Genomic DNA, 57671 nt, shown 5'->3' on the forward strand with positions numbered 1-57671 from the left:
TCCATGGAGACGGAGATCGCGGCCCCGATCACGGTGCTGCCGATGGTCATCATCAGCAGGCCCGGGACGATATAGGCGATGTAGTCGGAGCGGTCGGCGCCGCCGCCACCGATGCCCGCGCTCATCACGTCTCCGAAGATGTAGACGAAGAGCAGCAGCAGCATGATCGGCGTGAGCAGCAGTTGCAGGGTCATGGACGGGTAGCGCCGGGCGTGCAGCAGGTTGCGGCGCAGCATCGTGTTCGAGTCGCGTACGGCGAGGGAGAAGGCGCTCATCGGACAGTCTCCTTGGACTGGTTGGGGACCTTGGTGCCGCCGGTCAGGGCGAAGAACACGTCGTCGAGGTCGGGGGTGTGCACGGTCAGCTCGTCCGCCTCGACGCCGGCCGCGTCCAGCCGGTCGAGGATGGAGCGCAGCTCACGCTGGCTGCCGCCCGAGGGGATCTGCAGCGCCAGCGCCTCGTCGTCGCGGGTGACCTCGCGCAGGGCGACGGCGGCGGACTGGTATGCGGCCGGGTCGGTGAAGCGGAGTCGGACGTGCCCGCCCGGGATGAGCCGCTTCAGCTCGTCGGCGGTGCCCTCGGCGACGATCTTCCCGCCGTTCAGCACGCCGATACGGTCGGCGAGTTCGTCGGCCTCCTCCAGGTACTGGGTGGTGAGGAAGACGGTCACCCCGTCGGAGACCAGTTCGCGGATGATCTGCCACATGTTGTGGCGGCTGCGCGGGTCGAGGCCGGTGGTCGGCTCGTCGAGGAAGATGATCCGCGGATTGCCGACCAGCGTCATGGCGATGTCGAGACGGCGCTTCATGCCGCCGGAGTAGGTGGAGACGGGCCTCGATGCCGCCTCCACCAGGTCGAAGCGCTCCAGCAGCTCGGCGGTGACCCGCCGCCCCTCGCGCTTGGACAGGTGGTGCAGGTCCGCCATGAGGAGCATGTTCTCCTCGCCGGTGATCAGCCCGTCGACGGCGGAGAACTGCCCGGTGACGCCGATCGCGGCACGCACCCCGTCCGGTGACGTCGCGACGTCGTGGCCCGCGACCTGGGCCTGCCCGCCGTCGGCGGCGATGAGCGTGGACAGGATCTTCACGGCGGTGGTCTTGCCGGCGCCGTTGGGCCCGAGGAGCGCGAACACGGACCCGGCCGGGATGCGCAGATCGATGCCGTCGAGGACGGTCTTGTCGCCGTACGACTTGCGCAGACCGACGGTGGAGACGGCGGCCGGCGACGGGTGACCGTCGCCCTGCCTGGATGTGGGCATGACAGAAGAAGGCATGGAACCCTCCCGTTCGAAGGCTGAAGTGGCAGGGGGAGTGGGCGAGTTGAAGGTGGTGCGGGGTATGGAGGCGCTCAGGCCTTGGCGCGGCGGACGTCGATGTTGCCGTGCCGGGTGCGGGCGCGGACCTTGACGGCGTCCTCGGTCTTCTCCGGGGTCTCGGACGCGGTGAGCGTGTTGCGCACCTGGCCGGAGCCCGAGCTGACGTCGAGCCAGGCGGCGGTGCCCTCGCGGACGCCGACGTCGATGGCGCCGTAGGAGGTCTCCAACTGGACGGTGCCGCGGGCCACTTCGTCCACGCGCAGGGTGCCGTGGGCGGTGGTGGCGGTGACCGAGTCCTCGGCGCGCCGGATCTCGATGTCGCCGTTGGCGCCGCTCACCCGCAGCTCGCCGGTCGCGGCGCCGACGGTCGTGGTGCCGTGCGAGTTCTTCAGGACGGCGGGGCCGTCGACGAGGCCGACGCGCAGGCTGCCGGAGCTGGTGGTGATCTCGGCCATGCCCTCGACCCGGTCCACGGTGATCGAGCCGTGCGACGCGGTCAGTTGCAGCGGGCCGGTCGTGTCGAGGCGGACGTCGCCGGACGAGGTCTTGACGCGGACCTCGCCGAGCCGGCCCTCGCCGAGCACCTGGACCCAGGCACCGGTCATGTCGATGCGCGAGCCCGTGGGCAGTTCGACCGTCACGTCGACGGTGCCGGTGCGGCCGAGGCCGAGCAGATTGGGCTTGGGCGTCCTGACGGTCAGTACACCGCTCGCGTACGTGACCTCGGTCTGGTCGGCCGCCCGTACGTCCTGGTCCTTCTTCGGGTCGCGGGGTTGCACCTCGACGACGGTGTCGCGGCGGTCGCCCGCGGTGAACTGGATGGAACCGGCTTCCACGTGCGCCGTGGCCGAGATCGGTTCGGGAGTGTCGAAAGAAGGCATGGCTGTCCCGTCCTCATGAGTCCTTGGGTCGTCCCCGCTGGTGGGACGTGGTGTGGGATACGTGGTGCGGGCGGGGGCGCGGCTAGCGCACCCAGCCCGTGAAGCTCTGTCCGACGGTCCGGGTCTTCTCCGTCGCACGCGGCCGGGTGCCGCCGTCGACCGCGGCCGACACGGCGCGCACCAGCCACGCGTTGACCGACAGGCCCTCGCGGGCCGCGGCCTCCTCGGCGCGGGCCTTGAGGTGGGCCGGCAGGCGCAGGTTGACGCGGGCGGTGCCGCCCTCCTCGCCGTCGGCCGGGGTCTTGAGCGGTTCGACGGGCGCGGCCGGCTCCGCGGGGGCGCCGCCGTCGGTGGGCGGCGGTGTCACCACGAAGTCGGGGTCGAGCCCGCGCAGCCGTACGTCGACCGAGCCGGGAGCGAGTTCGCGGGTGATCTCGTCCGTCGCGGCGGAGAGCACATTGAGCATGATCAACCGGACCGCCGACTCCAGGGGAGCGGTGAGCCTCTCTGCCAGCTCGCGGGCTTCGTCGCCGCCGGCTTCGGCGGCCACCGCGAGTTCGCGGCGGAGGGTGTCGACATACGGAGTGAGGTCCATGACGCCATCATGGCACCACAATGGCGCCATGCGCAAGCCGTGAGGTGACATCTCTGGTTCGGTATCTGACGCACTCACCCTGACCTGCGAAAACATACTGGCACCTAGCTGAGTGATTGTGGCGCCATGCGTACTCATGTGCATTCGGGAGCGTGGAATGGCGCCGGGCGGCACCTGGCGACACCGGATGGCACCAAGCCGCGCCATCCGACGTCATGTGATGCCATGCGATGTCGCAAGAAGGTGGCCTGCCCCGCCGCACGGTCTGCCACCGGGCCGAGCCCACCCGACCTCAACCCGGACGACGCCCCTGTCCACGACGAAGGGCTTGCCGCGTACGCCGCCGAGACCGGCCTCGAAGAGCCGCTGCTGCCCTGGCACGTCCTGCGTACACCCGTCGTCGATCGCCACCGCGCAGACACCGAGCCGCCGCCGTCACGGCACCGGCCGACACCGCGCACCCCGCAGCGCCGGACACGCCCGGAGCGTCACGTGTGACCTTCACCGCTCCCGCCGCAGGGGGTGGGCAACGTGGTTACCCACAAGTAGCATGAGGGAAGCAAGCGCGCGCTTAGCCGTGCGCCCGCAGCAGTGCCATCCCGCACCCTGGAGGAGAGCCATCGTGCCTCGTACCGTCAGGGACGTCGTCTTCGTCGACGGCGTCCGCACCCCGTTCGGCAAGGCGGGCCCGAAGGGCATCTACCACGAGACCCGCGCCGACGATCTTGTCGTGAAGGCCATCCGGGAGCTGCTGCGCCGCAACCCGGGTCTCGACCCCGCGAAGATCGACGAGGTCGCCATCGCCGCGACCACGCAGATCGGCGACCAGGGTCTGACCCTGGGCCGCACCGCCGGCATCCTCGCCGGGCTGCCGCAGTCGGTCCCCGGCTACTCGATCGACCGCATGTGCGCCGGCGCGCTCACCGCCGTCACCACCACCGCCGGGTCGATCGCGTTCGGCGCGTACGACGCCGTCATCGCCGGTGGCGTCGAGCACATGGGCCGCCACCCGATGGGCGAGGGCGTCGACCCGAACCCGCGTTTCGTGTCGGAGAAGCTCGTCGACGAGTCGGCCCTCTTCATGGGCATGACCGCGGAGAACCTGCACGACCGCTACCCGCAGATCACCAAGCAGCGCGCCGACGAGTACGCCGTGCGCTCGCAGGAGAAGGCCGCCAAGGCGTACGCCAACGGCAAGATCCAGCAGGACCTCGTCCCGATCTCGGTGCGCCGCACGAGCCCCGAGGCCGGCGAGACCGGCTGGGGCCTGGTCACCGCCGACGAGCCGATGCGCCCGGGCACGACCCTGGAGAACCTCTCCGGTCTGAAGACCCCGTTCCGCGTCCACGGCCGCGTCACGGCCGGTAACGCCGCGGGCCTGAACGACGGCGCCACCGCCTCGATCATCGCCTCCGAGGACTTCGCCCGCGAGCACAACCTCCCGGTCAAGATGCGCCTCGTCTCGTACGCCTTCGTCGGCGTCGAGCCCGAGGTCATGGGCTACGGCCCGATCCCGGCGACCGAGAAGGCCCTCGCCAAGGCCGGCCTCTCGATCGAGGACATCAACCTCTTCGAGATCAACGAGGCCTTCGCCGTCCAGGTCCTGGCCTTCCTCGAGCACTACGGCATCGCCGACGACGACGCCCGCGTCAACCAGTACGGCGGCGCCATCGCGTTCGGTCACCCCCTCGCCTCCTCCGGCGTGCGTCTGATGACGCAGCTGGCGCGGCAGTTCGAGGAGCAGCCGGAGGTCCGTTACGGCCTCACCACCATGTGCGTCGGCTTCGGCATGGGCGCCACGGTGATCTGGGAGAACCCGCACCACAAGGACGCCGGAGGCAACAAGTGAGCACCACCGCTGAGCTCTTGAAGGGTGCGGCCGAGCTGTTCCCGGACGAGGTCGTCACGCAGGCGCACGTGCGCCACCTCGACCTCCCCGGCGGCGCGGGCAGGTTCGCCCTCATCACGCTGGACAACGGCTTCGACCACACCAAGCCGACCACCTTCGGCCCGCAGTCCCTCGCGAACCTCAACACCGCGATCGACCAGGTCGAGGCCGAGGCCGCGAACGGTGACATCGTCGGCGCCGGCATCACCGGCAAGCCGTTCATCTTCGCCGTCGGCGCCGACCTCAAGGGCGTCGAGCTGCTCAAGCAGCACGCGGACGCGCTCGCCATCGGCAAGGGCGGCCACGACGTCTTCAAGCGGCTCGCCTCCCTCGCCGTCCCGACGTTCGCGTACTACAACGGCGCGGCGATGGGCGGCGGTGTCGAGGTCGGTCTGCACTGCACCTACCGCACCGTGTCCAAGGCCCTGCCGGCCTTCTCGCTCCCCGAGGTCTTCCTCGGCCTGGTGCCGGGCTGGGGCGGCTGCACGATCCTGCCGAACCTGATCGGCGCCGACCGCGCGGTCTCGGTCGTCATCGAGAACTCGCTCAACCAGAACAAGCAGCTCAAGGGCGCGCAGGTCTTCGAGCTCGGCATCGCCGACGCGATCTTCGAGGGCGCCGACTTCCTGGAGCAGTCGCTGATCTGGACGGCGTCCGTCCTCAAGGGCGAGATCGCGGTCGAGCGCGCGGAGATCGACCGCGGTGCGGCCTGGGACCAGGCCGTCGCCCGCGGCCGGTTCATCGCCGACTCCAAGGTGCACGGCGCGGCCCCGGCCGCGTACCGCGCCCTCGACATCATCGAGTCGGCCAAGGACGGCGACCTCCAGAAGGGCTTCGACGCCGAGGACACCGCGCTCGCCGACCTCATCATGGGCGGCGAACTGCGCTCCGGCATCTACGCCTTCAACCTGGTGCAGAAGCGCGGCAAGCGTCCCGCCGGTGCCCCGGACAAGAGCCTGGCCCGCCCGGTCACCAAGGTCGGTGTCGTCGGCGCCGGTCTGATGGCCTCTCAGCTGGCGCTGCTGTTCCTGCGCCGCCTGGAGGTCCCGGTCGTCCTCACGGACATCGACCAGGAGCGCGTCGACAAGGGTGTGGGCTACGTCCACGCCGAGATCGAGAAGCTGCTGGGCAAGGGCCGGATCAACCAGGACAAGGCCAACCGTCTCAAGGCCCTGGTCACCGGTGTCCTGGACAAGGCCGAGGGCTTCGCGGACGCGGACTTCATCATCGAGGCCGTGTTCGAGGAGATGTCCGTCAAGCAGAAGGTGTTCGCGGAGGTCGAGGCGGTCGCCCCGGCGCACGCGATCCTCGCCACCAACACCTCCTCGCTGTCGGTCTCCGAGATGGCCTCCAAGCTCCAGCACCCGGAGCGCGTGGTCGGCTTCCACTTCTTCAACCCGGTCGCGGTGCTCCCGCTGCTGGAGATCGTCCGCGGTGAGAAGACGGACGACGCCTCGCTGGCCACGGCCTTCGGCGTCGCCAAGAAGCTGAAGAAGACCGCGGTGCTGACGAAGGACGCCCCGGCGTTCGTCGTGAACCGCATCCTGACCCGCTTCATGGGCGAGATCCAGAACGTCATCGACGAGGGCACCCCGGTCGCCACCGCCGAGAAGGCCATCGAGCCCCTCGGGCTCCCGATGTCGCCGCTGGTCCTGCTGGAGCTGGTCGGCCCGGCCATCGGTCTGCACGTCTCCGAGACCCTGAACCGCGCCTTCCCGGAGCGCTTCACGGTGTCCCCGAACCTCAAGGCGGTCGTCGAGGCGGGCAAGCGGGGCTTCTACGTGTACGACTCCGGGAAGCCGGAGCTCGACCCCGAGGTCGCCGCGCTGCTCAAGCAGGGCGACACGGTCCTGACGGAGGAGCAGGTCCGCGCCCGCGTCCTGGACGCGGTCGCGCAGGAGATCGGGCTGATGCTGGAGGAGGGTGTCGTCGCCGAGGCGCAGGACATCGACCTCTGCCTGATCACCGGTGCCGGCTGGCCCTTCCACCTGGGCGGTATCACGCCCTACCTGGACCGCGAGGGCGTCAGCGAGCGCGTGAACGGCAAGAAGTTCCTGGCGCAGGGCGTCGCGAGCGTGCCCGCGTAAGGCACGACACCGCCTGACAGCACGGCGAAGGGCCGTACGGGATCCGTCCCGTACGGCCCTTCCGCCTGCCCGGCCCGACGACCGGGCGACGGCGCCGACGACGCCGGGCGCGTACCCGGCGGCCCGACGCCCGGGGCGCCCTGCCGGCCGCTACAGCCGCTTCGCGCTGCGCAGCGTGGTGGCGTAGTAGCCGTTCCCGTCCAGCCGGGACGTACCGCCCTTGTCGCCGATCGTCGGGCCGTTCACTTCCTCCCGGCTGGAGATGAAGATCTTGTGGCCGTCGCTGTCGTGGCCCAGGTAGATCCCGACGTGGTCGAGGCGGCTCTTGGTACGGGCGTCCAGCTTGAAGAAGACGAGGTCGCCCGGCTGGAGCACGTCGATCGACTTGGGACGGTCCGCCGCGCCCACGCCCTTCAGGGGGATGACCTCGGTGCCGGCGTCGGAGCGGGCCATGCCGTTCGCCGTACGCGGCAGGCCGTCGCCCGTGGTGTCCGAGGAGGCGAGCGGGTAGCGGGCGCGGTAACCCCACACCAGCCGCATGAATCCCGAGCAGTCGACGGAGCGGGCACGCTTGGCCTCGGGCTGCTTGCCCGTGCCGTCGCGGAAGCTGTACGGGATGCCGAGGTAGTCGTAGAAGTCGGACAGTTCCTCGCGCAGGTCGTTGCCCGCGCTGCCGTTCGGGTTGAGCGGGCCGAACGCGGCGTCACCGGCGTAGGCGATGCCCTCGTCGTCCTTCTTGACCGGGGCGCCCTCGACGTACTGGAAGGCGGTCGCGAAGATGTCGTCCTCCTCGCTGCCGTAGTACTCCTTGAACCAGTCCTTGAACCACTGCTCCTTCTCGGCGCCCTTGCGCCACGGCTCCGGCATGAGCCGCACCCAGTCCTCGGTCACGACACGCGACTTGGTGTTGGCGGCCTCGGTGAAGGTGCGGCTCGGGCCCTTGAGGGTCGCGGTGCGGGCGTTGTCCGTGAAGGTGGCGAGGACCTGGCCGCCCTCGCCCCGCAGCACCGAACGCTCCGGGTTCTTCAGGCGCTCCCAGGTCTGCTTGCCGCTCATCTGGCCGCTGCTGGACTCGAGCAGCGGGGTGTCGGTGACGGCCTGGATGGCCGGGGCCTTGGCCTGCTCCTCCTTCCGGAGTTCGACGGTCAGGTACGCGCTGCTCGCGAGCAGCCCGATCACGACCGCCGCGTGCAGGGCGGGGCTGGTCTTCTTCTTGGCACTCATGAGGTCGGCTCCGGTGGGGCGGTCAGGCGGACGGCATGACGCCGAGGAGGATCCCGGCGGTGAGAACGACATAGGCCATGAGCGTCACCGAACCGGTGGCGAGCAGCGTCGGGCCCTTGGGCTGGCGCACGAGCTGGTAGGCGATCAGGCCGGGAACGATGAATCCGAGCGTCTGGTTGCTGTACATCAGCGGGAATTCGAGCGAGAGCACGATCATCACCGTGGCCTGCAGGATCACGCCGGTGAGCACGACCGCCGCGAACAGCCGCTTGCCGTAGAGGATCACGTAGCGCTGCAGCAGCAGCGTGCAGACGTACGCGAGGACGGTGACGCCGACGACCATCGCGGCGCGCTGCAGGTCCTCGACGAGGGTGAGCGCGAGCCAGCCCGGGGTGATCATGCCCCCGGGCGAGAGGTTGGTCGTCAGGTAGCAGACCAGGGAGAAGAGCAGCCCGAGGGCGATGCCGACCGCGGCGATCTCGGGGGTGAGGACGGAGGGGATCAACGCTGGTCTCCTGGGCTGTACCACTGCTGCGGGTCGTCGGCGGGGGGTGTCGGGGTGACGCGGGGCTCGAAGAGGCCGCGGGGCCGCTCCTGTTCGGCTCCGCGCTGTACGGGCACATGGGGCGCCTGGGGCGCCTGAGGCGCCTGAGGCGCCTGAGGTGCGTGGGCCTGAGGCACTTGGTATGCCTGGGGCACCTGAGGCCGGGGCGCATACCTGCTCTCGTACGCCTCGGAGTACTGCTGGTACGGGTCGAGCCGCGGCGCGTACAGCTGCATGGTCTCGGAGGGGTCCGCGGGCGCGGTCGCTGCCGCAGCGACAGCGACCGGCGCGGACACGGCGGCCGGTTCGGCGGCGCTGTCGTCGGCCGGGAGTTCCGCCAGGTGCTCGAGGAGCAGCTCGCCCTGGCCGTGGATGTTGCCGATGGCGACGAGGGAGGAATCCGGGCCGAGGTGGCCGAGCAGCTCGTGCATGAACTCCTCGCCGTCGCGGCCGTCGCCACCGAGGTCGACGGCACGGTCGCGCCATTCGGCGGGGATCGCGTCGATGGCGCTCTTGGCCGGGTGGCCGATGACGAACACCTTGTCCGGCTGCAGGTCCGGGACGATCTGCCCCATCTGGCCGTTGCGTTCGACGCGGTCGGGCCGGCAGTTGATGACCACGTTCAGCGGACGGCTGATCGCGCCGAGATCGAGGAGCTGGTTGATGTTCATCAGCGTCGACTCGGGGTCGTTGGCCGCGAAGACGTTGGCGAAGCGCAGCCGCTTGCCGCCCGGCGCGACGTACCGCTCGACGGAGAGGACACCCGGGTCCGGCGGCGCGTCGTACATGCCCTGCAGCGCGGTCTTGCGGTCGACGCCCAGCAGCTCGGCGACGACGAGCGCGATCGCCACGTTCTCCTTGAAGGTGAACCAGCCGAAGCCGCGCAGCTCCTCGTCGGTGACCATCTCGGGGTCGGCGTAGACGAGCTTGCAGTCCCGGGCGTCGGCCTCCTCCTGGAGGACGTGGAAGCGCTCCTTCTCCGCGGTGACGCAGATGCCGCCGTGCGGCATCGAGCGGGACAGCGAGCGGGCGATGTCGTCGAGGGTCGGGCCCATCTCGGCGACGTGGTCCTCGCGGACGTTGCACAGGACGCCGATCGTGGAGCGGATGAGCTTGGACTGGTTGATCTCCTGGAGGGCCGGCATGACGGCCATGCACTCCATCACCAGGGCGTCCGGGTGGTACGCGGCGGCCCGGCGCACGATGCCGATCTGCTCGACGACGTTGGCGATGCCGAACTTGCGGTAGACCGGCTCCTCGGTGGCGTCCGGATGGATGAAGCGGGCCGCCGTCCCGGTCGTCTTGGCGACCGTGGTCAGCCCGCCGCCGCGCAGCGCGCCCGCGCACAGCCGGGTGATCGAGGACTTGCCGCGGATGCCGTTGACCAGGACCCGCGTCGGTATGTGCTCCAGATTGACGAAGTGGCGCCGCTGCTCGACGATCCCCGCGATCAGGAGGATGCCACTGCACACCACCAGCACGGTGTAGAGGAAGAGCATGCCGGGTCAGTTCCTTCCGGCGAGGGACGTCGCCGCGTCGCGCTTGCGCTGCTGGGCCGGCAGTTGCTGCCGGATGAGCTCAAGGCTGCGGACGACGGCGCCGACCTCGTCGTGGTGTCGCGGATAGAGAACGGTGCGCCGGTCGCCGTCCGCGAGCGCCTCCGCCTGGGCGGCGAGGGTGCGCAGGGGGCGTACGACGACGATGTACAGCCAGCCCAGGCAGGCGGTGGCCGCGGTGATGCCCAGCAGCCCGGCGAGGACCGTGCGGTTCTGGAGGTGGTACTCGGCGATGGCGAGTCCGGACGCGGGCTGCCAGCTCACCACGGTCCAGCCGAGGGACTTGGCGGCGCCGCCGCCCACGAAGGGCGCGGCTGCGGCGATCTGGATGTCGCCGCCGTCCCGGTAGAGGACGCCGCTGGGGCGCGGGCTCATGCCCACCTTCTGGTTGGTGCCTTCGACGAAGGCGTCGAGACGGCCGCTGGGCAGTCCCTCGAAGGCGAGGTAGCCGGTGTTGCCGGCGATGACGCGACGCTCCGCGTCGACGACACGGACGGCGCCGAGCCCCGGCCGCTTGAGCAGGGAGTTCAGGAAGTCGATCCGGAACTCGCCGACCACGGCGGCGCCCTGCCGGCCGGGCACCTCCGCCGTACCGATGATCACCGGCTCCGCACCCTGGTCGTCGAGGACCCGGATCGGCTCGGGGGCGGGGCCCTTGCCCGCGGGGCTGCGCGGGTCGCCGCCCGCCTGGGCGAGGACCCGGCCGTCGGCGTCGAGGACGTACAGCGACTGGTACCGAAGGTGCTGGTTCGCCGTGCGCTCCAGGACCTCGGTCATCTGGGACGGCTTGGTGCGGTCGCCGATGAGGGACGCGACCGACGCGAGGTCGGCGTGGCCCTCGTTGAGTGCGCGGCGCACCCGGTCGGTGAGCGTGTCGGTGCGCTCCCGCTGGTCGTTGACGATCTGCTGCGGTACGACGACCGAGTCACCGGCGCGGTTGAGCAGCAGCAGGAGCGGTGCCGACCAGACGAGCAGGATCACCCCGCAGACGGCGAGCAGGGTGGTGGCGCCGAAGCGGCGCCGCGCGGGCGTCGCCGGTGCGTCGGCGTCGGCGGGCTCGCCGAGGAGCTGGCGGCGCAGCCGTTCCAGGGCAGCGCCGATCCGCGCGGTCTCGCCGTACCTGGGTGCGCTCACCGGGCGTGTGAGGTCGCCTCGTGTGAGGCGGCGGCTCTCGAGGAACAGCCGGATCAGCGGACGCTGCACGGTGCCGAGGAGCAGGGCGACGGTGATGCCACCGATGAGGAGCAGGGCGCCCGCGGCCAGGAGTCCGAAGAGCGGGCTGCTGGTGCCTGCGGGGTCCTCTGCGACCTTGACCATCGCCACGACGGTGAGGCCGAGCCCGGTGGCGACGGTCGTCTCGCCGGCCTGGGGCGCGGCCATCGTGGCGTATCCGGCGAGCGAGCGGTCGCCGAGGTAGATGCCACCCGTGAGACTGCCGCTCACCCCACGGAAGCCGCCGGAGCCCGGCTCCTTCGCCTTGACGGGGTGCTGCTCGGCCTTCTCGGCGGCGATCGCGGCGAACTTCTTCAGCTGCTCCTTGGACTCCGCGACCTCCTCGCGCTGGAGGTCGGTGAGGACCTGCTCGGGCTCGGGGATGCCGTCCTGGCTGAGAACGTGGCCGTCCTGGTCGATGACGGCGATGGCGCGGAAGCCACCGAGGCTGATGCCGGGGAACTTCAGGCCGCTGGAGGCGACCAGCAGCTTCTGCGGTTCGCCCTGCCAGGTGAGCAGGGCGAAGGACAGCAGCCGGGTCTCGCCGTTGGGGAGCCGGACCATGCGGGGTGCGAGGCCGTTCTCGCCGCCGAGCTTGGAGCGGTCGATGGCGGTCAGCGGCACGTTCTCACCACGGGCGGCGAGCAGTTTGCCCGACTTGATCTCGACGACGGCCGTGCCCAGCCACTTCTGGTAGACGTTGCCGATCTTGTCCAGGACGGCGTCGGCGGACACGGGCTCCGCGGCGTTGAACAACTCCGCGGTGCGTGTGAGGTCCGTGACGCTCTCGTCGATGGAGGCGCGCATGCCGATGGCGCCGTCCTCGGCGAAGTGCTGCTGGGAGGTCAGAACGGCCTTCGGGATGGGGTCGTCACCGACGCGGCCGAGAGAGAGGGCGGTGATGCCCGCCAGGGCGAGAAGCAGAACAGACAGTACGGCGATAGGTGGACGTATGCCGCCCAACAAGGACATGTCGGCTCTTCGGCGGACCTTGTGCCGCCGCTTCGAGGGCGAAGCGGCCAACGGGGGCTCCTCTCGTGGAGTTCACGGCGTGCAGGCGCGCGCCCTCACACTCGAAAAAGGGCGGACCGGGAACATGTGACCGCGCCAATGCGACAACGGTTGTATGAATGCGAAAAAATGTGATCCAGCCGACAGCGGCTCAGTCGGGAAGCTCTTCCAGCGGCTGCAGACCGTCCTTCGCCGCACCGCGATTGAGCATCGTGCCCTCGGTGCGCTCGAAGGCCAGTCGGTAGCGGGCGGTCTGCTCCTTGCTGAGACCGTCACCGTCCCGAAGGGCGGCGGCGACATCGATCAACCGGTGGTCCTCGACCGCCCCTTCGGGCAATTTGCCCGATTCATCTGGATCCGGCGGGATATCCACGAAGGTCGGCACGTACTTGGCCTGGACGTCCCAGCTGCCGCCCCGCTTCGTGAACTCGAACCAGCCGATGGCACCTTCCTCGGTGAGCCCGCTCGGCACGTCGTGCCGGGCGACCTGATTGCCGAGTCCGTACGCGATCCAGGTGCCGTCGACCTTCTCCATCGGCTGTACGACATGGGCGTGATGGCCGATGATCAGGTCGATACCCGTCTCCCTGGCGAGCTTGCGGCCGAGCTTGATCTGCGAGCGGCTCGGGTTCGGCCAGTGCTCGCGCCCCCAGTGGATGCTCAGGATCACCACGTCGGCGCCGTCCTTGCGCGCCTTCTTCTCGGCCGCGGCGATCGCCTTGAAGTCGGTCTGGTTGACCAGCCAGGGCTTGTCCTCGGGGATCTCGAAGCCGTTGAAGCCGAAGGCGTACGAGATCTGGGCGACCTTGACACCCTTCACGTCCACGATGGCCGTCTTCGCCGCCTCCGCCGCGTTGCGGAACGAGCCGGTGTGCTTCAGGCCCGCAGCGTCCATGGCGTCCAGGGTGCGGACGACACCGGGGTATCCGTGGTCGAGTGTGTGGTTGGACGCCGTGGAGCAGATGTCGTAGCCGACGCTCTTGACGGCGGTGGTGATCTGCGGCGGGACGAGGAAGGCCGGGTAACTCTGGAACGGTCCCTCGGGCTTGCCCACGACCGGCTCGAAGTGGCAGATGCCCAGGTCGGCCTTGCTGATGACGGGCTTGACACCGGCCATCAGCGGTTCGAAGTCGATCCCCTTCACGCCCTTGCCGGTGGCCTTGGCATCCTTGCGCGCCTGGTCGGTCAGCTGTGGATGAATGAGGATGTCACCGGCGGCTGCGACCGTGAAGGTGGGGCTGCCGCTGTCCGCGGCCGCCTTCTCGTCGTCCGAGCCGAAGGGACCGCAGGCGGCGGTACCCCCGAGCAGCGCGAGTATGGCTATACAGGTCGTCAGCGACCGGCGCGAAGAGCGTTTCATCACCCTGGATATCTTTGTATGACTATGACCGCGAACCGGAGCAAGACGATAGCAATAGCGACAACGACGATCGTCGTTGCGGCCACTCTGCTCACCGGGCTCCTCTTCACCCTCGCCCCAAGCACCGGCTCCCCAGAGGGTAAACGGTCCGCCGACAGCCGGACCCAGGGGTCCACCGAAGCGGTCGACCTGGAGCGCCGGATCGGGGAGTACACGTCGCGGTTCGGTGAGGACAGCGGCTATCGCCGTCCGTCACGCGACGACCGGCGGGCGGTCGCGCGGGGCGTCGGGCTGCTCCTCGACGGCGATCGCGAACAGGCCCGGGAGCAGCTGTCCGACGTGGACTTCGAGATCCGGACCGTCACCGACAGCGCCACGGGACGGCGGTACGCGGAGATCGCCGACCGCACCGAGGACGCGCGCTCGCCCCGGGGCTGGGGGCGGGTCTATGTCGATCTGGACAGATCTGCTCGCTGGTCCGTGCAGGTGCCCCATCCCGTCGCCGACAAGCGCACCGAGCGGCTCGGCGTGAGCGTGCTGCGAGGCTCGCGCGGCGGGATCCTGGTGATCGCGGGAGCACATCGCAGCGCGGGGCGCGAGGACGCGGCCGATGTGGCGCACCGCACCGACAGTGTCTTCGACGCCGTCTGCGACGAGCTCGTCCGGCGAGGGCTGCCGGGCCTCCAGCTGCACGGATTCGCCGACGACTCGGCGCCGCGCTACGACGTCATCGCCTCCACGGGCAACGGCGAGGTGGCACGACCCGAGGGGCGCGCCCTCGCCGACGCCCTTCGCGTACGCGACTTCGACGTGTGCCGCGCCTGGGTGCGCTCGTGCCCGCTCGAGGGCAGGACCAATGTGCAGGGCCGCAAGGCGGCGGAGGAGGGGGTCGCCTTCCTGCACGTCGAGTTCAGCAACACGGTCCGTACCTCCCGGGCCCAGGCTGCTCGCGCGGCGGAGGCTGTCACCGCTGTCACGGCGGCGTGGTCCATGGGCGACGCGGCGGACCGCCCCACGGGCTGACCGGCTGACCGGCCGGAAGCCCTGAGCCGGCGCGGACGGCAGACGGCACCGAACCGGGACGGCAGATGGCTCGGACGGCAGAAGGCTCAGGCAGCAGACGGCTCAGACGGCCGTCCACGCCTCCATCGCGACCCCCGACCCGGCCTTCTGCCGCGTCACCCGCAGCGTGCCGTCGGCACCGAACGCGGCCAGCACCACGCGTCCGTTCCCGTCGATCGCGAGCGCCGGGGCGCCGACGCACGGCTCCCCCGTCGTGGTCCACACCGCGCCCGCCGACTCGTCCTCGGTCGGGTACGCGGCCAGCGAAGGACGCCCGTCCGGGCCGAGCTGCGCCATGATCGTGCAGTCGTGCCCGTCGACCGGCGTACGGAGCAGGGCGACCGGTCCCGTACCGCCGGTGCCGCCCAGCGGGAGAGGCTCGTCCATGCCCTCGCGCCAGGCCTGGACGGTGCCGGTGGCGGCCTCGCGCCAGAAGTGGGTCAGCCGCCCGCGGCCGGTGCGCTCGGCGCTCAGCGAGCCGGGTACCGCGGAGGCCTCGATGTCGTCGACGCGCGTGAAGAGGGCTCCCGGGGATTCCTGCACCCAGCGCAGCACCCGGTCCTTGGACACGGCCAGGACCTCCATGACGCCTGCGTCGGTCAGCGTCACGGCCGGCACACCGAGCACATTGCTGCCCTTGAGGTCGGCCCACGAGCCCCAGCGGCCGTTGGCGTGCTGCGTGCGGCCGCACACGCCACCGCCGGCGTTGCGTATGAACGCATGGAGCAGACCGTTGGTGTCCACGGCTGCCGACGGCCGGCCGATCCGGTCGGAGAGCTCCTTGCTCTTCGGGTACGGCGTCCCGAAAGTGCTCCACTCGCGCATGGGGCGGCCCGACTGGTACTGGATGGCCATCGCCAGATCCGTGATGAGCTCGCCGTCCGCCGAGTGCGTGTGCCGCAGCCCGACGAGCTGCGCATAGCCGTCGCTGCCCTGCGCCACGCCCAGGGACGGCAGCACGCCCGGCGCGGGGAAGATCTGCGGCCCCTCCCACTCGGGTCCGCCGGGCCGGGTCTCGGTCCAGCGCAGGACACCCTCGGCGCCCGGCGCGTACGCGGAGAGCCGGCCGTCCTTGCCGCGCAGCAGCCAGCCGGCGGTCGGCGGCAGGGAAGGGTCCGACGGGAGCGACGGCGTCGCCCGGACCGTGGGGCGCGACTGATCCCCGGGCCGCTGGGCCTCGTCCGTCCGCCGCTTCGATCTCCGCGCAGACCGCAGTGCCATCGCCCGTTGCCACCTTCCCTGAGCGCTGTGCGAGCGCTTGATTCACGTGACGATAACACTTGCCGAACCGCCGGATCCCCGTGGCGGACGACTCCCCTGTGACACCCTCCTGACATGCGGATTCTCATGATCGTCGATGCCGCGAACGTGGTCGGCTCGGTCCCGGACGGCTGGTGGCGGGACCGTTTCGGCGCCACCGAGCGGCTACGTGACGGACTCGTACCGTTCGCCCGGGACGGCATTCCGGGACTTCCGGGCCCGGCCGAGGTGGTGCTGGTCGTCGAGGGCAGGGCCCGGGGGGTGGAGAGCCTTCCCGAGGTGCGGGTCGAGTCGGCGCCCGGCAGCGGTGACGACCACATCGTGGAGCTGGTCCGCGCGGCCCCGGACCGTACCCGTGTCGTGGTGACCGCCGACCGGGGGCTGCGCGAGCGGGTCCAGGCCCTCGGGGCCGTGTGCGCCGGGCCCAGGACCGTACGTCAGCCTCCCGGTGAGCGTACGTATCCCGGCGAGCGTACGTAGAGGACCGCGCCGTCGATCTGGTCCGGGAGGGGCTCGTAGCGCCCGGCCAGCAGCCGGCGCAGCGTGGGCAGGTGCTCGGGGGCGTACGGCTTGCCGCGCGAGTCGTCGACGATCAGCGCCGGCGGATGCTCCCTGAGCTCGGTCACGAGGACCGGCCAGGCGCCCGCGACCCCGTGTTTCTCACCCACCTGAGGGCCGTCGCGCCCGCCGCTGTAGTTGGTGAGCAGCCCGGCGGTGAGATAGCGGCTGGCGGGGGTCCGGTCGGCGAGCCAGTACGTCTCCGGATGCATGCCCCACAGCAGCACCCGGTCCTCGGGGGCCGTGCGGTGCTGCAGCTGGGCGGCGAGCCGGTGCGCGTGCGCGAGCTCGGGCCGGGGCGCCAGCAGGCCCCAGGCGAGGAAGAGCGCGCAGGCGGCGGCCGAGGTGAGCAGCGCGGTCGCGAGCCGGTCGCGGGGCAGGACCCGCAGGGCCGCCGACGCGAGCAGTGTGAGCGGCGGCAGGAGCTGCAGATAGTAGTGGCCGAAGAAGTGGAAGCCGGCGAGGACGGCCACCGCCGACGCGGCCAGCCACAGCCAGAGGTCGACGGCTCCGGCCCGGGCGACCCGTACGACGCGCACGACGGGCCGGATCAGTCCGGCGCAGGCGGCGCAGAGCAGTGCGGTGTTCGCCAGCGCCCGGAAGAGGACGTGGAGTTCGGAGCCGGTGAAGGTGGCGTACGCGCCGGAGCCGGTCACCGTCCAGAAGAGAAAGCCCGAAGGATCGGTCAGCAGGGCCGCGCCGAGCACGGGCACCACGAGGGCGAGGGCCAGCCGCACCAGGTCCGCTCGCTGCGGTGAGCGCCGCGTCGAGCGCAGCGGTGAGCCGTGCCAGAGGAGCCACAGCACGGGCACGAGGACGGCCCCGCCGGTCTGTTTCACCAGGAACGCCCCGGCGACGGCGAGCCCCGCCCCCGTCCAGCGGCCCCTGCCCGCGCAGTACACCGCAGCGGCCGTGAACGGCAGCATGAAGATCTCGAAGGTCGCCGCCTGCGCGTCCTCGGGGTTGAGCCCGATCGACACCAGCAGATAGAGCACGCCCGCGGTCCGTCCGGCCCGGTCGCCCCAGCGGTCGCGGGCGGTGGCGGCCAGGGTCGCGGCGGTGAGCAGCTGGGCGAGGATCGCGAGGACCTTGAGCGGGTGCAGCGAGTCGTCGCCGAAGACCGTGAAGCACAGCTCGTACAGCCAGGGCAGCAGCGGCGGTTTGCGGTCGACGACGGTCTCGTAGAGCGCTCCCCCGTCGGCGAGTATGCGGGCCTGGACGGCGAGGTAGCCCTCGTCCGGGTTCCACAGCGGATGCCGGAAGGAGGGCAGGCGGGTGACGACGGCGAGGGCGGCGAGGACGGGGAGCAGTCGCCGCCAGTAGCCGGCCGACCGGCCCTCCGGGCCGGCGGTCGTGGACGCGCGTGCGGATGCGTACCGCAGCGATGGCGGCGGCTCGGCGAGCATGCGCTCACACTAGGGGCCCCGTATGCCCCACTTGAGCAGGACATACGGGGCCGAACGGAACCCCTAGTAGACGGCTTTCCTGCCCACCTTGCCGAGACGGCTGTGGCCGCGCCCGTACAGGAAGTAGACGACGATGCCGATGGCCATCCAGACGGCGAAGCGGAACCAGGTCTCGCCCGGCAGGTTGAGCATCAGCCACACCGTCGCGGCGATCGAGAGGATCGGGATGTACGGGACCCACGGGGTGCGGAAGGCGCGGTGCAGATCGGGGCGGGTGCGGCGCAGGACCATCACACCGATGGCGACCATGACGAACGCGAAGAGCGTGCCGATGTTCACCAGGGTCGCCAGCTCGTTGATGCTCGTGAAGCCGGCGACGATGGAGATGATCACGCCGAGCAGGATGGTCGGGCGGTAGGGGGTCCTGAACTTCGGGTGGGTGATGGAGAAGAAGCGCGGAAGGAGCCCGTCGCGGCTCATCGCGAAGAACACCCGGGTCTGCCCGAGAAGCAGGATCAGGCACACGGTGGTGAGGCCGACGGCGGCGCCGAAACTGATCACACCGGCGTAGAAGGGATGGCCGACGGACTTGAAGGCGTCGGCCAGCGGGGCGCTGACGGACAGTTGGGAGTAGTGCTGCATGCCGGTCACGACGAGCGCGACCGCGACGTAGAGCACGGTGCAGATGAGGAGCGAGCCGAGGATGCCGCGCGGCATGTCGCGCTGCGGGAGTTTGGTCTCCTCGGCGGCGGTGGCCACCACGTCGAAGCCGATGAAGGCGAAGAAAACGACCGACGCGGCCGTGAAGATGCCCATGACGCCGAAGTTGGTGGGTTCGTAACCGAACATCAGCTGGATCAGCGGGGCGTCCCAGCCGGAGACGCCGCCGGGCGGGGACGTGGCCGGGGGGATGAACGGCGAGTAGTTGTCGCCCACGATGAAGAACAGACCCGCGATGATCACGATCAGGACCACCGTCACCTTGATGGCGACGACGATCGCGGTGATGCGGGCGGACAGTTTCATGCCGACCACCAGGATCACGGTCAGCACCAGGACCAGCACGAAGGCGAGGACGTCGAAGCTGCCTCCCGGCACATCGGGTCCGGACAGCGCTGCCGGCATGTGCCACCCCACGTTGTCCATGAGTGAGCGCACATAGCCGGACCAGCCGACGGCGACGACGGCCGTGCCCAGTGCGAACTCGAGAACCAGGTCCCAGCCGATGATCCAGGCCGGCAGCTCACCGAGGGAGGCGTACGCGAACGTGTACGCCGATCCGGCCACCGGGACGGTGGAGGCGAACTCGGCGTAGCAGAGGGCGGCCAGCGCACAGACGATGCCCGCGGCGACGAAGGCCAGCGCGGTGGCCGGTCCCGCGTTCTCCTTGGCCACCTTGCCGGTGAGCACGAAGATGCCGGTGCCGATGATGACGCCGACGCCGAAGACCGTCAGATCCCAGGCCGAGAGGGACTTCTTGAGCGCGTGCTCGGGTTCTTCGGTGTCCCGGATCGACTGTTCGACCGTCTTGGTCCGGAACATCCCGGAATCGCTTGACTGCTGGTCCGTACTCACCGGCGTACCTCCGTACCCATGGCCGTATGCCCATGATCGAGAGGGGTGGGGAAACGCGCCCGCGCTGCCGGTGCCTTTCACACGAACGGGCCGGCCGGAGACCCCCTGGGGTGCTCCGACCGGCCCAATGCGTACGCCGGGTGACCGGCCCGTCAGTCGCGCGCGGGCTCGGGGGTTTGTGCGGGATCGTCGTCGAGGCGGCCGTCCAGCCTGGAGACCAGCCCGGTGACGTGCCGCGCGATGTCCGGCGCGGTCAGCCCGATCTCGGCCAGGACCTCCTTGCGGGACGCATGGTCCAGGAAGCGCGGCGGGATGCCGAAGTCGCGCAGCGGTACGTCGATGCCGGCGTCACGCAGCGCCTGGGAGACGGCGGAGCCGACACCGCCGACGCGGCTGTTGTCCTCGACGGTGACGACGACGCGGTGCTGCTCGGCGAGCGGGGCGAGCGCCTCGTCGACCGGCTTGACCCAGCGCGGGTCGACGACCGTCGTGGAGATGCCCTGCTTGTCGAGGAGGTCGGCGATCTCCAGGCACATCGGGGCGAGCGCGCCGACGGAGACCAGGAGGACGTCGGGCCGGTCCGTGCCGGGCTTGCGCAGGACGTCCATGCCGCCGATCCGGCCCACGGCCGGGACGGCGGGGCCGACGGCGCCCTTGGAGAAGCGGACGACGGTCGGTGCGTCCTTGACCTCGACGGCCTCGCGGAGCTGGGCGCGGACCTGGTCGGCGTCCCGCGGGGCGGCGAGCCGGAGCCCGGGGACGACCTGGAGGATCGACATGTCCCACATGCCGTTGTGGGACGCGCCGTCGGTGCCGGTGACACCGGCCCGGTCGAGGACGAATGTGACACCGCACTTGTGCAGTGCCACATCCATCAACACCTGGTCGAAGGCACGGTTGAGGAACGTCGCGTAGACCGCGAAGACGGGGTGGACGCCGCCGGTGGCGAGGCCCGCGGCCGAGACCGCGCCGTGCTGCTCGGCGATGCCGACGTCGTACACCCGCTCGGGGAAGGCCTTGGCGAACCGGTCGAGTCCGACCGGCTGGAGCATCGCGGCGGTGATCGCGACGATGTCCTCGCGCTCCCGGCCGAGCTTGACCATCTCCTCGCCGAAGACGGAGGTCCAGTCGGCGCCGGAGGAGGCGATGGGCAGACCCGTGTCGGGGTGGATCTTGCCGACGGCGTGGAAGCGGTCGGCCTCGTCCTGGAGAGCCGGCTGGTAGCCGCGGCCCTTCTCGGTGAGGCAGTGGACGATGACCGGGCCGCCGAACCGCTTGGCGCGGGTCAGGGCGGACTCCAGGGCGGCGATGTCGTGACCGTCGATGGGGCCGACGTACTTGAGGCCGAGGTCCTCGAACATGCCCTGCGGGGCGATGAAGTCCTTCAGCCCCTTCTTGGCGCCGTGGAGCGTCTCGTAGAGCGGCTTCCCGACGACGGGGGTGCGCTCCAGGATGTCCTTGCCGCGGGCGAGGAAGCGCTCGTAGCCGTCGGTGGTGCGCAGGGTGGCCAGGTGGTTGGCGAGGCCGCCGATCGTCGGGGCGTAGGAGCGCTCGTTGTCGTTGACCACAATGACGAGCGGGCGGTCCTTGGCGTCCGCGATGTTGTTGAGCGCCTCCCAGGCCATACCGCCGGTCAGTGCACCGTCACCGATGACCGCGACGACGTGGTCGTCCTTCTTCAGCACCTCGTTCGCCTTGGCGAGCCCGTCCGCCCAGCCGAGGACGGTGGAGGCGTGCGAGTTCTCGATGACGTCGTGCTCGGACTCGGCACGCGCGGGGTAGCCGGAGAGGCCGCCCTTCATCTTGAGCCGGGAGAAGTCCTGGCGTCCGGTCAGGAGCTTGTGCACATAGCTCTGGTGGCCCGTGTCCCAGAGGACCTTGTCCTTCGGGGACTCGAAGACACGGTGCAGGGCGATGGTCAGCTCGACCACGCCGAGGTTGGGCCCGAGGTGTCCGCCGGTCTTGGAGACGGCGTCCACGAGGAAGGTCCGGATCTCTGCGGCCAGCTGATCGAGCTGCTCCGGGCTGAGCCGGTCCAGATCGCGCGGTCCCTTGATACGGGTCAGCAGCGCCACCCGTGCCTCCTTGCGTGTGAGCTGGTCGAGCTTGGCAACGATTTGTCGAGTCTAATGTTCCGCTCCCGGCTGCCGTCATCGGGCGGTGCGTTGAGCGTCACGCCTTCGGAGCACACATGACATCGGACACACAGCAGTGCCCGGCGCCGGTTCCCGGCGCCGGGCACTGAGAGGGGATGTCGCTACGCGCGGCCCGCGGTCTTCTGCGTCTTGCGCGTGACCGAGTCGATCACGACCGTGGCGAGCAGCACACCGCCGGTGATCATGTACACGATCGGGGTGGCGATGCCCTCGAGCGCGAGGCCGTACTGGATCGAGACGATCACCATGACGCCGAGCAGGGCGTTCCAGGTGCGGCCGCGGCCACCGAAGAGGCTGGTGCCGCCGATGACGGCCGCCGCGATGACGTTCATCAGGAGGTCACCCGTACCGGCGCTCTGGTTCGCGGCCGAGATCTTGGAGGCCCAGAACAGACCGCCGACGGCCGCGAAGGTGCCGGCGATGGCGAAGACCGAGATCCGGACCGCCGTGACGTTGATACCGGCACGGCGGGACGCCTCGACGCTGCCGCCGAGGGCGAAGATCTTGCGGCCGTACGCCGTGCGCCGGAGCACGAAGTCCGTGATCACCAGCACGAGCAGGAACAGCACCAGCGCGAGGGGCAGGCCCTTGTACTGGTTGAACATGTACGCGGCGGCGAAGGCGATCACTGCCAGCAGGACCGTACGGAACACGATGTCCGAGAGCGGCCGGGACGGAATTCCGGCGGCCTCACGGCGGCGGCTGTCGACGAACGACGAGAGGAAGAAGGCCACCACCGCGATCGCGGCGAAGGCGTAGGCGGCCGCCACGTCCGTGAAGAAGTAGGTGGTCAGCTGGGCGACGACGCCGTCGCTGTCCAGGTTGATGGTGCCCTGGTCGCCGAGGAGCTGGAGCATGAAGCCCAGCCAGAAGAGCAGTCCCGCCAGGGTGACGGCGAAGGCCGGTGCGCCGATCCTCGCGAAGAAGAAGCCGTGGAGGGCGCCGATGGCCGCGCCGCTCACGAGCGCGACGAGGATGGCGAGCCACTCGTTCATGCCCTGGGAGACCGTCATGACGGCGACGATCGCGCCGGAGACACCGCTGACCGAGCCGACCGACAGGTCGATCTCGCCGAGCAGCAGCACGAAGATGATGCCGACGGCCATCATGCCGGTGGCGACCATCGTGACGGCGATGTTGCTGAGGTTCTGCGCGGAGAGGAACTGGGAGTTCAGGCTCTGGAAGATCACGCAGATGAGGATCAGGCCGATGACGACCGGCATCGAGCCCAGGTCACCGGCGTGCATCTTGCGCTTGAACTCGGACAGGTAGCCCGCGAGGCCCTGCTCGCGGACCAGCAGCCGGGGGTCGACCGCGGTCACCGCGTCGTGGGCGGCGTCCGGGTTCACCACCTGGTGTCCGCCGCCGACGGGAGCGGAGGTCTTTTCGGTACTCACTTCTGCGCCTCCGAGGTGCGCGCCGCACGACGGGTCACGGCGTTGTCCGTGGCGCCGGTGATGGCGGAGATGATCTCTTCCTGCGAGGTGGACTTGACGTCGAAGACGCCGTTGTTCCGGCCGAGCCGGAGCACCGCGACCTTGTCGGCGACGGCCTTCACATCGGCCATGTTGTGGCTGATGAGGATGACCGCGTGGCCGCGCTCTCGCAGCCGCTCCACAAGGTCCAGCACCTGTGCGGTCTGCTCGACGCCGAGGGCGGCGGTGGGCTCGTCGAGGATGACGAGCTTGGGCTCGCCGAGCATCGAGCGGGCGATGGCCACGGTCTGGCGCTGGCCGCCGGAGAGCGAGGCGATCGGGATGCGGACGCTGGGGATGCGGATCGACAGGGTGCTCAGCAGCTCGCGGGAGCGGCGCTCCATCTCGACCTCGTCGAGGATGCCGCGCTTCTGCAGCTCCCGGCCGAGGTAGAGGTTGCCGACCACGTCGATGTTGTCGCACAGCGCGAGGTCCTGGTAGACGGTCGCGATGCCCAGGTTCTGGGCTTCATGCGGCCTGGTGATCGATACGGCCCTGCCCTCCCACTCGATGACGCCTTCATCGATGGGGTGCACACCGGCGATCGTCTTGACCAGCGTGGACTTTCCGGCGCCGTTGTCGCCTACGAGAGCGACCACCTCGCCGCCGTGGACCTCAAGCTCTACGTCGGTGAGCGCCTGAACGGCACCGAACCGCTTGGAGACCCCGCGCAACGCCAGCACGGGCGTAGCGGACACGTGAACCATCTCCTTCGCCGCCTGACCGGCGGGGATACCGCACCGGTGGGGTGGCGCGGTGGTTGAGCAGTAGCCAAAAACTCGGGTGAAGCGTTTCTGTCCGGTACCCCGCCCCGTTAGCGGGGGCTGGGGTGGGGCGGGGCACCGGACAGGCCTCGGGTGACCTCGGTGGGGCCGCGGGTGACCTCGGTCAGGTCGTGCGACCCACTGGTCGTGCGGCCTACTTGAGGCCGAGCGCGTCGCAGGCGGCCTTGTACTTCGGCGTGCAGATCTCGGCGACGGTGTAGACGCCGTCCGTGACGACCGTGTCCTTGATGTTGTCCTTGGTCAGCGAGACGACCGGGACGAGGACGGAGGGGATGGCCTTGGTGGTCGGGCTGTCGACGCGGGACGTCTCGATGGAGCCGAGCTTCTCGCCCTTGGCGAGCGCCACGGCCATCTCGGCGGCGGCAGCGGCCTCGGGAGCGTACGGCTTGTAGACACTCATGAACTGCTCACCCGCGACGATGCGCTGCACACCGGCGAGCTCGGCGTCCTGGCCGGTGACCGGGGGGAGCTTGGTGAAGCCGCCGGCCTTCAGGGCCGTGATGATGCCGCCCGCCATGCCGTCGTTGGCGGAGTAGACACCGATGATCTTGTCTTTGCCCAGGGCCGAGATCGCCGCCTCCATGTTGGCGTTGGCGTTCTCCGGCTTCCACTCCTTGGTGTCGTACTCCTTGCCGACGTTCACCTTGCCGTCGAGCTCGGAGTGCGCGCCCTGCTTGAACAGCTTGGCGTTCGGGTCGGTGATCGACCCGTTCATCATCACGATCTGGCCGTCCTTGGCCTTGTCACCCAGGGCCTCGAGGAGCGCCTTGCCCTGGACGCGGCCGACCTCTTCGTTGTCGAACGAGGTGTACGCGTCGATCGGGCCCTCGGCCAGGCGGTCGAAGGCGACGACCGGGATGCCGGCCTCCTTGGCCTTCTTCACCCCGCCCGCGATCGCCTTCGAGTCGACCGCGTCCACGATCAGCGCGTCGACCTTGTTGGTGATCATGGTGTCGACCTGCTGGGTCTGCAGAGTCGGGTCCTGCTTGGCGTTGGCGTAGACGACCTTGGCCTTGCCGTTCGTGAGCTCGCTGATCTTCTTCTCGATGAGCGGCTTGTCGAACTTCTCGTAGCGCGCGGTCTGGTTCTCGGGGAGCAGGAGACCGATGGTGAGGTCGTCGCCCTTCGCGGCACCGGTCTTGTTGCCGTTGTCCCCGGACTCCTTGGCACTACCACAGGCGGCGAGGGACACAGCCATCGCGGTGGCGGCCACAGCCACGGCGGCACGACGCATCTGCGTGTTCATTCAGAAACCTCCCTGACGAGGCCGCGTCGTTGCGGCCGAGGTGGCTGGAAGTCAACTCGGCTGCCAGGCCGACGTCAAGGAGTAAATCCTTAACGAGATGACAACGGTGCCATTCGTTATCTAAGTGAAGGCAGGCTCTCCGGCCGGGATCGAGCTGTCCAAAAGTGTTGAATCGCCCATTTCGCTGAGCACGAGTGCCAGCGCGCCCAGCACCTCGGCCCGTCCTCCGAGCGCACCCGGGAGCACGGAGAGCTGACGGGCCGCGCTCGGGATTGCGTACCGGGAGACCGATTCACGGATCGGCGCAAGTACCAATTCTCCCGCTTCCGCAAGATTTCCGCCCAGGACCACCCGGCTGGGGTTGAGCAGGTTGCACAAGTTGGCCACCCCGCTGCCGATGTGCCGCCCCACGTCGGCGATCACCCGTCGGCAGCCCGGGTCCCCCTCGCGCGCCAGCTGCACGACGCGCTCCATGGTCAGCTCCGGGCCGTGGCTGGGCTGCAGCAGCGGCAGGACGTACCGGGCGGCCGCGAAGGTCTCCAGACAGCCCCGGTTCCCGCAGCGGCAGACGGGCCCCGACTCGTCCAGCGTGATGTGCCCGATCTCGCCTGCCGTGCCGCCCGGCCCCCGGTAGATCTGGCCGCCTATCACCAGCCCGGCGCCGACGCCGCTGCCGACCTTGATGTACGCGAGATCCCTGACCCCGCGCCCGCTGCCCCAGACCAGCTCGCCGAGCGCGCCGAGGTTGGCGTCGTTGTCGACGTACACAGGCACGCCGAGCCTGCGGGAGAGCTCGTTGCTGGGGTTGATCCCGGACCAGCCCGGCAGGATCGAGGTGGAGCCGAGCGTCCCCGACTCGACGTCGATGGGTCCCGGTACGCCGAGACCGACGCCGATCACCTTGTCCCGGCCGATCCCGGTGGTCTCGATGAGCCGTTTGACCAGCTGCTCCGCCCGGTCGAAGCCCTCGGCGGACGAGGCGTCGACGTCCAGCGGCTCGGACTCCTCGGCGAGCACCTGGTGGGCGAGGTTCCCGAGGGCGACACGCAGATGGGTGTGGCCGAAATCGACGCCGATGACGATGCCGGCGTCGCCGCTGAGGGAGACGCTGCGGGCCCGGCGGCCGCCGGACGAGGTCGGGGTGACGTCGACCGTGCCGCCGTCCTTCAGTTCACGAACGATGTTGGACACCGTGGCGGCGGAGAGGCCCGTACTCCTCGCGATCTCGGCCTGGGTGAGCGAGCCGGCCATGCGCACGGCACGTACGACCCGCTCGAGATTGGCCCGATGCAGAGATGTCTGCGACCCCGGAGTCTCCATCGACTCATCCACTCCTGCCCACGGCGGGCGGCGCGACCGCCGCTCCCGGCGCGGGGCGCCGCTAGGGAACCCCGACGTCTCTCCAACTTGTGAACTCTTAGCTCACCTGTTGGTGCCCTGTCGCGTCAAGACCTTGAGCATGGGGGAACGCGGTCCGGGCCCCGCCCGACACATGTCGAACGGGGCCCGGACCAGGCTGTACGGGCTGTGCCGTCGCCCTGCGCCGCTATTTGAGCGTGCCCGCGGTGAGGCCCGACTGGACCTGTCGCTGGAAGGAGATGTAGACGACGACCACGGGAAGGATCGCCACCGTCATACCCGCGAAGATCACGGGCAGGTCGCCGGCATAACCCTGCTGCTGGTTGAGCAGCACCAGGCCCTGCGTCAGCATCGAGCGGTCCGGGTCGAAGCCGCTCTGCTGCTGCATGAGCACCAGCGGAAGGATGTACTGGTTCCACTGGCCGAGCAGGTTGAAGATGCCCACGCTGATGAGTCCGGGCTTGGCCATCGGCATCATCACCTGGAAGAAGATCCGGGTGTGCGAGGCACCGTCGATCACCGCCGCCTCCTGGATCGCGGTCGGCAGCGTCCGGAAGAACGCGTGCATGAAGAAGACCGTGAACGGCATGGAGTAGGCGACGTAGACCAGGATCAGTCCCTGGTACGTGTTGAGCATGCCGAGCTGTTTGATGAGGAAGTACAGCGGGATGAGCCCGAGGTACACCGGGAACATCGCGCCGGCGATGAAGAAGTAGTAGATGAGGCGGTTGCCCCAGAACTGGTAGCGGGCCAGTACGTAAGCGCCCATCGCTCCCAGCAGCATCGTCAGCGGCACGGAGAAGACCAGCACGATGACGGTGTTGAGGAAGTACGAGCCGATGTGCCCCTTGGTCCACGCCCGTGAGAAGGCGTCGAAGTTCCAGTTGGAGGGCCAGGACCAGGAGCTGGCGCCGATCTCCGCGTCGGTCTTGAAGGAACCGAGCACGATCCAGATCAGCGGCAGGATGATCATCACGGCCCACAGGATGAGGAAGCCGTGCGAGAAGACGTTGAGGATCTTGCCGTCGCCGTCACCGCCGCGACCGCCGCGGGGCTTGCCGCCGGCGCCGATCCGGACCGGTACGGTCTCCTTGGTCACGCCGTCAATGGTCGGTGTAGTGGACATCGCGTCTTCCCCGCTCAGTACTCGATGCGCTCGCGGCGGCTGGCCCGCAGCGTGACGACGGACAGGATCAGCGTGAGGAGAAGGATCACCACGCCCATGGCGCAGGCGTAGCCGCTCTTGCCGAACACCAGGAAGTTGCGCATGAGGTAGGTGGCCATCACCTCACTGCTGTGGTCGGGCCCGCCTCCGAAGCTGTTGCCCGGCGTCATGACCGAGATGAGCGCAAAGCAGTCCATGGCCATGATCGCCAGATAGACCCAGGACGTCTGCACCGTGTCCCACAGCAGGGGCAGGGTCACCTTGAAGAAGGTCTGGGTGCGACGGGCACCGTCGAGCAGCGCGGCCTCGTAGATCTCCTTGGGGATCGACTGCATGGCGGCCGAGAACAGGACGAGGTAGAAGCCCACGCCCCACCACAGGAGCACGAAGGCGACGCACCACAGCACCAGATTCGGCGAGTTGAGCCACTCGACGGGCTGCTCGGGGTCCGAGATGCCGAGCTTGATCAGGCTGCCGTTGATGAGGCCGGCGACATCGCCGCGGTAGACGGCCCGCCACAGGATGGCCAGGATGACCACCGACAGGACGTGCGGCAGGAAGAAGATGACCTTGTAGAGGCCGGAGCCGCGGACGCCGCGGATACCGGCCTGACCACCCCGCCCGCCCACGTTCACCATGAAGGCGAAGAAGAGGGCGAGCAGGATGGTGACCAGGGGCAGGGCCACGAGCAGCAGGAGGTTGTTCCACAGCGCCCGGAGGAAGACGCTGTCGGAGAACAACTCCGCGTAGTTGTCGAGACCGACGAACTCCATCTGCGAGGACTGGCCCCGCCAGTTGGTGAAGGAGTATCCGAAGGTCTGGACGTACGGCCAGATCATGAAGATCAGATACAGGCCGAGCGGACCGATCAGGAATCCGGCGACGAACCGGTTCTTGCCCTTGTGCATATGACTCTGCCCCTGGTCAGTGCGGGAACGGCTACGAACGCTTGTTGTTCTTGCTCGCCGGGTCCTTGGCGGCCTTGTCGACCGCGGCCTGGGCCCGCTTGAGCCATTCCTTCGGCTGAATGCGCTTGGCCATCAGCTCGGCGGACGCCGTGCGGATGGACTCGTCCATCTCGCTGTACCAGTTGATGTAGTAGTAGTCGAAGGTGTTGGTACCGGCCGCCGTGACCGCCTCGACCGCGGACTTGGTGCCGGGCCGCAGCTGGACCGAGGTGTCCACGCCGTCCTTGACGATGGTCAGCGAGTTCGCCTGCTGGGCGAAGATCGTCGACCACTCCTTGGAGAGCATCCGGCGGAGGAACTCGAGACCGCCGGCCTTGTTCTTCGCCTTCTCGGGGACGATGAACGGCTCGCCGGCGCCGGCCCGGATCGCCTCGAAGGGCAGCTTGCTGCCGGGCAGCAGCGGCATCGGCAGGAACTTCATGTCGAAGTCCGCGGGCGTCTGCTTCAGCTGCTCGTTCTCCAGCCAGGATCCCGAGGGGATGAAGACGGCCTTGCCCTTGTTCCAGGCGGTCTGCGACTCGATGTGGTCGAGCGAGTTGGTGCCCGGGAGCAGCAGGCCCTTCTCGACGATCTCGTAGATCGCCTCGATGGAGGCCGTTGCGGCCTCGCTGCCGACGAAGGCCTTCGGGTCGAGGTTGTCGATCGCCTTCATGGCGTCCAGGCCGCCGGTCTTGGCGATCAGGTCCATGATCATGACGTTGATGTAGTACGGGTGCTTGCCCTGGTGGGCGAGGCCACCGATGCCGTCCGCCTTGGCCTCCTTCATGATCGTGAGGAAGGCGTCCCAGGTCTTCGGCACCTCCCAGCCCTTGTCCTTGAAGAGCTTGCCGGAGTACCACACACCCCAGACGGTGTAGATGTAGTTCAGCGAGTACATCTTGCCGTCGAAGTTGCCCTTTTCGGCGGTGCCGGGGATCAGGATGTCCCGGACCTTCTTCGCCGGGTCGTCGAACGACGGGGCGTCGAGCAGTTCCTCGAGGTTGGCGAGCTGGCCGTCCTTGTAGAGGGTGTCGAGCTTGATCTGCTGGGCGCCGGAGTTGTCGATGACGTCCGGCGGGTTGCCGCCGACGAAGCGGGGCTGGAGCTTGCCGGTGATCTCCTGGGTGCCCAGGTGGGAGACCTTGCCGCCCCAGGCCTTCTTGTACTCCTTCTCCCACTCGATCGCGTACTGGTCGCCGAAGCCGCCCTTGAAGATGACGACATCGAGGACACCGTCCTTGGCGACGCCGAACGGGTTGTCCTTCGTCACCTCACCCTTCTGCTTGGACTGGTCGTCACCACTGCTGCTGGCGCAGGCGGACAGGAAACTCATCGTCGGGACGGAGATCAGGCCAAGTGCGGCAGAACGCTTGATCAGATCGCGACGGCCTAGGCCCTCATTCTTGTGGGCGGAGGTGGATCCCATGCTCAAGTCCTCGCCTTCTCCAGGACTCAGGCGGTGTACCGGTCGCCCGTGCTTCTCGCCTGAGGCGAAGGGCCCCGCCACCGCGGTCAATTGCCGAAGCTGGGTCATGCAGGTCGTGCAGGGGTGGAGCGCAATGCGATGCAGCGGGAACGGCGATGCGTCCGGCCGGCAGACGATGCACTCGACTGCTCCGCCGTCCACCGTCCCCCCTCGCCCGCCCACCGTTTCGATACGGCAAGCCGGACGCCGACAGGTATAGTCCACTTCCCGCCAAGGGAGCAAGATCGAAAGCAAGGTTCGACAGCAGTCTTTCCCGAGTTGAGACCTCGCGGATATGAGAACACTGTCCGGATGCATTCCACCGGCGGAATCTCACCGCAACGGCCGATTCCGAACCTGTCGTACCGCCAACACCCTTGACATCATGCGGCACTTACCTCCCTACTGGATCCTGCGCCATGCGCATGACAACGTTGTCGCTTCGGTGGGAGGAACGGCTCGGTATGCAGCCCAGACCAAGCCCTCGGCACAGACAAGTCCGCGCGGCCGCCCTGGTGGCGGCCGCTTCCCTGCTGGTGGTGACGGTGCAATCGGCCGCCGTCGCACTCCCCTCCCAACCCGCTGCGCCGGCCGGGGAATTCACCACGTCGTTCGAGGCAGACGAAACCCAGCCCGATTGGCGCAACACCGTCGAAACGGGGCCCGACGGAAAGAAGCGGTCATCGGGTGTCGACGGCGGCTTTGCTTCTGGAATACCCGGAAATGTGACGGACAAGGTCGTCGAACTGCGCGCGAGCGGCGAGAACGCGGGCGCCGGTGAGACCAAGGAGAATCTGGTCGACCTCCAGCCGTCGACCAAATGGCTGACTTTCACCCCGACGGCCTGGGCCGAATTCGACATGGACGCCCCGGTCAAGGTCGTCACCTACGCGCTGACATCGGCAAACGACTTCGACGAGCGCGACCCGAAGGACTGGACCCTCAAGGGCTCGGCGGACGGCAAGGAGTGGAAGGTCCTGGACACCCGCGAGGGCCAGACCTTCGAGAAGCGCTTCGAGACGAAGACGTACGACATCGATGTCGCGAACGCCGCCGCGTACGCCCACTACCGGCTGGAGATCACCAGGAACAACGGCGCGTCGGGCATCGTCCAGCTCGCCGATGTCCAGTTCTCCGACGGCGACACGAGCACCCCGGTGCCGGAGGACATGCGCAGCCATGTCGACCGCGGTCCCGCCGGCTCCCCGACGGCGAAGGCGAACGCCGGCTTCACCGGAAAGCGCGCCCTGCGGTACGCGGGCACGCACAAGCCGGACGGCCGCGCGTACTCGTACAACAAGGTCTTCGACGTCGACACGGCCGTGGGGCGCGACACGGAACTGTCGTACCGGATCCACCCCTCGCTGCCCGAGACGGACCTCAACTACCCGGCCACGAACGTGTCGGTCGATCTCGCCTTCACCGACGGCACGTATCTGAGCGACCTCCGGGCGGTCGACTCGCACGGCGGCCTGCTGACCCCGCAGGGCCAGGGCGCCGCCAAGCGGCTCTACGTCAACCAGTGGAACCAGGTGGCCTCCCGGATCGGCTCGGTCGCGGCCGGCAGGACGGTGGACCGGATCCTGGTGGCGTACGACTCGCCCAAGGGCCCGGCGAAGTTCCAGGGCTGGATCGACGACATCCGCATCGCCCCCAAGGCGCCCGAGAAGCGGCTCGCGCATCTGTCGGACTACGCGTCGACCGTCCGCGGCACGAACTCCAGCGGCTCCTTCTCGCGGGGCAACAACTTCCCGGCGACCGCGGTGCCGCACGGCTTCAACTTCTGGACACCGGTCACCAACGCCGCCTCGCTCAGCTGGCTGTACGAGTACGCACGCGCGAACAACGCGGACAACCTGCCCACCGTGCAGGCGTTCAGCGCCAGCCATGAACCGAGTCCCTGGATGGGCGACCGGCAGACCTTCCAGCTGATGCCGTCCGTCGCCGAGGGCACACCGGACCCGTCACGCACCGCCCGCGCCCTGCCCTTCCGCCACGAGAAGGAGATCGCACGCCCGCACTACTACGGGGTGACGTTCGAGAACGGGCTGAAGACGGAGATCGCCCCCACGGACCACGCCGCGATCATGCGGTTCACCTATCCCGGTGAGAACGCGGCCGTGCTCTTCGACAACGTCACCGACCAGGCCGGGCTCACGCTCGACCCGGCGACCAGCTCCTTCACCGGCTACTCGGACGTCAAGAGCGGGCTGTCCACGGGCGCCACCCGGCTGTTCGTGTACGGCGTCTTCGACGCGCCCGTCACCTCGTCCGCGTCCGAGGGTGTGAAGGGGCATCTGCGCTTCGACGCCGGCACGGACCGTACGGTGACATTGCGCATTGCAACGTCACTGATCAGCATCGACCAGGCGAAGAAGAACCTCACGGCCGAGATCCCGGAGTCGGCGAGCTTCGGCCGGATCAAGGACCGGGCGCAGGACGCCTGGGACGACATCCTCGGCCGGGTCGAGGTCGAGGGCGCCACCCACGACCAGCTGGTGACCCTGTACTCGTCGCTCTACCGGCTCTACCTGTACCCGAACTCGGGCTTCGAGAAGGTCGACGGCAAGGACAAGTACGCCAGCCCGTTCTCGCCCCAGACCGGACCCGACACCCCGACCCACACCGGCGCGAAGATCGTCGACGGCCGGGTGTACGTCAACAACGGCTTCTGGGACACCTACCGGACGACCTGGCCCGCGTACTCCTTCCTCACCCCGAAGAAGGCGGGCGAGCTCGTCGACGGCTTCGTCCAGCAGTACAAGGACGGCGGCTGGATCTCCCGCTGGTCCTCCCCCGGCTACGCCGATCTGATGACCGGCACCTCCTCCGACGTCGCCTTCGCCGACGCCTACGTCAAGGGCGTCCGTGGCTTCGACGCGGAGGCGGCGTACGAGGCCGCGCTGAAGAACGCCACCGTCGCGCCGCCGAGCAGGGGTGTGGGCCGCAAGGGCATGGAGACCTCGCCCTTCCTCGGCTACGCCTCCACCGAGACGCACGAGGGCCTGTCCTGGTCGCTGGAGGGCTACCTCAACGACTACGGCCTGTCGAAGATGGCCGACGCGCTCTACGCCAAGACGAAGAAGGCGCGCTACAAGGAGGAGTCGGCGTACTTCCTCAACCGGGCCCGTAACTACGTCACGCTCTTCGACTCCGAGGCCGGCTTCTTCCAGGGCCGGAACCTGAAGGGCGAGTGGCGGGTTCCCTCGGGGCAGTTCGACCCCCGCATCTGGGGCTACGACTACACCGAGACGAACGGCTGGGGTTACGCCTTCACCGCGCCCCAGGACTCGCGGGGTCTCGCCAATCTGTACGGCGGCCGCGCGGCGCTCGGCAAGAAGCTGGACACCTACTTCGCGACGCCGGAGACGGCCTCGCCGGAGTTCGTCGGCTCGTACGGCAGCGTCATCCACGAGATGACGGAGGCCCGGGACGTACGGATGGGCATGTACGGGCACTCCAACCAGGTCGCCCACCACGTCACCTACATGTACAACGCGGCCTCGCAGCCCTGGAAGACTCAGGAGAAGGTGCGCGAGGTGCTCTCCCGCCTCTACACCGGCAGCGAGATCGGCCAGGGCTACCACGGTGACGAGGACAACGGCGAGCAGTCCGCCTGGTACCTCTTCTCCGCGCTCGGCTTCTACCCGCTGGTGATGGGCAGCGGGGAGTACGCGATCGGCTCGCCGCTCTTCACGAAGGCCACCGTGCATCTGGGCAACGGCCGGGAGCTGGTGGTCAAGGCCCCGGGGAACAGCTCGCGGAACATCTATGTGCAGGGCCTGAAGGTGAACGGAAAGTCCTGGAACTCCACCGCGCTGCCGCACTCGCTGCTCGCTCGCGGCGGCACGCTGGAGTTCGCGATGGGGCCGAAGCCGTCGAGCTGGGGGACGGGGAAGAAGGCGGCCCCGGTCTCGGTCACCAAGGACGACAAGGTGCCCTCGCCCCGCAGGGACGTGATCGGCGCGACGGGTCCGCTCTTCGACAACTCCTCCGCCACGGACGGGTCGTTGCCCGAGTTGCCCGAGGGGACGCCGGCGGCGCTGGACCTGCCGGTGACCGGCGCGGTGCGGGCCGTCCAGTACACGCTGACCTCGTCGGTCCGGGACCGGGCCCCCACGGGCTGGGTGCTCCAGGGCTCGGACGACGGGCAGAAGTGGACGGCGCTGGACGAGCGGAAGGGCGAGGCGTTCGCCTGGGACCGGCAGACGCGGGTCTTCACGATCGCCGACCCCGGCTCGTACCGGCACTACCGGCTGGTGCCGAGCGGCGCGCCCGAGTCGCAAGGGCCCGCTCAGCTGGCCGAGATCGAACTGCTGGCCACGCAAGGAGCAGGTGGTTAGCCGGCGATTACCGTCGGTGGTTATCCAGGAGTCGGTGTGCCGCGTCACACAGGACGCGGCACACGTCCCTTCCGACCGACTCCTGGAGTACGACGTGACTCACCTCTCCGGCCGCCGTGGCGGGCGCGTGCTGACGCGCCTGGCCACGGCGGCGCTCGCGACCGCTCTCGCCGGTTCGCTCGCGGCGCCGCAGGCGCTCGCGACCTCTTCCGTCGTTCCTTCCCTCGTTCCTTCCGTCGTTCCGTCGGGCACCGCGTCGCCCGTGCCGCCGGAGGCCCCGCAGTTCCCGCTCACCGCGGTCGACGGGCGGGGCGACGTCCATGTCTACTGGCCGGACGGACGAGGCGGCCTGAAGCCTCGCGAGTTCGTGCTCGGCGGCTGGCAGACCCATCGGTCGGGCACACACGTCGACCACGACAGGGACGGTCTCGCCGAGGGCGCCTACGGGCAGCGGGCGGACGGCCGGCTCTTCTATGTGACGGAGGCGGGCGAGCGGCTGCTGGAGGGCGACTGGGGCCAGTACGACCAGCTGCTGTCCCCCGGCGATCTCGGTGGCACGCCGGAGGCCGATGTCATCGCCCGCGACCCGCGCGGGGTGCTGTGGTTGTTCTCCGCCCGCGCCGACGCCACGCTGCGGCCGCGGATCGCGGTGGGGCCGGGGTGGAACGCGTACACGCAGATCGCGGGTCTCGGTGATCTGACCGGTGACCGTACACCGGACATCGTCGCGCGTGACCGGGCAGGCGTGCTGTGGCTGTACGAGGGCACCGGCGATCCGAGGAAGCCGTTCTCACAGCGCGCCGGCGTCGGCCACGGCTGGAACCGCTACAACCTGCTGACCTCGATCGGCGACCTCGACCAGGACGGGCACAGCGATCTGCTGGCCCGTGACCGGGCCGGGGGCCTGTGGCTCCACAAGGGCACCGGCAGCGCGAAGGAGCCGTTCTCGCAGCGGACCCGGATCGGCGACGGCGCCCACTGGAACCGGTACCGTCTGCTGTTCTGACGAAGAATTTCCTGACGGCCCGGCTCCTGACGCCCCCTCTGTTCGTCTGCTCGGCTCCTCGGCTGGTCGGCTGCTCGGCTGGTCGGCTGCTCGGCTGTCCGGGTCCGGACCTCACTCGACCGGCGAGCGCCCGGTCGCCCGCGGGTCGGCCCCGGCTTACCTTCCGAAGCGTGGAACTCACCATCGCACCCGGGGACGGTCTCGTCGACGAGGTCCCGGACCTCGTCGTCCAGGGGCTCGGCACGCATGAGCACGTGACCGTACGGATCGATGTGACCGACGCCGCCGGGAGGGCCTGGCGGTCCGTCAACCGCTACCGCGCGGACGCCGGGGGCGTCGCCGGCCCGGCCACGTGCGCACCGGTCGCGGGTTCCTACACGGGTGTGGACCCGACGGGTCCGTGGTGGTCGATGGCGCATGTACAGCGCGATGTGCCGCCCGTCGCCTTCTCGGCACCGGACGACCAGCTGGTCTGGACCGTCCGCTGCGCGGCCGACGCGGCGCGCCAGGTCCGGCGGACGGTCGTGCGCCGCTGGCGTGCGCGGCGGATCACGCGGACGGAGGCGGTGGACGAAGGCCTGCGGGTCGTCGAGTTCGCCCCGCGCGCGCTCGATTCCGGGCTCCGGCCGGTGGTCGTGCTGATCCCTGGCTCCACCGGCGTGGAGGCGGTCACGCCGACGGCCGCGCTGCTGGCGTCCCGCTGCGGCTTCACCACGGTGGTGCTCGGATACGCCGGCGGGGAAGGGCAGCCCGCGACGCTGCGGGAGGTGCCGCTCGAACGCCTTGCGCGGGCGGTCGGGGCGCTGGCCGACGGCCGCCGTGTCGGCGTGGTCGCCTGCTCGGTGGGTACGGGCGGGGCACTGGCCGCTCTCGCCCTGGGGCGGGTACCCGTGCGGGCGGTCGTGGCCGTCGCGCCGACGCATGTCGTCTGGCAGGCCCTCGGTCCCGGCGGCCCGCCGCCGAGGACCTCCGCCTGGACGTACAAGGACGCGGCCCTGCCGTACGTGCCCGTGCGGAGCGAGCTGCTGCTGCCGCAGCTCGCGGCTCGTGCCGTCCTGCGGCGGCTGCCCGGCGGCCGGTCCCGCTCCCCCGCGCTGCGGACGCGGCTCGCCTTCGCGGCCGGGCTCAGGGACGCGGCGGCGGTGGAGAACGCGCTGATCCCGGTGGAGGACATCGCGGCCCCGCTGATGGCGGTCGCCGGGGGCAAGGACGCGGTATGGCCCGCCGACGAGATGGCCCGCGCCCTGATCGAGCGCCGCCGTACCGTGCCCGCCGAGGACGTGCTGCTGATCCACCCGGGAGCGGGGCACGTCCTGCGCCCGCCGCTGATCCCGACGACCGTCGACCGGACGGCGGACCTCGTCTCCGGCGGTACGCCGCAGGCCAACGCGCTGGCGCAGAGCGAGACATGGGCGGCGATGACCAGCTTCCTGGAACGTCATCTCCAGGAAACCCGCCGCACCGAGGCCGCTGACGACAACGCCGGGTGAGGGCTGCGGCGAGCCCGCGGATCGCCGGTGGCGACCGTAGTGCCCGACCGGGGCGGGCACAGGGTGTCGGGTGCGGCAGGGTGGGACAGCCGAAGGGCCGCACCCCCGTGCGGGGGTGCGGCCCTTTGCCGTGCGACTGTCCGTGCGGCTGTCCGTGCGGTCGCCCGCGTGCCGGACCGCTTACTTGCGGATCAGGCTCCGCAGCACGTACTGCATGATGCCGCCGTTGCGGTAGTAGTCCGCCTCACCGGGGGTGTCGATCCGGACGACCGCGTCGAACTCCACACCGGTGTCGGTGGTGACCTTGACCGTGCGCGGCGTGGTGCCCTCGTTGAGCTCGGTGACGCCGGTGAAGGAGAAGGTCTCCTCGCCGGTCAGACCGAGGGACTCGGCCGAGACACCCTCGGGGAACTGCAGCGGCAGCACACCCATGCCGATGAGGTTCGAGCGGTGGATGCGCTCGTACGACTCGGCGATGACGGCCTTGACGCCCAGCAGCGCGGTGCCCTTCGCCGCCCAGTCGCGGGACGAGCCGGAGCCGTACTCCTTGCCGGCCAGGACGACCAGCGGGATGCCCTGCTCGATGTAGTTGCGCGAGGCGTCGTAGATGAAGGAGACCGGAGCCGCGTCAGCAGTTGCGGCCCGGGTGAAGTCGCGGGTGTAGCCGCCCTCGGTGCCCGGCGCGATCTGGTTGCGCAGACGGATGTTGGCGAACGTGCCGCGGATCATGACCTCGTGGTTGCCTCGGCGCGAGCCGTAGGAGTTGAAGTCACGACGCTCCACACCGTGCTCGGTGAGGTACTTGCCGGCCGGGGTGTCGGCCTTGATCGCACCGGCCGGGGAGATGTGGTCGGTGGTGACCGAGTCGCCCAGCTTGGCCAGTACGCGGGCACCGGCGATGTCGGTGACCGGGGTGGTCTCCATCGTCATGCCCTCGAAGTACGGGGGCTTGCGGACGTAGGTCGACTCGGCGTCCCACTCGAAGGTGTTGCCGGTCGGGATCGGCAGTGCCTGCCACTGGGCGTCGCCCGCGAAGACGTCCTGGTAGGACTTGTTGAACATGTCCTCGCCGATGGCGTTGGCCACGACGTCGTTGACCTCGGCCTCGGAGGGCCAGATGTCCTTGAGGAAGACCGGGTTGCCCTCGGTGTCGGTGCCGAGCGCCTCGCGGGTGATGTCCACCTTCATGGAGCCCGCGAGGGCGTACGCGACGACCAGCGGCGGGGACGCCAGGTAGTTCATCTTGACGTCGGGGTTGATGCGGCCCTCGAAGTTACGGTTGCCGGAGAGCACCGAGGTCACGGCCAGGTCGTGCTCGTTGACGGCCTTGGAGACCTCCTCCGGCAGCGGGCCGGAGTTGCCGATGCAGGTGGTGCAGCCGTAGCCGACGAGGTTGAAGCCGACCTTGTCGAGGTAGGGGGTCAGGCCCGCCTTGTCGAAGTAGTCGGTGACGACCTTGGAGCCCGGGGCGAGGGTGGTCTTGACCCACGGCTTGCGGGTCAGGCCCTTCTCGACCGCCTTCTTGGCCACCAGCGCCGCGGCGACCATGACGTACGGGTTCGAGGTGTTGGTGCAGGAGGTGATCGCGGCGACGGTGACGGCGCCGTGGTCGATCTCGTAGGTCGTGCCGTCGGGGGCGGTGACGGTGGTCCGGCGGGTCGGCACACCGTTGGACGTGGCCGGGGCGTCGGAAGCCGGGAAGGACTCCTTGCCCGCCTCGTCGTCGTCCTCGACGTAGTTGCGCACGTCCTGGGCGAACTGCTGGGCGGCGTTGGCGAGGACGATACGGTCCTGCGGGCGCTTCGGGCCGGCGATGGAGGGGACGACCGTGGAGAGGTCGAGCTCCAGCTTCTCGGAGAAGTCGGGCTCGGCGGCCGGGTCCAGCCAGAGGCCCTGCTCCTTGGCGTACGCCTCGACGAGGGCGACCTGCTGCTCGCTGCGGCCGGTCAGCTTGAGGTATTTCAGGGTCTCGTCGTCGATCGGGAAGATCGCGGCGGTGGAGCCGAACTCCGGCGACATGTTGCCGATGGTGGCGCGGTTGGCGAGGGAGGTGGCGGCGACGCCCTCGCCGTAGAACTCCACGAACTTGCCGACGACGCCGTGCTTGCGCAGCATCTCGGTGATCGTGAGCACGAGGTCGGTGGCGGTGGTGCCGGGCTTCAGCTCACCGGTGAGCTTGAAGCCGACGACGCGCGGGATGAGCATCGAGACCGGCTGGCCGAGCATGGCGGCCTCGGCCTCGATACCGCCGACGCCCCAGCCGAGCACACCGAGGCCGTTGACCATGGTGGTGTGCGAGTCGGTGCCGACGAGGGTGTCGGGGTAGGCCTGGCCGCCCCGGACCATGACGGTGCGGGCCAGGTGCTCGATGTTGACCTGGTGGACGATGCCGGTGCCGGGCGGGACGACCTTGAACTCGTCGAAGGCGGTCTGGCCCCAGCGCAGGAACTGGTAGCGCTCCTTGTTGCGGCCGTACTCCAGCTCCACGTTCTGCGCGAAGGAGTCCGGGGTGCCGAACTTGTCCGCGATGACGGAGTGGTCGATGACCAGCTCGGCCGGGGCCAGCGGGTTGATCTTCGCCGGGTCGCCGCCGAGCTCCTTCACGGCCTCACGCATCGTGGCGAGGTCCACGACACAGGGCACGCCGGTGAAGTCCTGCATGATCACGCGGGCCGGCGTGAACTGGATCTCCTGGCTCGGCTGCGCCTGCGAGTCCCAGCCGCCGAGCGCCCGGATGTGGTCGGCGGTGATGTTCGCGCCGTCCTCGGTGCGGAGCAGGTTCTCCAGCAGGACCTTGAGGCTGTAAGGGAGGCGCGCGGAGCCCTCGACCTTGTCCAGCCGGAAGATCTCGTACGACTCGTCGCCCACGCGCAGCGTGCTGCGGGCGTCGAAGCTGTTCGCCGACACGACAGTCTCCTTCATCAATGTGCGCGTACTGACCGCATCCTGCCGCCTGTGTTTTCTCAGCAATCCGCTAAGGTAAGGCTTACTTAGGTCACCCTTACTGAAATGACCGCGGCGGAAGGTTGTGCGGCTCGCCTTCTGTAGATATCTCGATGTCGAGATAACTCTAGTACATGACCGCGGAACGGTCATGCCCGGACACGGGTGACGGGGTGAGCCCCCGATGTCACGTTGCACCGCGACACGCGACACCTCACTGACACACGGGTCCGATTTGCCCGAGTTGGACCAATGATGCACCATCAAAACAGCGCATCACTCGAATGGTCCATCCCACGGGGCGCCTCATCTCATATCTGAGATAGCCTGCCGCCATGGCAGACGACTACCTCGTACGCATCGGCAAGCTCATCCGTGACGCCCGTCAGCATCGGGGCTGGACACAGGCACAGCTGGCCGAAGCACTCGGCACCAGCCAGAGCGCCGTCAACCGTATCGAGCGCGGCAATCAGAACATCAGCCTTGAGATGATTGCCCGCATCGGTGAGGCGCTCGACAGCGAGATCGTGTCGCTCGGCTATGCCGGGCCCATGCACCTGCGGGTCGTCGGCGGACGCCGGCTCTCCGGGACCATCGACGTCAAGACGAGCAAGAACGCCTGTGTCGCTCTGCTCTGCGCCTCGCTCCTCAACAAGGGCCGTACGGTCCTGCGCCGTGTGGCCCGTATCGAGGAGGTCTACCGGCTGCTGGAGGTCCTCAACTCGATCGGCGTCCGTACCCGTTGGATCAACGACGGCACGGACCTCGAGATCGTCCCGCCCGCCACGCTCGACATGGACGCCATCGACGCCGACGCGGCGCGGCGCACCCGGTCGATCATCATGTTCCTCGGCCCGCTGCTGCACCGGATGGACCGCTTCCGGTTGCCCTACGCCGGCGGCTGCGACCTCGGGACCCGGACGATCGAGCCGCACATGATCGCCCTGCGCCGCTTCGGTCTGGACATCACCGCGACCGAGGGCCTCTACCACGCCGTCGTGGAGCGGTCGACCACACCGCGCCGCCCGATCGTGCTGACCGAGCGTGGCGACACCGTGACCGAGAACGCGCTGCTCGCCGCCGCCCGCCACGACGGTGTCACCGTCATCCGCAACGCCTCCTCCAACTACATGGTCCAGGACCTGTGCTTCTTCCTGGAGGCGCTCGGCGTACGCGTCGAGGGCATCGGCACCACGACCCTGACCGTGCACGGTGTGGCGACCATCGACGTCGACGTCGACTACTCCCCCTCCGAGGACCCGGTCGAGGCGATGAGCCTCCTCGCCGCCGCCGTCGTCACCGAGTCCCAGCTGACGATTCGCAGGGTGCCGATCGAGTTCCTGGAGATCGAGCTCGCCGTACTCGAGGAGATGGGCCTCGACCACGACCGCACGGCCGAGTACAACGCCGACAACGGCCGCACCCGGCTCGTCGACCTGACCGTCCGCCCCTCCAAACTGGAGGCGCCGATCGACAAGATCCACCCGATGCCGTTCCCCGGCCTCAACATCGACAACGTGCCGTTCTTCGCCGCCATCGCGGCCGTCGCCCAGGGCAAGACCCTCATCCACGACTGGGTCTACGACAACCGTGCGATCTACCTGACCGACCTCAACCGCCTCGGCAGCCGCCTCCAGCTCCTCGACCCGCACCGCGTCCTCGTCGAGGGCCCCACCCGCTGGCGCGCCGCAGAGATGATGTGCCCGCCGGCGCTGCGCCCCGCCGTGGTCGTCCTGCTGGCGATGATGGCGGCCGAAGGCACGTCCGTGCTGCGCAATGTGTACGTCATCAACCGCGGCTACGAGGATCTGGCGGAGCGGCTCAACTCGGTGGGCGCGCAGATCGAGACCTTCCGGGACATCTGATCCGCGAGGACGGCCGTCAGCCCGAGGGCAGGGCCTGTTCCGTCCAGATGGACTTGCCGTCGCGGCTGTACCGCGTCCCCCACCGCAGGACGAGCTGGGCCACGATGAACAGCCCGCGCCCGCCTTCGTCGTCGTCCGCGCTGTGGCGCAGGTGGGGGGCGGTGTGGCCCGCGTCCGCAACCTCGCACACGAGGGTGCGGTCGCGGATGAGCCGCACGTGCAGCGGGCCCTCGGCGTACCTGACGGCGTTCGTGACCAGCTCGCTGACGATCAGCTCGGTGGAGAACACGAGCTCATCCAGGCCCCAGTCGGTCAGCCGGCCGGCCACCAGCTCCCGCGCGCGGCCGGCAGCGACCGGCTCGGCGCGCAGGGTCCAGGCGGCGACCCTGCGGCTGTCGAGTTCGCGGGTACGGACCAGCAGGAGCGCCGTGTCGTCGGTGGTGGTGCTGCCGGGAAGGAGTTCGGAGATGACACGGTCGCAGAGGTCCTCCAGGGAACTCGAGTTCTCGCTGAGGACCTTCCCCAGGGTCTCCAGCCCCTTGTCGATGTCCCGGTCGCGCAACTCGACGAGACCGTCCGTGAAGAGGGCCAGCAGACTGCCCACGGGCAGTTGGACCTCGAGGGACTCGAAAGGCAGTCCCCCGAGTCCCAGCGGCGGGCCGGCCGGCAGATCCGGGAAGCTGACATGCCCGCCGGGCTCCACGATCGCGGGCGGCAGATGGCCTGCGCGGGCCATTGTGCAGGACCGCGACACGGGGTCGTAGACCGCGTAGAGGCAGGTGGCCCCGGCTGCGACATCGTCGTCGGCGGCCGCTTCGAGGGGGTCCGCACCGGCCTCCGCCGACTGCCCCACGAGATCGTCGAGCCGCTTGAGGAGTTCGTCGGGCGGGATGTCCATCGGCGCGAGCGCACGCACCGTCGTACGCAGCCGTCCCATGGTGGCCGCCGCGTGGAGCCCGTGGCCCACCACGTCCCCGACCACGAGCCCGACGCGCGTTCCGGACAGCGGGATGACGTCGAACCAGTCGCCGCCGACGCCGCTCAGATCGTCCGTGGGCAGATAGCGATGAGCCACCTCGACCGCCGAGTTCGGCGGCAGGTACTGGGGAAGGAGCTGCCGCTGAAGAGCGAGCGCCGCAGCGCGTTCGCGCGTGTAGCGGCGGGCGTTGTCGATGGACACCGCGGCCCGGGCGGCCAGCTCGTCCGCGACCGCGACGGCACCGCTGTCGAAGATCCCCGACCCGCTGCGGCGTACGAAGGTGACAAGGCCGAGGGAGCTGCCCCCGGCGCGCAGCGGCACGACCAGTGTGTCGTCCTCGAGCACGAGCCCGCCCGAGGCGAGGCTGCGGTGCTGGGGCGAGCCGTTCTCGTACTCCACCGGACGCGGCGGACGGCCCGGTGCCCGCGCGGAGTTCGCGGGGTCCGCGGAACCCTCGGATGCGGCCGAGCGGGAGGAGGCGCGGACCAGCTCGGTGACCGCCGGGCCCGCGACGCCCGGCACCTCGCCCTCCAGCACGGCCGGAGCGAGGTCCACCTCGACCAGGTCGGCGAACTCGGGCACCGCCACGGCGGCCAGCTCGTCCGTGGTGGCGATCACGTCCAGCGTGGTGCCGACGCGGCGGCCGGCCTCGACCAGCAGATTGAGCTGGCGCTGCGTCTCGTAGCGGTCGGAGATGTCGAACGCGTCCTCGCACACCCCGAACACATGACCGTCCGGGCCCTGCAACCGGTAGTACGAACAGGACCACAGGTGTTCCTTGCCGGGGTCGCTGGGCTGCTGTCCGCGGAAGTGCAGATCGATGATCGGCTCCCCGGTCTCCAGCACCTGGCGCATGACCGCGTGCAGCGTTTCCGGGTAGCCCGGTGTCACGAACCTGCCTCTGGGGTACAGCTCGTCGGCCAGCCTGCCACGGAGTTGCGCGAGTGGCAGCCCGAGCTCCACCTCGGAGGCGGCGTTGCACCAGACGAGACGGAAGTCGGTGTCGTATATGGCGAAACCCAGAGGTGACTGGACAGCCAGCCCGTCCAGCATGGCCAGCCGGGACTCCCAGTCCCTCAGCCGTTCGCGTTCGGCCGCCATGAGGACCCGCTGTGCCGGCCCGGTTCCGGACAGCTGACAGGCCACGGTGACGAGTGGCAGACGGTGACCGTCGCGGTGGACGGCGATGTGCACGTCACGCTCGGGCGGCCAGGGCAGGAGCGGCTCGCCGGCGGGCCGGTCGGCCGGTGGAGGTCCGGGCGCGGGTGCGGGTCCGGGCGCGGGTGCGGGTCCGGGCGCGGGTGCGGGTCCGGGCGTGGGTGCGGGTGCGGGTGCGGGTGCGGGTCCGGGCGCGGGTCCGGGTCCGGGCGCGGGTCCGGGTGCGGATTCGGCTGGGGATCCAGCTGGGGATTCGGCCGTGGATCCGGCCGTGGATCCGGCCGTGGACAGCAGAAATGTGCCGAGAGGCCGTCCGATGATCTCGGTCGGCCGGTAGCCGAGGAGCTCCTGCGCCGCGGGACTCCAGCCGACCACGATGTCCTGGCCGTCGACCACGAAGGTGGCAGCCTTCGTCACGTCCAGCGGGCCACGGAAGTCGGCGTCCCCGGTCGCCTTCCTTGCGTAGCTCATGACGCCCTCACCGGCCTGCTTCATCAGGTCCAGACTCCGCCTGATGCTGACCCTGCGCAAGCGATCGGATCTTTCGTGCGCCCGGGCCCACGGCGCCGCCGGCGACGGCGCGTCGCGGTGCGACCTGCCGCATGATGGGACCGTGATCCATGTCCTTGTCGTCGACGACAGCGAGATCGTGCGCCGCGGGCTGAGCGACATCATCGAGTCGAGTGACGACATGCATGTCGTGGCCGAGGCATGGGACGGCCGAAGCGCCGTGGATGCCGCCCGCCAGTTCAGCCCGGACGTCACCCTGCTCGACATCCGGATGCCGGGCATGGACGGGCTGGCCGCGACGCGCGAGATGAGGGAGCTGCCGCGGCCGCCCCGGGTGCTGATCCTGACGACGTTCAGTGCGGACGAGTACGTCGACGAGGCCGTACGGGCCGGCGCCAGCGGCTTCCTCCTCAAGGACACGCCTCCGGAGGAACTGCTGCGCGCCGTACGTCAGGTGGCCGAGGGCAAGGCGGCCCTGGATCCGGCGGTGACCGGGCGGGTCCTGGACACGCTGGCCGGGCAGGCGTCGCAGCTCACGGCGGCGGAGAAGCAGGCACTGGAGGCGCTGTCGGAGCGTGATCTCGAGGTGCTGAGGCTGATCGCCAGGGGCCTGTCCAACGCCGATATCGGCGCCGCGCTCCACATCAGCGAGGGGACGGTCAAGGGCCAGGTCAGCCGGCTGCTGGCGAAGATCGGCGCCGACAACCGGGTGCAGGCCGCCCGGCTGGCGTACCGGGCGCGCCTGGAGCGCTGACCCACGCTCAGGGCGTCCGGGGGTGACGTTCGCCCTCCGCGGTCGGGGCTGGAAGTCGATCCGTACGCCGGTGCTCGAAGTCCGGCCTCGGCGTGGTGCTCGGAGTCGGTCCTGCGGGCCGGTGCCGGGAGCGGGTCCGTACGGCGGCGCTGGGACTCGGCCGTCAGGCCGGTGATCACGGTGCGGCGGGCCTGTGCGGGATGAAGGCGTCGAGCCGGTAGCCGCTGCCGTACGGCCCCGCCGTGATCCTGCCGTCGAGCAGCGCGACGCGCTCGGCCAGGCCGATCAGGCCGTTTCCGCCGCTCGGTGGCAGCGGTGGCGCGTCCACGTCCCGGGCGCCGGTGGCCGGGTTGCCGTTGGTGACCTGCACCTCGACGCCGTCGAGCCGGCACTCGACCACGACGCCGACCGACGCCCCGGGCGCGTGCTTGGCGGCGTTGGTGAGCCCTTCCTGGACGATGCGGTGGATGGCGCGCTGGACGGGGGCCGTCAGCGTCTCCGGGTGCCCGTCGATCCGCAGCGTCGCCGGACGGCCGAAACGGGCGGAGCGTTCGACGAGCTTGTCGAGCTGCGAGGCGTCGGGCTGCGGTGCCCTTGCGGCCGGCCGGTCCTGGCGGCCCCGGCGGCCGGGGGTGAGGACGCCGAGGACCTCGCGCAGTTCGTCCAGAGCCTGGTGGCCCTCGTCCCTGATCAGCTCGGCGGCCCGTGCGACGGCCGGGGCACCGCGCGCCTCGGGGCCGACCTTCAGCGCGCCGGCGGTGAGCACGATGTTGCCCACGCGGTGGGCGACCACGTCGTGGAGCTCGCGGGCGATACGGGCGCGCTCGCCCACCTGGGCCCGCTCGACCAGCAGATGCCGCTCCCGCTCCAGGGCGTCGATCGTGGCCTGCGCCTCGAGGGCGAGATCGCGGCGGATGGCGACGGCGTAGCCGACGACGAGCGGTCCGAGGATGAACGCGAGCGTGAAGGCCGCGGCCCGCAGATCCCAGTCCGGCGGACCGGCCCACAGCACGAGCACCCCCGCCGCGCAGCCCGCGACGCCGAACCAGACGAGGGTGCGGATGCGCCGGTACGCCTCGCCGACGGTGTACATGGCCACGGCCAGGGCCACCGGGGTGAAGGTGATCACGTAGCCCACCATGATGACCGCGGCCACCACGCCGGGGCTCCGGCGGCGCCACCACAGCACGGAGCCGACCAGGCCCGAGGTGACGGCGGCGACGGCGATCGGCTGCCCGGTGAGCAGCCCGTTGGACGGCTTGACCCAGGTGTCGGCGACGCCGATGACCACGACGACCGCGGTGAGCAGGGCGTCCTGCTGCCGTACCGACCAGCCTCGCCACCCGCTCACTGCGCCCTCACCACCTCACGCACGTCGTACATGACGCCGTACGCCGCATCGAACGTGACGTCGAACGTGACGTCGAAGTCGAACGTGACGTCGTACATGTCGTGCGCCTTTCGGCCACTGTATGACTTTCGTCGTACCGAATCGCGACGATCGGCACGCCACAGCGGTGTGCCGGTCCCCAAGACTGAACCCCTGCTCATGTGCTCTACCTCGTGGGTATCGCCGCGTTCGCCGCCAGTGGTGTGCTCGCCGCGCACCGCTCCCGGATGGACCCCTTCGGCGGGCTCGTCCTCGCGTTCGCCGCCTCCGTGTCGGGCGGCACCCTGCGGGACCTGATCCTGGACCGTCACCCGCTGTACTGGACGCACGACTGGGTGCTGCCGGCGGTCTTCGGTGTCGTCGCCGTCGCGACCACGGCGTATCTGCACAGGTGGGAGCTGCCCCAGCGGGCGCTGATGATCGTCGACGCGCTCGGGCTCGCGGTCGTGACCGTCATCGGGGCGCGCGCCGCCGTCGATGCGCGGGTCACTCCCCTCGCGGTCATCATCCTGGCGGTGCTCACCGGCGTGACGGGCGAGGTGGCGCGGGACGTGCTGTGCGGGCAGTTCCCCCCGCTGCTGCTGCGGGAGGAGGTGTACGCGACCGCCGCGCTCGCCGGCGCCGTGTGCTACGTGCTGCTGGACCGGGCGGGCGTCGGCACCGGTGTGGCCACACCGGTGCCGGCGGGCCTGGTGTTCGTCCTGCGGATGACCGCGATCTTCCGGCGGATGAATCTGCCGACGTCGAGCCCGCGGCCGTCACACGACGAAAGTTGCGTCGCGATGTGACGTACGACAGCCCGGAAACCGGCAGAAGGCAACGCTCCGGGCCCCTCCCGCGCCGCCACGCTGGAAGGAGTCCAGAAAATCGGCGGGACAACCGGTCCGACGGACGGACCTCCCCGACTGTGACTGCTTGGAGCGCACTCATGACCGGAAACGGCGCTGTCGCCATCCTGCCCCGTCACCCCCGCGCAGCGGCTCAGGCCCGCCGCGTCCTCGAGGAGGTCGCCCCCGCGGACTGCGAGATCACCGAGACCGCGGCGTTGCTGCTGTCCGAGGTGGTGTCGAACGCCGTACGCCATGCCGACGGCGTCGTCATCGAGGTCGCCGTCGCCCGTGACGAGGCCGCCGGCGGCATCACCGGAGCGGTCTTCGACACCGAGCCGGGCATGGGTGGCGGAGCCCGCTCGGGCGACGAACCGGCGGACGCCATGGAGACCGGTCGCGGGCTGGACCTCCTGGAGGCGCTGGCCTGGTCCTGGGGTGTGACGACGGTCGGTGACCGCGGCAAATGGGTGTGGTTCCAGCTCGCGGCGGCGTGAGCGGCGACGGCGTGGGCGGCGGCGACGTACGACCGCACCCGTTCTCTCCGCGATGAACGAGCGCAGCGTCGCCGCGAGCCGCTCGGGCTGGTCCTCCGCGACCAGCGTGCGGCTGTCCTCGATCTCCACGAGCCGCCGCTGCGGCAGGAGTTCGGCGAGTCTGCGGCCGTGGTCGCGGGGCATCATCCGGTCCTCGGTCGCCCACACCACCAGCGCCGGTCTGTCGAACTTCCGCAGGCCTTCGGCGGCTTCGAGCAGCTCCGTCTTCCGCACGGCGAGGCCGTAGCGCCGGAAGTCGTTCCGGATCGCCTTGTCGTGGAGGAGCGGATGGAGCCAGGCCGTCGACGATCTCGTCCGGGACGGGGTACTTGGTGAGCGCCCCGATTCCGACCGGGAGTCCTCGCAGGGGCTTGAGTGCCAGGGTGCGGGCCGGCACCGTGATGGCGCCGGGGACACGGCAGGCCAGGGGGATCATCTTGGCGGGCACGCCGGGGGGTAGTTGTCGAAGGCCTCGCAGGAGACGAGGACGAGCCGGGCGAGGCGCTCGGGGTGGCGGGCGGCGACGCTCTGGGCGCGGCCGCAGTCGTTCTCGACGAGGGTGACGTCGTCCAGGCCGAGCCGGTCGAGCAGCTCCGCGACGAGCTCGTTGACCACGTCCGGGCCGAGCGGGACATCCTGGCGCATGGGGGTGCGATGGGCGCCGTACGGGAGGGTCGGGGCGATGCAGCGGCGGTCCCGCGCCAGGTCGGCGCTGACCTTGCGCCGGACGCCGGCGTCGTGGACGAGTCCGTGGAGAAGGACGACGACGGGGCCGGGGGCCGCCGGTGTCCTCGTATGCGATGGTTCCTGCGGAGAGTCCGATCTCGGGCATGGAGCCCCCTCGTTTCCTCACGACGCCATACGAGGAGGGGGACCGGGCGGTCGGCGTTGCGAGCCGTGCCGGGCCGGGTCCGGGTCCGGGGCCGGGGCCGGGTCCGGACCCGGGCCGTCAGCGGATGCCGGTACCGCGCTTCGGACGAGGCTCCACCGGCCCGTCCGCGGCCTCCGCCCACAGTGAGCGGACATGGCCGAGATGGCGGGTCATGCACGCCTCGGCGGCCTGCGCGTCCCCGGCGAGCATCAGATCGAGCAGCTCGTGGTGCTCCACCGCGGAGGCGATCAGCAGACCGAGCTCGTCGAGCCGGGTGAGGCCGTAGAGCCGGGAGCGCTTGCGCAGGTCTCCGACGGTCTCGACCAGGCGGTCGTTGCCGGCCAGGGCGAGCAGGCCGAGGTGGAAGCGGCGGTCCGCGTCGAGGTAGCCGATCAGGTCGTGGCCGCTGGCGTACATCACGATCTCCTCGGCGACGGGGCGCAGCTTCTCCAACTGCTCCCTCGTCGCCAGCCGGGTGACGGCGCCGATGGTCGGCACCTCGATCAGCGCGCGGAGTTCGGTGTACTGGTCGAGGTCACGCTCACTGACCTCGGTGACCCGGAAGCCCTTGTTGCGGACGGGTTCCACCAGGCCTTCACGGGCGAGGTCGAGCATCGCCTCGCGAACCGGTGTGGCGGAGATCCCGAAGTCGGCCGCCAGGCCGGGCGCGGAGTAGACCTGGCCCGGGCGGAGTTCGCCCGCCACCAGCGCGGCACGCAGGGCGTGGGCGACCTGGTCGCGAAGCCGCTCCTGAGCGGTGATCAGGCTGATCTGCTTCAGGTCCCCCATGGCGCTTCCTCCGAGAATCCAGTGGAGGGCAAGCGTACAATGTCACGTTGCGCTGCCCGGTCGGCTCGTGGCCGCCCGATGGACAGCGGCGGCCACGGCAAGATCCTCCCAGGCCATGCCCACGCTCTTGAAGAGCTGTGGACAACCTGCGGCCGCGGTGGCCCGTCCCGTGACCAGCTCGGCGAGCGTGCCCCTGATGTGGTCGGGACCGATGACTCCTTCCGTCTCGGGAACGATGAGATCACCGGCCTCGCGGCCGGCGGCCGTCCGCGCCTCGACGTACACCGCCGAGCGGCGCACGAGCGCGGTGTCGGTCTCGCGGGCGTCCGGCTCGTGCGAGCCGACCGCGATCACGGTGGCGTGGTCCGGGACCAGCCGGCCGTCGAACAGCGGCCGGCGCGCGGTGGTGCAGCACAGGACGAGATCGGCGTCCGCCACATCGTCGGGAGTGCCGGTACGGGCGTCGAGCCCTCGTGTCCGGGCGTGTGCGGCCAGCTCCTCGGCGGGCTCCCGGCGTGGCGCGACCACCGTCACCCGCGTCAACGGCAGGACCGCGAGGGCCGCTTCCAGGTGCCCGTGGGCCTGTGCTCCGGCGCCGAAGAGCACGGCGTGCCCGGCGCCGGGCGCGGCGAGGTGCCGCAGGGCGACGGCGGAGACGGCCGGTGTGCGCAGGGCGGTGAGCGCCGCCCCGTCGAACAGGGCGAGCGGCACCAGGGCCTCCCCGTCGAGGAGCAGATGGCTCCCGGTGATCCGGGGCAGTCCGCGCGCGGGGTTCGCCGGGGCGACGCCCGCGATCTTCACCCCTGCGTACGTCCCGGCCGCGGCGGGCATCAGCAGCAACTGGCCCGCCGTCACCGGGACATGGGTGCGGGGTGGGCAGCTCTCGGGGTCGAGGCCGTCCCTGAGCACCGCCTCCACGGCGTCGGCCGCGGCGGCGGGTGCCAGCAGCGCCGCGATGTCGTCGGCGCCGAACAGGAGCAGGTCCTTCGCGTGCGCGGTCACAGGAGGAAGCCTCCCGGGAACGGGTCGGACGGATCGAGGAAGTACTGTGCGGTGCCGGTGATCCAGGCGCGGCCCGTGACGGTGGGGACGACGGCGGGCAGTCCGCCGACGGTGGTCTCCCCGACGAGGCGGCCGGTGAACTCCGTGCCGATGAATGACTCGTTGACGAAGTCACGGCCGAGGGGCAGTTCACCGCGGGCGTGGAGCTGTGCCATCCGGGCGCTGGTGCCGGTGCCGCACGGGGAGCGGTCGAACCAGCCGGGGTGGATGGCCATGGCGTGCCGGGACCGTACGGAGTCCGAGCCCGGGGCTGCGAGATAGACGTGCTTGACGCCGCCGATACCGGGGTCCTCCGGGTGGACGGGCCGGTCGGTGGCGTTGATGGTGTCCATGACAGCGAGTCCGGCGGCGAGCAGGTCGTCCTTGCGGGCACGGTCGAAGGGCAGGCCGAGGGCGTCCAGGGAGACGAACGCGTAGAAGTTGCCGCCGTATGCCATGTCATAGGTGACCGTGCCATGTCCGGGTACATCGACCTTGCGGTCGAGCCCGAGACAGAACGACGGCACGTTGGTGAGGGTGACGGAGATGGCCTCGCCGTCCGAGACCTGTACGTCCACGCCGACGAGCCCGGCCGGGGTGTCGAGGCGGACCGTGGTGACGGGTTCAATGACGGGCACCATGCCGGTCTCGACAAGGACGGTGGCGACGCCGATGGTGCCGTGGCCGCACATGGGCAGCAGTCCGGACACCTCGATGTACAGCACTCCGTAGTCGGCGTCCGGCCGGGTGGGCGGCTGCAGGATCGCGCCGCTCATGGCGGAGTGTCCGCGCGGCTCGTACATCAGCAGCGTGCGGATGTGGTCGAGGTGCTCCATGAAGTACAGCCGGCGTTCGGCCATGGTGGCGCCGGGGACGACCCCGACACCGCCGGTGACGACGCGGGTGGGCATGCCTTCGGTGTGCGAGTCGACGGCATGGTAGACGTGACGCGTGCGCATGGGTCCCCTTCTCGCTGCTGGTTCCCGGCGGCTGCCGGTGGCTACTGGTGGCTACTGGTGGCCTTCGGCGAGCGCCTTCTCGGTGGCGGCGCGAACGGCCGTCTCCTGCTCACCCGTGAGCGGTGCGCGCGGCGGACGCGTCGGACCGCCGGGACGGCCCGCCAGATCCATGGAGAGCTTGATGGCCTGGACGAATTCGGCCTTGGAGTCCCAGCGCAGCAGCGGGTGCAGGGACTTGTAGAGCGGCAGCGCGGTTTCCAGGTCCCCGGCGACGGCGGCGTGGTAGAGCGCGGCGCAGGAGGCGGGCAGCGCGTTGGGATATCCGGCGATCCAGCCGACCGCGCCGGCCAGGGCGAGTTCGAGCAGGACGTCGTCCGCGCCGACCAGCAGGTCGAGCCCCGGTGCGAATTCGGCGATCTCGTACGCCCGGCGCACATCACCGCTGAACTCCTTGACGGCGACGATGCTCTGCTCGCCGTGCAGCCGGGCGAGCAGGGCGGGGGTGAGATCGGTCCTGGTGTCGTGCGGGTTGTTGTACGCGACGACGGGAAGGCCGCAGCGCGCGACGGCGGCGTAGTGGGCGGAGACCGCGTCCTCACCGGCACGGTAGGCGTTGGGCGGCAGGAGGAGGACGGATCCGGCGCCGGCCTCGGCGGCCTGGTCGGCCCAACGGCGGGCCTCGGCGCTCCCGTACGCCGACACACCCGGCATCACGCGGTTCCCGTCGCCCGCCGCCTCGACGGCGGTACGGACGACGCGGGCGCGTTCGTCATCGGTGAGCGTCTGGTACTCGCCGAGGGAGCCGTTCGGGACGACGCCGTCGCAGCCGTGCTCGATCAGCCGGGCGACATGGGCGGCGAAGGCGTCGTAGTCGATGGAGAGGTCGTCACGGAGGGGCAGGGCGGTGGCGACCATGATGCCGCGCCAGGGGCGCGTGCGGGATGCGGGTGCCATGGCGACTCCTAGTGTGAGGTGTGACATTTTACTAATCGTCGTGACGTCGCCACAAGGGCAAGCGCCGTCACGGTGCCCATGTCTGACGAACCGTCGGCGTCCAGGCGAGTCTCCCGCACGAGTCTCGTCCCTGGGGCTCAGGCCCGGTCCGCTTCGTGCGGCGGTACGGGCTCGCCGGGGGGCGCTTCCGGGCCGGGCAGACCGGCAAGCTGGTTCAGCGGCACCGGGCAGGACAGCGGCCGTCGGTCCGGGGCGGGCTCCTCGCCGGCCAGACAGGCCGCCGCCGGCCCGCACATGCGTCCCTGGCACCAGCCCATTCCGGCGCGGGTCAGCAGTTTCACGGTGCGGGCGTCGTGCGCGCCGAGTTGACCGGCCGCCTCCCTGATCAGCCCTGCCGGGACCTCCTCGCAGCGGCACACCTGGGTGGTGTCGTCGAGCCACGCGGTCCAGCCGGGCCCCGGGCGGTGCACGGCCGTCATCACCTCGGCGAAGGCGCGCAGCCGGTCCCGACGGGCCCGCAGCACCGCCGCGCGCCGCGGGAGCGGGGTGCCGTGCAGGGCGCGAGCGACGGAGAGAGCGGCCAGTTCGCCCTCGGCCAGGGCGAGTTCGGCCCCGCCGATCCCGCCGGTCTCCCCCGCCGACCAGACACCGGGGACGGAGGTTTGCTGCTCGTCGTCGAGATCCAGGACGGCGGTGCCGTCGGCCGAGCGGCGCGTGGCGCAGCCGAGTCCGGTGGCGAGCTCCAGTTGCGGGACCAGGCCGTGTCCGACGGCGAGCGCGTCGCACGGGATGCGGCGCGCGCTGCCGGACACGGGACGCCAGTCGCGGTCGAGCCGCGTCACGGTCACGGCCTCGACCCGGTCCGAGCCGTGCGCCTCGGTGACTGCGTGCCGGGTGAGCAGTCGTACGCCGTGCCGGAGCAGCGCGCCGCCGTGCGCGGCCCCTTCGGCGAGCTTGGCCGGATTGCGGACCAGGGCGGGCAGATGACGGGCGTACGCGGGGTACGCGGCGGCCTCCACGAGCGCGGGCACCGTGGCCCCGGCGGCGGCGAGGGACCCGGCGACGGCGAGCAGCAGCGGTCCGCTGCCCGCCACGACGACCCGCTTGCCGGGCAGGACGAGGCCGGACTTGAGCATGGTCTGTGCCCCGCCGGCTCCGACGACGCCGGGCAGGGTCCAGCCGGGAAAGGGCAGTTGACGTTCGTATGCGCCGGTGGCGATCAGCACCGTCCGGGCCCTGACGGTGACGGCGCGCTCGTCGCCGCCGTGGCCCGCGACGGCGTGTAGCCGCCGGCATGGTGTCCCGCCCCGCTCCCCCCTTTGCGGGGCCTGTTCGGGGAGGACGGTCCACACATGGTGAGCGGGCAGATGGCGGATGCGGCCCGAGGACGTGTGGGCGCGGAGTCCGCGTTCGAGGCGCGCGAACGCCTTCCACTGGTGGTGCAGGACTTCGGGCCGCGCGGCGCGGAGGCCGGGTGCGGGATGGCGGTAGAACTGTCCGCCGGGCCGCTCCCCCGCGTCCATGAGCGTCACCCGCAGCCCCAGTGCGGCCGCGGTGACGGCGGCGGCGAGCCCGGCGGGTCCCGCTCCGACGACGGCCAGCTCGCAGGGCTCAGCAGGCCCGGAGGGCTCCGAGGGCTGAGGGGGCTGACGGGGCTCAGACGGCGAGGTCGTCATGGCCGGTGCCCTTCTGAGTGGTGACCGCATCGCCCGGGCGGGCCGGGACCAGGCAGACACGCTGGTTGGGACGGCCGTTGACCGTGGCGAGGCAGTCGTAACAAGTGCCGATGCCGCAGAACGCCCCTCGGGGCGCGCCGCCGTCGCGGGTCGTGCGCCATGCGAGGATGCCCGCCGACCAGAGCGCGGCGGCGATGCTCTGCCCGGGCAGCGCGGTGACGGGGCGCCCGTCGAAGGTGATCTCGTACGGGGGTCCGGGCTCGGCCCGCACCAGGGAGACCGGTGTCCTGGTCACTGCGCCGCTCCTGCCTGGTCGAAACGGTCGGGCCGGAACGGCCGCAGGTCCAGGGCGGGCTGATCACCGCTCAGGACGGCGGCGATCAGCAGCCCGGTTGCCGGGGCGAGCCCGATGCCCGCGCCCTCGTGGCCGCACGCGTGGAACAGTCCGGGCACGCGCGGGTCCGGGCCGATGGCGGGCAGGTGGTCGGGGAGGTACGGGCGGAAGCCGTGGTAGGCGCGGATGACGCGTACGTCGGCGAGTACGGGAAAGAGTGCGGCGGCCTGGCCGGCGAGCCGGCGCAGGGCTTCGGCGGACACGCTCCGGTCGAAGCCGACACGCTCGCGGGTCGCGCCGATCAGGACCGGTCCGGCGGGCGTGCCTTCGACGACCGCGGAGGACTGGAGGGCGGCGGAGCCGCTGGCGACGTCGGAGATGTAGTCGGCGGCGTAGACCTTGTGGCGGACGACACGCGGCAGGGGTTCGGTCACGAGGACGAAGCCGCGGCGCGGAAGGACCGGCAGGTGGGTGCCGGCGAGCCGGGCGAGGTCGCCGCCCCAGGTGCCGGTGGCGTTGACGACGGCCGGGGCACGCAGTTCGCCGCGTGGTGTGCGGATGCCGTGGAGGGTGCCGTCCGGCCGGGTGAGGACGTCGGTGACCTGCTCACCGAGGCGGATTCCGGCGCCCGACTCCTGTGCCGCGCACAGGAGTCGGGCGGCTGCCCGGGCCGGCTGGACCTGGGCGTCCTGCGGGTAGTGGTAACCGCCCGCGAGTCCGTGCGCGAGGTGGGGTTCCAGGTCGTGGAGCCGGTCGGCGGTGATCGCCTCCGTCTCGACGCCGGCCTTCCGCTGCCCTTCGGCGAAGTCGCGCAGTGCGGTGAGGGCGGTCTCGTCGGGCGCCACGACGAGACCGCCCTTGGGCTCGTACTCCGTCTCCGGTGGGAGCACATCGGCGAGTTCGCGCCAGAGCCGGGTGGACAGCAGCGCGAGGTCGAGCTCGGGTCCCGCCTCCTTGTCGGAGACGAGGAGATTGCCTTCCCCGGCGCCGGTGGTGCCGCCCGCAACCGAACCACGGTCGACGACCGCGACGGCGAGTCCGGCGCGGCTCGCGTAGTAGGCGCAGGCCGCTCCGACCACGCCGGCGCCGATGATGACGGCGTCCAGGGGACCACGAGGGTTTCTGGTGGGCACAGCAGTAATATGTCACATTGCTATGTGCCGGGGAAGGGAATCACGTGGAACGGCACGGGCCCGCGCGGCTCAGCTGCGCAACGGCCCTTCACAGCGGTAAGCCGACGTGCCTGCTCGGCCGTTGGCCCAGATCTCGACCGGCCCGAAGGAGCAGTTCATGTCGGCGAGATTGGTGGAGGCCGCTCCGGCCGGTCGAGGATGAAGTAGTCGACCGTGTCGGACATGGCCTTGAAGACGAGGTCCGGATCGCCGGAGTCGGCAAGGCCGGCGGTGATCCTGCCCGTGCAGGTGAAGCGCCGCCTGCCGGGATCGCCGTTCTCCGTGCAGGCCGGGTCCGCGTACGTGGCGGAGGCGAAGGAGGCGCGCACGGCGTCCACCGAGGCGTCCCTGAGCCGTTCGTCGGGCGTGTACGTGGTGTGGGGCACGAACAGCTCGTCGACCTTCGCGATCTGCGCGTCGAGGAAGGTGTCATAGGAGCGCTGCAGCTCCGCATCGCCCCGAGCCGGTTGCGCCACGCGTCGAAGCCCGCCGGGTCGTCGGCCCGCAGATGGCCGTACATCTCCCTCAGCAACGAGGGCCGTTCGGTCCACAGGAACTCGAAGAACGTGCCCGCGTAGTCGTAGAAGCGGAAGCCGTCGCCGTCGTAGGTGGCGTGCAGCAGCTGGTTCACGGTCATCCGCGGGCCGCCGGCGGCGGTGTCGTCGATGATGCCCTGGACCAGCGACTTGCGGACCGCGACGCCGTCGTCGCGGGTGGCGCCGTCGAAGAACTCCGCCGTTCCCTCGTCCATCGCGGTGGTGCGGTCGCCGGTGTACCAGGGGCCTTCGCCGAAGTATCCGGGCACCGCCCAGCGGCCGTTGAGGTAGTGGACGTACTCGTGCCGGAAGAGTTCTTCGAGGGTGAGCGAGGGGTCCTGCGGGACGCGGCGCTGATAGGTGTAGAAGGTGGCGCCGCGCTCGATGTAGATGCCTCCGTTGTCGGTGCCCATGCCGGTGAGGATGGGGTGGTAGACCTCGTAGTCGGCGCGCGAGCCGTACAGGACGATGTTCAGCGAGGTGTTGGTGTCGCCGGAGAGCGGCTCCTCGGCGCCGAGGACGCGGTGGAACTGTGCCCTGACCTGCTTGCTCGCGTAGCCGGCACGTCGAAGGCCCACTGCCGCGGCTGGACCCGGTCGTCACGACCGATGGCGTCCGGCTGATGTCGAGGAGGGGCACTGCCGCGTACGCCGGACGCCGCCGAGGCGTGGATGGGCGCACTGCTGGACGGGTGACCGCGCAATGTCACGGCGGTGTGCGGCGGCGTGCGGCGGCGCGGCGGCGCGTGCAAGGCCCTACGGCAGTACGGCGATCCCGTCCAGCTCGACCAGTGCCTGCTCGTCCCAGAGGCGCACGGCCCCGATGACCGCCATCGCGGGATAGTCCCGGCCGGCGAGCCGGCGCCAGACGCGGCCGAGTTCGGCGGCGTGGGTGCGGTAGTCCGCGACATCGGTGGCGTAGACGGTGACACGGGCCAGGTCGTGCGGGGTGCCGCCGGCCGCGGCGAGGGCGGCGAGGAGGTTGGCGAGGGCCGTCTCGAACTGCTCCACGAGACCGGTTCCGACCACCTTGCCGTCCGCGTCGAGTGCGGTCTGCCCGGCCAGGAAGACCATCCGGGAGCCGGCGGCGGCGACGGCGTGCGAGAAGCCGCTTGCCGGGGACAGCCCGGGCGGGTTGATGCGTTCGAGGCTCATCGGGCGTCCTCCTCGGCGCAGGTCCCGGCGTACAGCTCCTTGGCGATGATGCTGCGCTGCACCTCGCTCGCGCCTTCGTAGATCCGTGGGGCGCGCACTTCGCGATAGAGGTGCTCCAGCAGATGGCCGCGCTGGAGGGCGCGTGCACCGTGCAGTTGCACCGCCGCGTCCACGACGTACTGGGCGGTCTCGGTCGCGAAGAGCTTCGCCATGGCGGAGCGCTGCGGTACGTCCGCCGCGCCGGAGTCGTAC

The 57671-nt window shown here is 70.2% G+C and carries 43 protein-coding genes and 3 pseudogenes (1 of these 46 running past the window's edge); 12 read left to right on the plus strand and 34 right to left on the minus strand.

Features of this window, described 5'->3' with window-relative positions:
* From ACWCP0_RS25465 to ACWCP0_RS25480, 4 genes and pseudogenes are all read right to left on the minus strand, one after another.
* A pseudogene (locus tag ACWCP0_RS25465) lies at positions 1-275 on the minus strand (ABC transporter permease); the annotation flags it as partial.
* On the minus strand, positions 272-1273 hold the full coding sequence (locus ACWCP0_RS25470; protein WP_451081103.1) for an ATP-binding cassette domain-containing protein: 1002 nt from the start codon (positions 1271-1273) through the stop codon (positions 272-274). The pseudogene ACWCP0_RS25465 and the gene ACWCP0_RS25470, both read right to left, overlap by 4 nt.
* A 74-nt stretch (positions 1274-1347) precedes the next feature.
* On the minus strand, positions 1348-2196 hold the full coding sequence (locus ACWCP0_RS25475) for a DUF4097 family beta strand repeat-containing protein (RefSeq protein ID WP_451081104.1): 849 nt from the start codon (positions 2194-2196) through the stop codon (positions 1348-1350).
* A gap of 82 nt (positions 2197-2278) precedes the next feature.
* The gene (locus tag ACWCP0_RS25480; protein WP_451081105.1) at positions 2279-2791 is read right to left on the minus strand and encodes a toxin-antitoxin system HicB family antitoxin; all 513 of its coding nucleotides are present in this window, start codon (positions 2789-2791) and stop codon (positions 2279-2281) included.
* Between the two features lie 225 nt (positions 2792-3016).
* Here ACWCP0_RS25480 and ACWCP0_RS25485 point away from each other — a divergent pair, with 225 nt between their 5' ends.
* The 3 genes from ACWCP0_RS25485 (at position 3017) to ACWCP0_RS25495 (ending at position 6766) form a co-directional block, all read left to right on the plus strand.
* Positions 3017-3289: a hypothetical protein gene (locus ACWCP0_RS25485; protein ID WP_451081106.1), complete on the plus strand. Its 273-nt coding sequence runs from the start codon at positions 3017-3019 to the stop codon at positions 3287-3289.
* A gap of 124 nt (positions 3290-3413) precedes the next feature.
* Positions 3414-4640: a thiolase family protein gene (locus tag ACWCP0_RS25490; protein ID WP_451081107.1), complete on the plus strand. Its 1227-nt coding sequence runs from the start codon at positions 3414-3416 to the stop codon at positions 4638-4640.
* On the plus strand, positions 4637-6766 hold the full coding sequence (locus tag ACWCP0_RS25495; RefSeq protein ID WP_451081108.1) for a 3-hydroxyacyl-CoA dehydrogenase NAD-binding domain-containing protein: 2130 nt from the start codon (positions 4637-4639) through the stop codon (positions 6764-6766). Before ACWCP0_RS25490 ends, ACWCP0_RS25495 begins: the two co-directional genes overlap by 4 nt.
* Before the next feature lie 150 nt (positions 6767-6916).
* Here the strand turns inward: ACWCP0_RS25495 and ACWCP0_RS25500 are convergent, their stop codons facing one another.
* From ACWCP0_RS25500 to ACWCP0_RS25520, 5 genes are all read right to left on the minus strand, one after another.
* Entirely contained in the window at positions 6917-7990 is a 1074-nt protein-coding gene (locus tag ACWCP0_RS25500) for a C40 family peptidase (RefSeq protein WP_451081109.1), read from the minus strand.
* Positions 7991-8012: 22 nt separating this feature from the next.
* Entirely contained in the window at positions 8013-8495 is a 483-nt protein-coding gene (locus ACWCP0_RS25505) for a poly-gamma-glutamate biosynthesis protein PgsC/CapC (RefSeq protein WP_351222110.1), read from the minus strand.
* On the minus strand, positions 8492-10033 hold the full coding sequence (pgsB, locus tag ACWCP0_RS25510) for a poly-gamma-glutamate synthase PgsB (protein ID WP_451081110.1): 1542 nt from the start codon (positions 10031-10033) through the stop codon (positions 8492-8494). Before pgsB ends, ACWCP0_RS25505 begins: the two co-directional genes overlap by 4 nt.
* 6 nt (positions 10034-10039) lie before the next feature.
* Complete coding sequence (locus ACWCP0_RS25515; protein WP_451081111.1) at positions 10040-12274, minus strand: HAMP domain-containing protein; 2235 nt, start codon at positions 12272-12274, stop codon at positions 10040-10042.
* Positions 12275-12464: 190 nt separating this feature from the next.
* Positions 12465-13673 carry a CapA family protein gene (locus ACWCP0_RS25520; protein WP_451081112.1) on the minus strand — a complete coding sequence of 403 codons (1209 nt, stop codon included), beginning with the start codon at positions 13671-13673 and terminating at the stop codon, positions 12465-12467.
* A gap of 24 nt (positions 13674-13697) precedes the next feature.
* Between ACWCP0_RS25520 and ACWCP0_RS25525 the strand changes: the two genes are divergently transcribed.
* A complete protein-coding gene (locus tag ACWCP0_RS25525) occupies positions 13698-14696 on the plus strand; it encodes a hypothetical protein (RefSeq protein WP_451081113.1) in 999 nt (332 codons plus the stop codon).
* Positions 14697-14798: 102 nt separating this feature from the next.
* On the opposite strand, the gene ACWCP0_RS25530 is transcribed toward ACWCP0_RS25525, so the two are convergent.
* Positions 14799-15956 (minus strand): hypothetical protein, encoded by a 1158-nt coding sequence (locus ACWCP0_RS25530; protein WP_451081114.1) that lies wholly within the window; start codon positions 15954-15956, stop codon positions 14799-14801.
* A 114-nt stretch (positions 15957-16070) separates the two neighbouring features.
* Here ACWCP0_RS25530 and ACWCP0_RS25535 point away from each other — a divergent pair, with 114 nt between their 5' ends.
* Positions 16071-16475 (plus strand): NTP pyrophosphohydrolase, encoded by a 405-nt coding sequence (locus ACWCP0_RS25535; protein ID WP_451081115.1) that lies wholly within the window; start codon positions 16071-16073, stop codon positions 16473-16475.
* Here the strand turns inward: ACWCP0_RS25535 and ACWCP0_RS25540 are convergent.
* The 10 genes from ACWCP0_RS25540 to ngcE all read right to left on the minus strand — a co-directional run bounded on the left by ACWCP0_RS25540 (position 16433) and on the right by ngcE (position 30093).
* Entirely contained in the window at positions 16433-17959 is a 1527-nt protein-coding gene (locus ACWCP0_RS25540) for an ArnT family glycosyltransferase (protein WP_451081116.1), read from the minus strand. The two genes, ACWCP0_RS25535 and ACWCP0_RS25540, sit on opposite strands and share 43 nt — an antisense overlap.
* Positions 17960-18022: 63 nt before the next feature.
* Positions 18023-19501: an amino acid permease gene (locus ACWCP0_RS25545; protein WP_451081199.1), complete on the minus strand. Its 1479-nt coding sequence runs from the start codon at positions 19499-19501 to the stop codon at positions 18023-18025.
* A gap of 185 nt (positions 19502-19686) precedes the next feature.
* Positions 19687-21609, minus strand: coding sequence for a 1-deoxy-D-xylulose-5-phosphate synthase (dxs, locus tag ACWCP0_RS25550; protein ID WP_451081117.1), 1923 nt, complete (start codon positions 21607-21609; stop codon positions 19687-19689).
* Between the two features lie 182 nt (positions 21610-21791).
* On the minus strand, positions 21792-23087 hold the full coding sequence (locus ACWCP0_RS25555) for a sugar ABC transporter permease (protein WP_451081118.1): 1296 nt from the start codon (positions 23085-23087) through the stop codon (positions 21792-21794).
* On the minus strand, positions 23084-23872 hold the full coding sequence (locus tag ACWCP0_RS25560; RefSeq protein WP_451081119.1) for an ATP-binding cassette domain-containing protein: 789 nt from the start codon (positions 23870-23872) through the stop codon (positions 23084-23086). The genes ACWCP0_RS25555 and ACWCP0_RS25560 overlap by 4 nt, the downstream gene beginning before the upstream one ends.
* Before the next feature lie 211 nt (positions 23873-24083).
* Positions 24084-25196 (minus strand): substrate-binding domain-containing protein, encoded by a 1113-nt coding sequence (locus ACWCP0_RS25565; RefSeq protein WP_451081120.1) that lies wholly within the window; start codon positions 25194-25196, stop codon positions 24084-24086.
* A 120-nt stretch (positions 25197-25316) separates the two neighbouring features.
* Complete coding sequence (locus tag ACWCP0_RS25570) at positions 25317-26516, minus strand: ROK family transcriptional regulator (RefSeq protein ID WP_451081121.1); 1200 nt, start codon at positions 26514-26516, stop codon at positions 25317-25319.
* Positions 26517-26742: 226 nt separating this feature from the next.
* The gene (locus tag ACWCP0_RS25575) at positions 26743-27681 is read right to left on the minus strand and encodes a carbohydrate ABC transporter permease (protein WP_451081122.1); all 939 of its coding nucleotides are present in this window, start codon (positions 27679-27681) and stop codon (positions 26743-26745) included.
* Positions 27682-27695: 14 nt separating this feature from the next.
* Positions 27696-28628 (minus strand): carbohydrate ABC transporter permease, encoded by a 933-nt coding sequence (locus ACWCP0_RS25580; RefSeq protein WP_451081123.1) that lies wholly within the window; start codon positions 28626-28628, stop codon positions 27696-27698.
* 31 nt (positions 28629-28659) lie between these two features.
* Positions 28660-30093, minus strand: a complete 1434-nt coding sequence (gene ngcE, locus ACWCP0_RS25585; protein WP_451081124.1) for an N-acetylglucosamine/diacetylchitobiose ABC transporter substrate-binding protein — start codon at positions 30091-30093, stop codon at positions 28660-28662.
* A gap of 503 nt (positions 30094-30596) precedes the next feature.
* Here ngcE and ACWCP0_RS25590 point away from each other — a divergent pair.
* The 3 genes from ACWCP0_RS25590 (at position 30597) to ACWCP0_RS25600 (ending at position 36971) form a co-directional block, all read left to right on the plus strand.
* Complete coding sequence (locus tag ACWCP0_RS25590; RefSeq protein WP_451081125.1) at positions 30597-34475, plus strand: GH92 family glycosyl hydrolase; 3879 nt, start codon at positions 30597-30599, stop codon at positions 34473-34475.
* A 94-nt stretch (positions 34476-34569) separates the two neighbouring features.
* Positions 34570-35481, plus strand: coding sequence for an FG-GAP repeat domain-containing protein (locus ACWCP0_RS25595; protein ID WP_451081126.1), 912 nt, complete (start codon positions 34570-34572; stop codon positions 35479-35481).
* Positions 35482-35651: 170 nt separating this feature from the next.
* Entirely contained in the window at positions 35652-36971 is a 1320-nt protein-coding gene (locus tag ACWCP0_RS25600; RefSeq protein WP_451081127.1) for an acyl-CoA thioesterase/bile acid-CoA:amino acid N-acyltransferase family protein, read from the plus strand.
* A 180-nt stretch (positions 36972-37151) separates the two neighbouring features.
* On the opposite strand, the gene acnA is transcribed toward ACWCP0_RS25600, so the two are convergent.
* The gene (acnA, locus tag ACWCP0_RS25605) at positions 37152-39878 is read right to left on the minus strand and encodes an aconitate hydratase AcnA (RefSeq protein WP_451081128.1); all 2727 of its coding nucleotides are present in this window, start codon (positions 39876-39878) and stop codon (positions 37152-37154) included.
* 371 nt (positions 39879-40249) lie between these two features.
* Between acnA and ACWCP0_RS25610 the strand changes: the two genes are divergently transcribed.
* Positions 40250-41779, plus strand: coding sequence for a helix-turn-helix domain-containing protein (locus ACWCP0_RS25610; protein WP_451081129.1), 1530 nt, complete (start codon positions 40250-40252; stop codon positions 41777-41779).
* 16 nt (positions 41780-41795) lie between these two features.
* Here ACWCP0_RS25610 and ACWCP0_RS25615 read toward each other — a convergent pair whose 3' ends face one another.
* Complete coding sequence (locus tag ACWCP0_RS25615) at positions 41796-44387, minus strand: SpoIIE family protein phosphatase (RefSeq protein ID WP_451081130.1); 2592 nt, start codon at positions 44385-44387, stop codon at positions 41796-41798.
* Positions 44388-44529: 142 nt separating this feature from the next.
* Here ACWCP0_RS25615 and ACWCP0_RS25620 point away from each other — a divergent pair, with 142 nt between their 5' ends.
* Complete coding sequence (locus tag ACWCP0_RS25620; protein WP_451081131.1) at positions 44530-45180, plus strand: response regulator; 651 nt, start codon at positions 44530-44532, stop codon at positions 45178-45180.
* Between the two features lie 175 nt (positions 45181-45355).
* Here the strand turns inward: ACWCP0_RS25620 and ACWCP0_RS25625 are convergent, their stop codons facing one another.
* Positions 45356-46531: a sensor histidine kinase gene (locus ACWCP0_RS25625; RefSeq protein WP_451081132.1), complete on the minus strand. Its 1176-nt coding sequence runs from the start codon at positions 46529-46531 to the stop codon at positions 45356-45358.
* Between the two features lie 200 nt (positions 46532-46731).
* Between ACWCP0_RS25625 and ACWCP0_RS25630 the strand changes: the two genes are divergently transcribed.
* Complete coding sequence (locus ACWCP0_RS25630) at positions 46732-47358, plus strand: trimeric intracellular cation channel family protein (protein WP_451081133.1); 627 nt, start codon at positions 46732-46734, stop codon at positions 47356-47358.
* Positions 47359-47498: 140 nt separating this feature from the next.
* The gene (locus ACWCP0_RS25635) at positions 47499-47894 is read left to right on the plus strand and encodes an ATP-binding protein (RefSeq protein ID WP_451081200.1); all 396 of its coding nucleotides are present in this window, start codon (positions 47499-47501) and stop codon (positions 47892-47894) included.
* A gap of 45 nt (positions 47895-47939) precedes the next feature.
* Here ACWCP0_RS25635 and ACWCP0_RS25640 read toward each other — a convergent pair.
* From ACWCP0_RS25640 to ACWCP0_RS25690, 11 genes and pseudogenes are all read right to left on the minus strand, one after another.
* A pseudogene (locus ACWCP0_RS25640) lies at positions 47940-48765 on the minus strand (alpha/beta fold hydrolase); the annotation flags it as partial.
* 117 nt (positions 48766-48882) lie between these two features.
* Entirely contained in the window at positions 48883-49593 is a 711-nt protein-coding gene (locus ACWCP0_RS25645) for a GntR family transcriptional regulator (RefSeq protein ID WP_451081134.1), read from the minus strand.
* 42 nt (positions 49594-49635) lie between these two features.
* Positions 49636-50595: an ornithine cyclodeaminase family protein gene (locus ACWCP0_RS25650; RefSeq protein WP_451081135.1), complete on the minus strand. Its 960-nt coding sequence runs from the start codon at positions 50593-50595 to the stop codon at positions 49636-49638.
* Complete coding sequence (locus ACWCP0_RS25655; RefSeq protein ID WP_451081136.1) at positions 50592-51593, minus strand: proline racemase family protein; 1002 nt, start codon at positions 51591-51593, stop codon at positions 50592-50594. Before ACWCP0_RS25655 ends, ACWCP0_RS25650 begins: the two co-directional genes overlap by 4 nt.
* A gap of 51 nt (positions 51594-51644) precedes the next feature.
* Positions 51645-52547: a dihydrodipicolinate synthase family protein gene (locus ACWCP0_RS25660; protein WP_451081137.1), complete on the minus strand. Its 903-nt coding sequence runs from the start codon at positions 52545-52547 to the stop codon at positions 51645-51647.
* A 137-nt stretch (positions 52548-52684) separates the two neighbouring features.
* A complete protein-coding gene (locus tag ACWCP0_RS25665) occupies positions 52685-54223 on the minus strand; it encodes an FAD-dependent oxidoreductase (protein WP_451081138.1) in 1539 nt (512 codons plus the stop codon).
* Positions 54204-54518 (minus strand): (2Fe-2S)-binding protein, encoded by a 315-nt coding sequence (locus tag ACWCP0_RS25670; protein WP_451081139.1) that lies wholly within the window; start codon positions 54516-54518, stop codon positions 54204-54206. The genes ACWCP0_RS25665 and ACWCP0_RS25670 overlap by 20 nt, the downstream gene beginning before the upstream one ends.
* Positions 54515-55690, minus strand: a complete 1176-nt coding sequence (locus ACWCP0_RS25675; protein ID WP_451081140.1) for an NAD(P)/FAD-dependent oxidoreductase — start codon at positions 55688-55690, stop codon at positions 54515-54517. Before ACWCP0_RS25675 ends, ACWCP0_RS25670 begins: the two co-directional genes overlap by 4 nt.
* 69 nt (positions 55691-55759) lie before the next feature.
* Positions 55760-56822, minus strand: a pseudogene (locus ACWCP0_RS25680) (collagenase); the annotation flags it as partial.
* A 198-nt stretch (positions 56823-57020) separates the two neighbouring features.
* A complete protein-coding gene (locus ACWCP0_RS25685) occupies positions 57021-57419 on the minus strand; it encodes a RidA family protein (RefSeq protein WP_451081141.1) in 399 nt (132 codons plus the stop codon).
* Positions 57416-57671: the final stretch of an acyl-CoA dehydrogenase family protein gene (locus tag ACWCP0_RS25690; RefSeq protein ID WP_451081142.1), read on the minus strand. Its footprint extends 887 nt past the window's final position; 256 of the gene's 1143 nt are visible here — the last part of the coding sequence; its start codon lies beyond the right edge, outside the window — the gene reads right to left on this strand; its stop codon occupies positions 57416-57418. Before ACWCP0_RS25690 ends, ACWCP0_RS25685 begins: the two co-directional genes overlap by 4 nt.

The sequence above is a fragment of the Streptomyces sp. NPDC001970 genome (genome assembly GCF_053594115.1).

What these genes read in the sequence shown, in the direction of transcription:
- pgsB (WP_451081110.1), bottom strand. Translation starts at nt 10,033, where the DNA reads ATGCTCTTCCTCTACACCGTGCTGGTGGTGTGCAGTGGCATCCTCCTG.
- ACWCP0_RS25635 (WP_451081200.1), top strand. Translation starts at nt 47,499, where the DNA reads ATGACCGGAAACGGCGCTGTCGCCATCCTGCCCCGTCACCCCCGCGCA.
- ACWCP0_RS25530 (WP_451081114.1), bottom strand. Translation starts at nt 15,956, where the DNA reads ATGGCACTGCGGTCTGCGCGGAGATCGAAGCGGCGGACGGACGAGGCC.
- ACWCP0_RS25535 (WP_451081115.1), top strand. Translation starts at nt 16,071, where the DNA reads ATGCGGATTCTCATGATCGTCGATGCCGCGAACGTGGTCGGCTCGGTC.
- ACWCP0_RS25540 (WP_451081116.1), bottom strand. Translation starts at nt 17,959, where the DNA reads ATGCTCGCCGAGCCGCCGCCATCGCTGCGGTACGCATCCGCACGCGCG.
- ACWCP0_RS25580 (WP_451081123.1), bottom strand. Translation starts at nt 28,628, where the DNA reads ATGCACAAGGGCAAGAACCGGTTCGTCGCCGGATTCCTGATCGGTCCG.
- ACWCP0_RS25545 (WP_451081199.1), bottom strand. Translation starts at nt 19,501, where the DNA reads ATGTTCCGGACCAAGACGGTCGAACAGTCGATCCGGGACACCGAAGAA.
- ACWCP0_RS25500 (WP_451081109.1), bottom strand. Translation starts at nt 7,990, where the DNA reads ATGAGTGCCAAGAAGAAGACCAGCCCCGCCCTGCACGCGGCGGTCGTG.
- ACWCP0_RS25565 (WP_451081120.1), bottom strand. Translation starts at nt 25,196, where the DNA reads ATGAACACGCAGATGCGTCGTGCCGCCGTGGCTGTGGCCGCCACCGCG.
- ACWCP0_RS25560 (WP_451081119.1), bottom strand. Translation starts at nt 23,872, where the DNA reads ATGGTTCACGTGTCCGCTACGCCCGTGCTGGCGTTGCGCGGGGTCTCC.
- ACWCP0_RS25660 (WP_451081137.1), bottom strand. Translation starts at nt 52,547, where the DNA reads ATGGCACCCGCATCCCGCACGCGCCCCTGGCGCGGCATCATGGTCGCC.
- ACWCP0_RS25645 (WP_451081134.1), bottom strand. Translation starts at nt 49,593, where the DNA reads ATGGGGGACCTGAAGCAGATCAGCCTGATCACCGCTCAGGAGCGGCTT.
- ACWCP0_RS25610 (WP_451081129.1), top strand. Translation starts at nt 40,250, where the DNA reads ATGGCAGACGACTACCTCGTACGCATCGGCAAGCTCATCCGTGACGCC.
- ACWCP0_RS25525 (WP_451081113.1), top strand. Translation starts at nt 13,698, where the DNA reads ATGACCGCGAACCGGAGCAAGACGATAGCAATAGCGACAACGACGATC.
- ACWCP0_RS25485 (WP_451081106.1), top strand. Translation starts at nt 3,017, where the DNA reads ATGCGATGTCGCAAGAAGGTGGCCTGCCCCGCCGCACGGTCTGCCACC.
- ACWCP0_RS25470 (WP_451081103.1), bottom strand. Translation starts at nt 1,273, where the DNA reads ATGCCTTCTTCTGTCATGCCCACATCCAGGCAGGGCGACGGTCACCCG.
- ACWCP0_RS25655 (WP_451081136.1), bottom strand. Translation starts at nt 51,593, where the DNA reads ATGCGCACGCGTCACGTCTACCATGCCGTCGACTCGCACACCGAAGGC.
- ACWCP0_RS25615 (WP_451081130.1), bottom strand. Translation starts at nt 44,387, where the DNA reads ATGAGCTACGCAAGGAAGGCGACCGGGGACGCCGACTTCCGTGGCCCG.
- ACWCP0_RS25475 (WP_451081104.1), bottom strand. Translation starts at nt 2,196, where the DNA reads ATGCCTTCTTTCGACACTCCCGAACCGATCTCGGCCACGGCGCACGTG.
- ACWCP0_RS25685 (WP_451081141.1), bottom strand. Translation starts at nt 57,419, where the DNA reads ATGAGCCTCGAACGCATCAACCCGCCCGGGCTGTCCCCGGCAAGCGGC.
- ACWCP0_RS25515 (WP_451081111.1), bottom strand. Translation starts at nt 12,274, where the DNA reads ATGTCCTTGTTGGGCGGCATACGTCCACCTATCGCCGTACTGTCTGTT.
- ACWCP0_RS25590 (WP_451081125.1), top strand. Translation starts at nt 30,597, where the DNA reads ATGCAGCCCAGACCAAGCCCTCGGCACAGACAAGTCCGCGCGGCCGCC.
- ACWCP0_RS25665 (WP_451081138.1), bottom strand. Translation starts at nt 54,223, where the DNA reads ATGACGACCTCGCCGTCTGAGCCCCGTCAGCCCCCTCAGCCCTCGGAG.
- ACWCP0_RS25480 (WP_451081105.1), bottom strand. Translation starts at nt 2,791, where the DNA reads ATGGACCTCACTCCGTATGTCGACACCCTCCGCCGCGAACTCGCGGTG.
- ACWCP0_RS25575 (WP_451081122.1), bottom strand. Translation starts at nt 27,681, where the DNA reads ATGTCCACTACACCGACCATTGACGGCGTGACCAAGGAGACCGTACCG.
- ACWCP0_RS25520 (WP_451081112.1), bottom strand. Translation starts at nt 13,673, where the DNA reads ATGAAACGCTCTTCGCGCCGGTCGCTGACGACCTGTATAGCCATACTC.
- ngcE (WP_451081124.1), bottom strand. Translation starts at nt 30,093, where the DNA reads ATGGGATCCACCTCCGCCCACAAGAATGAGGGCCTAGGCCGTCGCGAT.
- ACWCP0_RS25570 (WP_451081121.1), bottom strand. Translation starts at nt 26,516, where the DNA reads ATGGAGACTCCGGGGTCGCAGACATCTCTGCATCGGGCCAATCTCGAG.